Source organism: uncultured Friedmanniella sp. (assembly GCF_964244285.1).
In the GTDB taxonomy this organism is placed as follows: Bacteria; Actinomycetota; Actinomycetes; order Propionibacteriales; family Propionibacteriaceae; genus Microlunatus.
Window position 1 is genome coordinate 448,903 of sequence record NZ_CAXTHT010000003.1, and the last position, 54,584, is coordinate 503,486.

A 54,584-nucleotide genomic window follows, 5' to 3' on the forward strand; every position below is an offset into this window, starting at 1 on the left:
ATCAGCAGCACCAGCAGCGCGTCGGGGTTGTTGAAGCGGAACATCAGCGCGGCCACCGGCGTCATAGCCAGCAGCGCGCCGGCGACGAGGCCGGCGGCGGGGCCGGACCAACGCTTGACCGCTGCGTACAGGGTGCCGACCGCGCCCACGCCCATCAGCGCCTGCGGGAGCAGCATCGAGAAGGAGGAGAAGCCGAGGATGCGGGCCGAGAGCACCATGAGCCAGAGCGAGGCCGGCGGCTTGTCCACCGTGATGGCGTTCCCGGAGTCGAGGGAGCCGAAGAGCCACGCCTTCAGCGACTCGGTGCCGGACTTGACCGCCGCGGCGTAGAAGTCGTTGGCCGTCCCCGAGGCGGAGAGGTTGAGGAGGTAGAGCACGGCGGTGCCGAGCAGCAGCAGCCAGAGCAGGGGCCGAGCCCAACGCGGGTCGTCGGCCCCCCCGAGGAAGATCGAGCGAGCCCCCCCGCGTACCCGGTTCCCGGTCGCGGTGGAGGGGCTGGGCACGGGGGACGACTGGCGCCGGAGGCGATGACCGGCCAGGGGCGCGGCGTCGGAGGAGAGGGCGGTAGCAGGCATGCGTCCAGCCTCAGGGGTGGCCCTGTGCCGGCTCGGTCACACGTCTGTGGGCCTGCTGTGCGTGTGGGGCTGTTGCTCAGCACCCACATCTGACATGTTGTGACGGAGGTGAGCGGCGAGCCCGATGAGACCCCTGTGGCTCTCACGTGCCCGAATCCGTGGCGTTAGCCCCGCTTTCACGCCCGATCCTTGACATCTACCGCCTGATCCGGTGAAGTGCATCACAGAACCGGCACGCAAGGGAGCTGCTCGCGGTGAATTCTGATCACTCGGACGACACGTCCTCGCCCGCGCAGGGCGAGCTGGCCTTCCGCGCGGTGGGGGTGAAGAAGCACTACCCGGGCGTCAAGGCGCTGGACGGGGTGGACCTGGAGGGTTACGCCGGCAGCGTCCTCGGGGTCTGCGGTGCCAACGGCGCCGGCAAGTCGACCTTCGCCAAGTTGTTGGCGGGGGTGGACACCCTCACGGACGGCGAGATCACCATCACGGGCTACCCGCACGCGGTGCGCAACGCCGCCGAGGCCGAACAGGCCGGCGTGCTGATGATGCACCAGGAGCCGTTGATCATCGACGACTTCACCGTCGGGGAGAACGTCTGGCTCTACAAGCTGCGCGAAGGTCGCGACATCCGGCCCTGGGCGCAGAAGATCGACACCAACAGCGCGGAGACCAGGGAGGTGCTGCGGGGCGTCGGGCTCGGTCACCTGAAGACCCGGGAAGTGGCCCGCCACCTCGGTCCCGGCCAGCGCCAGATGCTCTCGCTCAGCCGGGCGGCCGTGACCCACCACAAGATCATGATCCTGGACGAGACCACGGCCTCCACCAGCGAGGAGCACTTCAACGACATCCTCGACCTGGTGGACCGCGAGAAGAAGGCCGGCACCTCGATCATCTTCGTGTCGCACCGGCTCAACGAGGTCTTCGCGATGTGTGACCGCATCGCGGTGCTGCGCAACGGCAAGCTGGTCAAGACCCTCAACGCCGCGGACAGCAACCCCGACGAGATCACCAACCTGATGATCGGCCAGGCCCTGAAGGCGCTCGACCGCCCGGCGCCGGTGACCTCGGACGCGGATGCGCCTGCCGTCATGTCCGTCCGGGACCTGCACGGGGGCACCGCTCGCGGCGTCTCCTTCGACGTCCGTCCGGGGGAGATCGTGGGCCTCTACGGACTGGTGGGGAGCGGGCGTTCGTCGGTGGCGCGCACCATCACCGGCCAGCGTCCCGCGGTCAGCGGCACGATCAAGCTGCGCGGCCAGGACATCAGCCTGCCCACGCCAGGCTCCGGGGTGTCGAAGGGCATCGCCTACCTGACCGAGGACCGCCGGCTCGAGGGCTTCGTGAAGGACTTCGACAACGGCCAGAACATGAGCCTGGTCGTGCTGCCCCGGATGGCCGCCGGTGGGGTGGTGAAGTCGGCGGTCGAGAAGAAGCGGGTCCGGGAGCTGATCGGGGAGTACCAGGTCAAGGGCGGGACGAAGACGTACACCCGCAGCCTGAGCGGCGGCAACCAGCAGAAGGTCGTCGTCGCGAAGTGGCTCGAGTCCGACCCCGACTTCGTCGTCCTGGACGAGCCCACCAAGGGCATCGACGTCGGTGCCCGCGCCAACATCTACGAGATCATCCACGCCGTGGCCGCCCGCGGCAAGGGTGTGCTGGTCGTCTCCAGCGAGGCCGAGGAGCTGTTGTCGCTCTGCCACCGCATCCTCGTGATGCGCAACGGCGAGATCGTGGGCGAGTTCGACCCCGAGCAGTCCGACACCGACGAGCTGATCCGCACCGCCCTCTCCCACACCGACTGACGTCCCAGACTCAACGAGGAGCTTCCTTCATGGCCACATCCGTCGCGCCACCCCCCGCCGTCCACGCCTACGAGGAGGACGACTCCCGAGGCAGTGCGATCACCGGCTGGCTGAAGAGCCAGTACGCCCTCTACATCCTGGTCGCCCTCCTGCTGGTGGCCACCATCACCAAGGGCGGGGTCTTCTGGGGCGGGACCAACCTGACCAACCTGCTGCTGCAGATGTCGATCATCGGCGTGGTCACCCTCGGTGAGCTGATCGTGGTGCTGACCGGCGGCATCGACATCAGCGTCGGGTCTGCGCTCGGCCTGGCCGCCGTCATCGCCGCCGGCCTCTTCGGTGGCCCGTCGGTCCTGCTGTCCCTCGTCGTCGCCGTGATCATTGGCGGCGTCATCGGAGCGGTCAACGGTTGGCTCGTGGCCTTCCGCGGTCTGGAGCCGTTCATCGTGACCCTGGGCATGCTGGCCCTGGCCCGCGGTCTGGTGTACGCCTACGGCAACGGCATCCCGATCAACCCGAAGGCGGCGGCGTCCTTCGCCAAGTTCGGCCAGACGACGGTCATCGGGATCCCGGTGCTGGCCATCATCTGGCTGTTGATGGTGGCGCTGGTCGCCTTCTTGCTCTACCGCACCGTCTGGGGACGCCGGGTCTACGCGATCGGGTCCAACATCGAGGCCGCCCGCAGCTCGGGCATCCCGGTCAAGACCACCCTCTGGTCGGTCTACATCCTGGCCGGCCTGCTCGTCGGACTGGGTGGCTGGATGTTCCTGAGCCGTTTCGCCAGCGGCACCTCGACCGCCGGCAACCTGCTCGAGCTGGAAGCCATCGCCGCCGTGGTCATCGGCGGGGCGCGGTTGTCGGGTGGCTTCGGCAAGGTCTTCGGTGCCGTCGTCGGCACGATCATCTTCGCGGTGATCGCCAACCTCCTGTCGCTGCTCAACGTCTCCACCTTCCTGCAGGACGCCTTCCGCGGCGCCCTCATCCTGGTGGCCGTCACGCTCGCCACGGTCCAGTTCACGCGCCGGCGGAAGACGGACTCGACCTCTTCGGCCGCCAAGTGATCGGGGCGCGGCGCCGGACGGCGCTCGCGGCGATGGGGGCGGCGGGGGTGCTGATGGTCAGCGCCTGCGGCCAGATCTACCCCTCGTCCGCCCCGGCACAGGGCCCGGCCAACGGGGTGAAGTCCGACGTCCACCAGGTTGTCGTCGGCTTTGCGCAGCAGCAGCTGCAGGCGCCCTACTTCGCGGCCATGCAGGTCGAGGCGCAGCAGATCGCGGACCAGCAGGGTTTCAAGATCCTCATCCAGGCGGCCAACAAGGATCCCGTCATCCAGATGAACCAGATGCAGGCGATGATGGCCCAGGGCGCGGACGTCCTGATCGTCAACGCGACCAGCGTCAAGGGTCAGAAGGAGATGATGACCCAGGTCGCCTCCAAGATTCCGGTCGTCTACATCGACACCTCCGTGCCGGGCACCGGCACCACCAGCGTCCAGTCCGACAACCTCACGATCGGCCGCGAGTCGGGCAAGATCACCGCTCAGCGATTCAAGGACATGGGCAAGACCAGCATCAAGATGGTCATCCTCACCGGCCCGGCCACCGACGAGTTCGTCGGCCCGGCCCGTCGCCAGGGCTTTCTGGACGGGCTGAAGGAGGGCGGCATGCCGTTCGAGATCCAGAGCGAGCAGGCCGGCGACTACGCGCAGGACATCGGCCAGGTCGCGGCGGAGAACATGCTGGCCGCCCATCCCGACACCGACCTGGTGATGGGTCTCAACGACTCGATGACCCTGGGCGCCTACAACGTCATCAACGGCAAGGACAAGTACAAGAACGTCTACGTCGCCGCGGCCGCGGACGGTCAGAAGGAGGGGGAGGCGCTGATCAAGTCGGGAGGCTGCACCGGCAAGTACATCTCGACCGGGCTCAACTCCCCGTCTCTGGCCGCCCAGGAGGCCCTGCAGATCGCGGTCGACATCGCGACGGGCAAGAAGAAGCCGAGCGACTACCCGCCGCAGTCGTTCACCAAGGCGGTCGGGATCGGCTGCAAGAACATCGACGACTACTACGACCCCAACAGTGTCTTCTGACCCCCGTCACCGCCGCTGAGCTGGAGGGGCCGGCCGAATCGGTCGCGCCTCTCCTGCTCGGTGCGCTGTTGCGGCATGGCGAGGTGGCCGTCCGGCTGACCGAGGTCGAGGCGTACAGCGGGACCGGTGACCCCGCCTCGCACGCCGCCCGGGGTCGTACCGCCCGGACCGAGGTGATGTTCGGACCGCCGGGACGGCTCTACGTCTACTTCTCCTACGGCATGCACTGGGCCGCCAACGTGGTCTGCGGCCCGGACGGCACCGCGTCGGCCTGTCTGCTGCGGGCCGCTGAGGTGGTCGACGGCCTGGCCCTCGCCCGGTCCCGCCGCGGTCGTTCCTCCGATCGCGACCTGGCCCGCGGACCCGGCCGGCTCTGCCAGGCGCTCGGCCTCGGGGCCGAGCACAAGGGCACGTCGGTGCTCGGCGACGGGCCGGTCACCCTCGAACCGGACCCGCAGCCGGCCGCCGCGATCAGCCGTGGTCCCCGCGTCGGGGTCTCGCTCGAGGCCGAGCGGCCCTGGCGGTTCTGGCTGACCGGTGATCGGTTCGTCTCCGACTACAAGCGCAGCCCGCGCGCCCCGGCCGTCCCCTGAGGACGGTCTCAGGCGGCGAGGGTGGGCCTGCTCGGTGCCCGTTCGGGCTGGGGAGCGGGCTTCGGCAGCACCAGGTCCTCCAGGTACGACACCGTCTGGCCGTCCTCGGTGATGGAGATCTCGATGGTGGGCTCGTCCAGGTCGGTGCGGAGCACGGCGACCCGACGGGCGTGGCAGCGACGGCAGCGGCTGCGGGTGGTCCTGAACTGGCGGTCGGTCATCGCCTCGCGGACGGCGGGCCAGCCGTGGCCCTCCGCCCGGCACTGCGCCAGCGCCACCTCGGCCTTGGTCTGCTGCTCGCCCATCGTCGGTTCCCCTCGTCCTCGGCCGCGTCGAGCACTCCCCGAGCTCGTCGTGCGCGGCCGTTGCCGATCATGCTGCCCGCCCGGCGAGGCGTACGGGCGGCTCCGTGATCGGGCCGTGACGTCAGTCCAGCGGCTGCAGCGAGGTGAGGATCGAGGGCACGTACTCGGCCACGGTCGGGTGGATGGGCAGGGCGTCCCGCAGGGTCGGGTAGCGGACGCCCGCCTGGATGGCGGTGCCGACGACCTGGATCACGTCGTCGGCCTGCAGCCCCAGGATGCTGGCGCCGAGGATCTCCTCGCTGTCGGCGTCGACCAGGATGCGCATCACGCCGGTGGTCTCGCTCTCCAGGATCGCGCGGCTGACCCGGGCCATCCCGATCTCGGCCTTGAGCACCCGGCGTCCCGACGTGCGGGCGTCGGCGCTGCTCATGCCGACCCGGCCGAGCGGCGGGTCGGTGAACATCGCGTACGTGGTGATCCGGCCGTCGGCGGTCCGCGGCGGGGCGAGCAGGATCTGGGAGTCCTGGTAGGAGGTGTGCGTCCAGGCCCCGCGGCCGTTGACGTCGCCCAGGGCCCAGACCCCGGGCACCGAGGTCTGGTAGCGGCCGTCGGTGACGAAGAACCCGTGGTCGTCGGTCTCGACGCCGTGCTCGCCGAGCAGGTCGGAGTTCGAGCGCCGCCCGACCGCCATCAGCAGGTGGCTCCCGGTGACGGTGCTGCCGTCCTCGAGCGTCACCTCGACGCCGTCGGATGCCCCATCCCTCGCCAAGGACCGGGCCACCGAGGACGTGCGGCCGTCGACGACGCGGATGCCCTCCTCGGTGAACAGGTCGGTGAGGATCTGACGCACGTCCGGGTCCTCACGGGCGGCCAGCCCGCCACTGGCCACGATGGTGACCTGCGAGCCGAACCGGGCGAACATCTGGCCGAACTCGCAGCCCAGGTAGCCGCCCCCCACGATCACCAGGTGCTCCGGCAGCTCGGTCAGGGCCAGCAGCTCGACCTCGGTCATCACCTCTACGGTGTCCAGGCCGGGCAGTGGCGGTACGGAGGCGCGGCTCCCGACGTTGAGGTAGACGCGGCCGGTCGTCAACGTCCGGCCCGCGACCTCGACCCGGTGCGCCACACCGTCGGGGTCGGTGGTCAGGGTGGCGCGGCCGTGGATCTGCTCGAGGTGGTCGACGCCATCGAGGTACCCGGCCAGTCCCTGCACCTGGTCCTCGATCACCCGGTGCACCCGGGCCATCACGGCCGGGAAGTCGATGGTCACCTCACCGGTGTGCACGCCGTACACCTCGGCCCGCCGCGCCTGGTGGGCCACCACGGCGCTGGCCCGGAGCGCCTTGGTGGGCTTGCAGCCGTGGTTGAGGCAGGTGCCGCCGACGCGCTCCATCTCGATCAGGGCCACCCGGCCCCCGCGGCCGGCGGCGTCCGCCGCCACTCCGGGACCAGCCTGCCCGGCGCCGATCACGATGGCGTCGTAGTGCTCCGCCTCGCCGGCCCCGCCGGGCGGTTCGTGCTGCTGCATGGTGGTGGTGGTCATGGCGGCCCTCTCGTCGTCCTTCTCGACACCGTAGTGCCCCGGCCGCGCCGCAGGATTGGCCAACCCTGCTCCGGTCTGCCTAGACTCCCCAGCCAGAAGATAACGATTCGATCTCGACGCGTACGGCTCGGGGGAGCGGAGGGCTCGTGGTGCGAGCACGCCCACGACGGGCAGCGCGTCCGTCCACCGTCGTCCGGGTCGGCCGGATCGCTCTGCCCGGGCTCGCGCTGGCCCTGGCCACCACCGGCGTGGTCGCAACGGCCACCGGAGCCGCCGAGCCGCAGGCCGCGCCCGCGCCCGCGCCCGCGCCGGTCCAGTCCACCGCGTCGACGCTCACCCGTGAGCAGGCCGTCAGCCGCAGCGACTTCCGCCAGGCCCTGCCCGCCACCCCCGAGACCGAGCCGACGACGAAACCCGAGCCGGCGGCGAAGCCCGACCCGGAGGCCAAGCCGAAGGCGAAAGCCAAGCCGACGACGCCCTCGCTCACCGTGGTGGACCACCAGTACACCCGCGTCGACCTGAACGTGCGGGCGAAGAACGACACCGGCTCCAAGCTGTTGACGGTGCTCGACGCCGGTTCCCGGCTCTCGGTCACCGCGACCGTCCGCGGCGTCTGGCGCTACGTCTCCTACCGGGGCGGCGGAGCCTGGGTGAAGGACCAGTACCTGGTGGACAAGAAGCCGGCGGCCGTCGCGGCCGGCATCTCCTCGGCGGCGTGCGCCTCGGGCTCCAAGGTCGAGTCGGGCCTGACCCCCGACGCCATCCGCGTCCACCGTGCCATCTGCGCCCGGTACCCCTCGGTCAAGGCGTACGGCGGGGTCCGGGCCGACTCCCTGCCCGAGCACCCGTCGGGTCGCGCCCTGGACGCGATGATCTCCGACTCCGACACCGGCTGGGACATCGCGAAGTGGGTGCGGGCGAACGCCAGGCAGCTCGGCGTGAGCGAGGTCCTCTACGCGCAGCACATCTGGACGGTGCAGCGCTCCGGCGAGGGCTGGCGCACCTTCGCCGACCGCGGCTCGGCGACGGCCAACCACGACGACCACGTGCACGTCACGGTCTACGGCCACTCCGGCGGCTGAGGGGAAACGGTCCCGAGACTTGTGGTCCTGACTTGTGGCTCACCTGTGCGCGACCTAAAATCCGTTCATGATGGACAAGTACCAGGTGGTGCTGGGCGCGATAGCCGTGTCCATCATGGTGCTCGTCCCCGTGCTGTGCGTGTTGAGCTACGACCTCCTCGCCGGCCGCTGGGACCGCAGCATCGGTGCCTGGCGGGAACGTCGCCACGAGGCTCGTGACCACCGTCGTTCCGTCCGGGCGCTACGGCGTCAGGCCGGTCTGCCGCTGGAGGAGGTGGTGGCCAACCTCCGACGGCTCCGGCTCGCCGTCGGCGCGGACGCCCGGCGCAGCGCGGCCCAGCAGATGGGCAACCGGCTCGCCTACGACCGGCTGCTCGCCCAGGCCTGCGAGATGCTCGACATCGAGCACGAGCTGAGCGCCGAGACGGCCGGGATGGAGCGCGACATCGAACGCGTCCGGATCGAGGCCGAGCTCGAGGGTGCCGGGGTCTACGTCACCGACCGGCACTTCGGCCAGGCTGCCTGAGCGGGTAGGCCGCCGCCAGCTCGGCCGCCACCTCGCGCCGGTACGGGTTGAGCTCGGTCCGGGTCCGCGAGGGATGCACCCGGTTGGTCAGCAGGACGGCGACCAGGTCGCGGTCCTCGTCCAGCACCAGTGACGTCCCGGTGAACCCGGTGTGGCCGTACGCGCGGCCCCGCCCGGCCAGCCTGCCCATGAACGTGGCGTCGTCGGTCCGCCAGCCCAGCCCGTCAGTGATGAGGGCGCGGGCCGAGACCGGCGACAGGGCCAGGGCGGACGGCCGCCCCGCCAGCAGCTCCAGCATCGTCCGGCCGAAGCCCAGCACGTCGGCGGCGGTGCCGAAGAGCCCCGCGTTGCCGGCCACCCCACCCCAGGCCGCGGCGTTCTCGTCGTGCACCAGTCCTCGGGAGTCGGGCGTCCCCGGACGGACCTCGGTGGCGGCGATCCGGTCCCGGTCGACGCCACGGTCCAGCGGTCGGTAGCCGAGGTCGGCGAGCTCGAGCGGCTGGGCGACCTCCTGCCGGACGACCGCGTCCAGCGGCCCGGCGACCTGTTCGACGAGCCGGCCCAGCAGCAGGTAGCCGACGCAGGAGTAGCGAGGCGTCCCGATCCCCTCCAGCGACGGACGCCAGCTGAAGGTGTCCGCGGGCAGCCCCGCGGTGTGGGTGAGCAGCTGCCGCACGGTGATGGCGTCGCGCCTCTCACCGGCGAAAGTCGGGAGGTAGCGGACGACACGGTCCTCGAGGGCCAGCGCACCGCGGTCGGCCAGGACGGCCACCACGGTCGCCGTCACCAGCTTGGTCAGCGAGGCCAGGTCGTAGAGGGTGCCCGCGGTGACCGGCACCCCCGCGGCGTCGCAGCCGGTCGCTCCGGTCGCGACGATCTGCCGCCGGCCCGCGACGTCTAGACCCAGCACGGCGCCCGGGAAAAGAGGCCGAGGCTCGGCCGAGGTCCCGGCGCGGAGCAGCGTCTCCCAACGGTTCTCGCCCACCGGGCCAGCCTAGAGCGCCAGGTGACGGGGCCTCTCCCGGCGACCATCGATATGGTATAGTTCGATATCGAAAGCTTCGAGGTCAAAGAGGTCTCGGGCCGATAACGAAAGGTCGCACCATGTCTCGCCTTACGCAGGCCGTCCGCAGCCACCGGGAGACCACCCGGAACCGGCGCGAGCTGTCGCGCGCGATCAGCAACGCCGCCACCCCCGCCATGCGGGACGAGCTCATCATCGTCGCGCAGCGCCACGGCGGCTTCGGCCAGCGCTGAGACCGACCGCTCACCCGGCGAGGCTGGTCAGGGCCGGTACCAACAGGACCGCGCCCAGACCGAGCCCGCCGAGGTTGAGCAGGCCGAACAGCGCCAGCCAGAGAGCCACCGGTAGCCGCGTGAGCCGGGAGAGCTGACCGGCGTCGGAGTGCTTGGCCCGACCGGCCTGGTGCTGCCGGGTCAGCTCGAGGACGGGCTTGGGGGCGGCAAGGAGCAGCACCCAGGTCAGCAGGGTCGCCACCGCGGTCTGGGTGCCGGCCGCGCCGTACCAGCTCAGCAGGCCCAGTCCGGCGCCGAACCCCAGCACGACCACGAAACCGTAGAGGTTGCGGATCTGCAGCAGCATCAGCGCGAGCAGCAGCGCGAACGCCCACATCAGCCCGAGTGCGTGCCCGTCCAGCAGCAGCAACGCCGCACCCAGCCCGACCAGGGCCGGCCCCAGGTATCCCGCCAGCAGCATCGCCACCATGCCGGGCCCGGACGGGCGGCCGCTGGAGACCGTCAGCCCGGACGTGTCCGAGTGCAGCCGGATCCCCCGCAGCCGACGTCCCACCACCAGCGCCGCCACCGCGTGGCCGCCCTCGTGGGTGATGGTCACCACGAGCCGGGTCGCCCGCCAGAGCGCGGGGTGCAGCACCAGGGCCAGCGCCACCAGCGCCGAGCCCGTCACCAGCCCCGCCGACGGGGCCGGCTGCCTCGACAGCGCGCGGCGAGCAACCTCGGCGAGCAGTTCCGACGCGCTCAGCCGAACAACACCGTCCTCGGCTCACGGCTCGTCGAGGTCCGTCGCGCCAGCACGGCGAGGATGACGAGCAGCGCACCGACCGCCGCGATCCGGACGAGGAAGACGTCGGTGGCCGCAGCCACCGCGACCAGAGCCCAGCCGGCGGTGAACGCGTACCCGACCACGGCCACCAGCCGGCCCACGGCGACCACGGAGACGGCGGTGGCCATCAGGACCAGAACCAGCGAGACGCCCGTGACCCAGCCGGCCCGTTCCGGCATCCCGAGGGAACGGAACGTCGTGCCGAAGCCGGCCGCGGCGGCCAGGGTGGCCCAGCCGAGATAGAGGGTGACCGGCAGCCGCAGCGCCAGCCGTTCCGTCGTCGTGGCGGCCGGGCCGGTGGCCACGAACTGCCGCGCAGCCACCGCGAGGCAGGCGACCAGGCCCAGGATGATCACCTGCGAGAGCCAGATCGCGCCGCTGACGAAGACCGGCACCCAGACCGTGCTGGCGGTGAACGCCGCCACCAGCCACCACCCCGTACGCCGATGCACCTCCCGCTCGCGCTGGCCGGGCCGGGCCTGGTAGACCGCGAGCGCCAGCGCCGCGAGGTAGATCAGCCCCCAGATCGCGAACGCGTACCCGGCCGGCGTGACCGGGCTGCGGTTCTGGTCCGAGATCGCGCCGACGTCGCCGCCCACCGTGGAGCTGAGCGAGCCGACCACCACCTCCGCCACGGCGGTGACGACGACAGCGACGCTGCGGATGCGGTCGGACGGCATGGTCCCAGTGTGCCGCGCCCCGTGCCCTGAGCCTGTTGCAGGGCGTCTCCTCTCACAAACCTCCGTTGGTCCACAGGGAGCCGCTGGTGCCGGTGAGGGTGGCGGCGAAGGCGACGGCCTGGGCGTCGGTGAGGCCGCTGACGAAGTCGACGATGCCGCGGCCGCGGCCCATCCGGGCCAGCTCGGCGTCGGAGGTGCGGCCGTCCAGCCACTCGGGGTGGGTGGCGGCGATCCGTTCGTAGCCGTACGTGGCGGAGTTGACCAGGTCGAGCAGCCGGTGCGGGGCGCGGGCGGCGTCGCTGCGGTCCGACAGCCAGCGGTCGAAGCCGGTGACGAGGTGCCGGACGGTCTGCTCCTGGCCGCGCTGGAACATCGCGAGGTCGGGCCGGTCGAGGATGAAGTAGGTGTTCACGAACTTCAGCACCGACACCTCGTGCCAGGTCCGAGCGCTCATCCGCACGTAGCCTGAGCGCACGGGCGGGTCGGGATCGAGGGTGACCGAGCTGACCAGGTGGTCGATCCAGCGCGAGACGAAGCCTGAGATGGCCCGTTCGGCGATCATCGAGCCGTCGTACGGGGAGGCCAGGACGCCGTCGACGAACTCGTCCCCGACGGCGGCGACGGCCGCGGCGAAGGTGGCCTCGTCGAAGACCCAGTCGTCGCGGCTCTGCAGTCGACGGCGCAGGCGCTCCAGCCCGGCGCCGGGCTCGCGCCCCACCGCGGCGAGTCCGCGCTGTTCCAGGGCGGCCAGGGCCCGTCGCTCGCTGAGCCAGGTGCGGAACTCTCCCGAAACCGGGGAGAACTGCAGCACGCCCGAACGGTGGAAGTCCTCGACGTCGTGCAGGGAGTAGGCGATGTCGTCGGCCAGGTCCATCACCGAGCACTCCAGCGTCTGCCGGCCCGGAGGCAGGTCCGGGAAGGGCTCGAGCGAGGTGAGCATCTCGGGTAGGTCGATCAGGTAGCTGGAGAACTTGGCCGCTCCGGTGCCGCCGCTGCCGTGCCCGGCGCCGCGGGGCGGGTCGGCCCAGTCCGTGGGGTGCGGGTCGGGGTGGTGGAACCTCGCCCAGGGGTACTTCAGCACGGCGGCACGGACGGCGGCGGTGAGGTTGAGCCCGTTGTCGCCCGGGCCCAGGACCTCGAGCTCGGACAGGATCCGGAAGGTCTGCGCGTTGCCCTCGAAGCCGTCCGCCAGCCCGAACCGCTCCCGGGCCAGCCGGTCGAGGGCGCGCTCGCCGAGATGCCCGAACGGCGGGTGACCGAGGTCGTGCGCGCCGGCCGCCGCCTGGACGACGACGTGGTCCAGGCCGCCGAGCCGTCGGAGCACCCCGCGGTCCTCGGTGCGCAGCAGGCGGACGGCGATCGACCTGGCCACGGCGGTGACCTTGAGCGTGTGGGTCAGCCGGTTGTGCACCACGCCGTTGGTCGCGCCCGCCGTGACCACCTGGGTGACCTCGGCGAGGCGCGAGAACGACTGCGCGAAGCGGATCCGTTCGAGGTCGGTCCGGAACTCCGACTCTCCGGGCGTGTACGGATGCTCCGGCTCCGGCCACGCGCGCTCGAGTCGGGGGTCCATGGTCGCCAACGGTATTGCAGGACCGCCCGGCTCACGGGTCCTTGGTGCGGGCGATCACGTCGGTGAGCAACGCGTGCAGCCCCTGGAGCTCCTCGACGGTCAGCCCCAGCCGCGCCATCATCGCCGGCGGGATGGCCAGCGCGCGCTCGCGCAGGGCCCGGCCCTCCTCGGTCAGGGTCACGTCGAGCGTGCGCTCGTCGTCGGTCCGGCGCTGCCGGTGGAGGAAGCCCTGGACCTCGAGCCGCTTGAGCAGCGGCGAGAGGGTCGCGGGCTCCAGCGAGACCAGCTCGCCCAGGCGGCGGACCGACAGCGGCTCGGCCTGCCAGAGCGCCAGCATCACGAGGTACTGCGGGTGGGTCAGGCCCATCGGCTCCAGCAGCGGCCGGTACTCCGCGATCACCCGACGAGAAGCGACGGCGAGCGCGAAGCAGACCTGGCTCTCCAGGGCGAGGGGGTCGATGGCGGTCGCTGCGGTCATGCTGCCATCCTACTGTAGGCTAATCATTAGTGCGCGAACTAATGGTTCGGCCGAGGTGGAGGAGCAGAGATGGCGAAGGTCCCCCGGGACGAGCGGTTCGGATGGTTCTGGCGGCTGCGCTGGACCATCGAGTACGGCCTGATGCACGTCTACGGCCCGGCCGCCCTCGACGACGCCCGCGACCCCCGGGTGCAGATGAAACGCGACCATGACCGGCGCAAGGCCGCGCACCAGGCCCGTCAGGCCACCGCCGCCGCTCATCGCTAGGCTGCCGGAGGACATCCCGAGCGAGTGAGACGAGGGCACAGATGAGCGCACCGGTGGATCCGACCAGCACCTCGGCCTGGCAAGGGCTGACCGCCGTCCGGGAGGGTTTCGCCCCCGATCTGCGGGCCTGGTTCGCCGACGAGCCGGGACGAGCCGAGCGGCTCAGCTTCACCGCCGGCGAGCTGTTCGTCGACCTGTCCAAGAACCTGGTGGACGAGACGGTGCTGGGCCACCTGCTGGAGCTGGCCGAGCAGGTCGGGCTGCCCGAGCGGCGGGCCGCCATGTTCTCGGGCGAGCACATCAACGTCACCGAGGATCGGGCCGTGCTGCACACCGCGCTGCGGGCACCGGCCGGAGCCAGCCTGGAGGTGGACGGCGCCGACGTCGTGCCGCAGGTGCACGAGGTCCTCGAGAAGGTGTACGCGTTCGCCGACAAGGTGCGCAGCGGCGAGTGGGTGGGGGTGACGGGCAAGAGGATCCAGACGATCGTCAACATCGGGATCGGCGGCTCTGACCTGGGCCCGGTGATGGTCTACGAGGCGCTGCTGCCGTACGTGCAGGAGGGCCTGACCTGCCGCTTCGTCTCCAACATCGACCCGACCGACGTGGCCGAGAAGACCCGTGACCTCGACCCGGAGACGACGCTGTTCATCGTCGCGTCGAAGACCTTCACCACGCTGGAGACCCTGACCAACGCCCGGCTCGCTCGCGCCTGGCTGCTGGAGGGGCTCGGCGACGTCGCCTCCTCCGACCAGCAGGGCGCGGTCGCCAAGCACTTCGTCGCGGTGTCGACGGCGCTGGACAAGGTGGCCGCCTTCGGCATCGACCCCGACAACGCGTTCGGGTTCTGGGACTGGGTCGGCGGCCGCTACTCGGTCGACTCCGCCATCGGCACCTCGGTCGCGGTGGCGATCGGACCGGAGGCGTTCGGGCAGTTCCTGGCTGGCTTCCACGCTATCGACGAGCACTTCCTGCAGGCGCCGCCGGCGGAGAACGTCCCGTTGCTGATGGGGCTGCTGAACGTCTGGTACAACAACTTCTTCGACGCCCAGACCCACGCGGTGCTGCCGTACACGCAGTACCTGCACCGCTTCCCGGCGTACCTGCAGCAGCTGACGATGGAGTCCAACGGCAAGGGCGTCCGCTACGACGGCTCGCCCGTCACGACGCCGACGGGCGAGGTCTTCTGGGGTGAGCCCGGCACCAACGGCCAGCACGCGTTCTACCAGCTGATCCATCAGGGCACCCGGGTCATCCCGGCCGACTTCATCGCCGTGGCCAACCCGGCGCACCCGCTCACCGACGGCGACGCGGACGTGCACGAGCTCTTCCTCGCCAACTTCTTCGCCCAGACCAAGGCGCTGGCCTTCGGCAAGACCGCCGACGAGGTCCGCGCCGAGGGGACGGCGGAGTCGATCGTCCCCGCCCGCGTCTTCACCGGCAACCGGCCGACGACCTCGATCTTCGCGCCGGCGCTGACCCCCTCGGTCGTCGGCCAGCTGATCGCCCTGTACGAGCACATCACCTTTGTCCAGGGCGTCGTCTGGGGCATCGACAGCTTCGACCAGTGGGGTGTCGAGCTGGGCAAGCAGCTGGCCCAGCAGGTCACCCCCGCCGTGACCGGCGACGCCGACGCCCTGGCCGGCCAGGATCCCTCGACCCAGTCCCTCATCCGCTGGTACCGGGCTCACCGCAGCTAAGCGCCGTAAACCGCTGAGCGGCGACACCGCGAGCTGCCGTCGACCTGTCACCGCTCAGCGGTTCCCGAAAAGTTATCCACAGAGGTGCGGAGCGGCCGCGACGGGGGCCGGCCCGGAGCCCAGACTGCTGGACGTGAGCGAGGTTGCGCGGGGGCGCCGGCGAGGAGTGGGGTGGACGCCGGTCGGTTACGGACTGCACGTACTCAGTGCGGATCCCGAGGTCGCCCTGGTGGACCGGCTCAGCGCCTGGCAGCTGGCCTTGCCCGAGGGCGCGGTCTTCACCTCGCTCACGGCTGCGGCCTTGCGCGGGTGGTGGCTGCCAGCCACGCCCGCACCGCTCGTGCAGATCGCCGTTGGCGAACGCGACTCGCATCCGCAGCGCCGAGGTCTACGGGTGTTCCGGTTGCAGGACCGGCCCGACCGGGAGCTCGTATACGGACTCCCCGTCGCGGCCGCGGCCGAGACCCTCCTGGCGGCAGCGACAGAGCTCGCGGTGCTCGACCTCGTCCCGTTGGCCGACTCAGCGCTGCGGAGTGGTGCCTGCACCCTCGACGAGGTCCGGGCCATGGCCGCGACCCGCCGCCGAGGTGCGCCTGCCCTGCGGAGGGTGCTGCTGCAGCTCGACGCGCGCAGCGAGTCGCCCTGGGAGTCGATCATGCGGGTGCTCCACCGGGCAGCGGGAATCGAGGTCGAACCTCAATACGTCATCCGCGACGACGGCGGCCGGTTCGTCGCCCGAGCCGACCTCTGGCTGGTCGGCACTCGGCGAATCCATGAGTACGACGGTGAGGTCCACCGGGACGCCGCGACTCACCGTCGCGACCTCAGCCGCGACCGGCGGCTGACCGACACCGGCTGGCAGCGTCATGGTTACACCGCAACCGAGGTTCTGCACGGCGCGGGTCCGATCCTCGCGTCGGTCGACGCGCTGCTGGGCCGGACCTGGGACCCTGAGCGGCTCGCGCGTTGGCGGCTGCTGGTAGCCGAGTCCTCCTACGGGCGGCAGAACCGCTAGGCGGTGACAGATTTAGAGGCTCTGTTGCTGTCGCCGCCCAGCGGTTGTCCGAGACTCAGAGCTCGGGACCGGTGGACCGGAGCTTGTCGACCTCCTCCATGGCCGTCCGCAGGTCGGCCAGCCAGCTGTCGGCATGTTCGCCCACCAGCTTGACCGCCCAGGAGAGGGCCTCCGAGCGGGACCGGGCGACGCCCGCGTCCACGAGGGTGTCGAGGACCTGTCGCTCGGGCTGACGCAGGCGGGTCATCACCGGGACGGAGATGTGGGTGAACAGGGCGTCGACCTCACCCAGCCGCGCCCCCCAGGAGACCTTGCGGCCGTAGCGGGCCTCGGCCTCCTCCGCGATCTCGATCCGTGCCGCGCGGCTCTCGGCGCGGAAGCGGGAGACCTGTCCCTCAGCGGTCGCGCGGTCTGGGGCCGGGTCCTCGGCCAACCGCCCGACGACGATGATCTCCTCGCGGTCGACCGTCACCGTCAGGTCGCTGAACCACTCCTTCGGAAGCCGGCCCTCGAACCAGGCCGGCGCGTCGTCCGCCGGCGGTGAGTCGACGTTCTGCCAGCCGCCCGGGCGACCGAAGCCGCGTCCGCGGGGTCCTCGCCGGCCGCGTCCGGGTCCTGTTGCCTCGCCGCCCTCGTCCTGGGGACCGTGCGGTCCCGCCATACCGTGCCACATGTCGTTCTCCCTCATCGTCCTTGCAGTAATTACATGATTACACAACGGCGCAAGGGGTTCAGCGCTCGAGCACCGGCTGTCGCGACGTGATGAGGTCGATCACCGTCTTGACGCACGCCAGCTGGTCCCGCAGCAGCCCGTGCAGCCAGGCCGGGCTGGTGCGGCTCACGCCTGCGTCGCCCACCCCGGCGGCGTCCAGTCCCACCGCGCGGGCCGTGGCCACCGCCCGGGGCAGGTGGTAGGTCTGCGTCACCACCACGATGCGCTGCACCCCGAACACCCGTCGCGCGCGGACGCAGGAGTCATAGGTGTCGTAGCCGCACCGGTCGAGGACGAGCCGGTCGGCCGGCACCCCGGCGGCGACGAGGTAGGCGCACATCGCAGCCGGCTCGTCGTACTCGGGCGCACGGCCGTCGCCAGAGAGCAGCAGGGTCGAGACCGTGCCGGCGTCGAGCAGCCGTCGGCCCAGCTCGAGGCGGGCGGCCAGGAACGACGACGGCGTCCCGTCGGGATAGACCTGCGCTCCCAGCACCAGCCCGACCGGGGCGGGCGGCACGTCGGCCTCGGCGTAGCAGTGGCCGGCCGCGCGGATCCGGACGAAGGCCACCGAGCCCAGGACGGCGGCGGCCGCGCCGGCGCCGTTGGTGAGCAGGGCCGTCAGCAGCAGTCGCGCGGGCCGGTTCATCAGCCGAGCGTACGAGCCCTGTGGACAACCCGGGAACTGTCAGTAGGGGGCATCAGGATGGACCCATGAGCCTGTCCGCGGATCCCCAGACGACGTCGATCGACGTCACCGGCCCCTACGACCTCGCCGAGGTCGCGCTGATGGGGTTCGGCCATCGCGACGAGCGGTCGTTCGACGGCGTGATGCGGATGGCCTTCTGCCTGGACGGCGACCACGAGACCCAGGTCGGCGTCGAGGCCCGACAGGTCGAGGCGTCGGTCGAGCTCACCGTGTACGGGCCGCCGGGAGCGGCCGTCCTGTCCGGTGAGCGGCTGGCCGACGTGGCCCGCCAGGTGGCCCGGGTGATCTCGCTCGACCACGACGGGGCGGCCTTCGATGCGGTCTGCCTCGCCGACCCAGCGCTGGCCCGCCTGCACGCCGTCGCTCCGGGCTTCCGGCCGGCACTGTTCTACTCCCCGTACGAGGCAGCGGTCTGGTCGGTGCTGAGCGCGCGCCGTTCGCGGACCCAGGCCATCCCCCTGCGGACCCGGCTGTGCGAGCTCTACGGGACGCCGTTCGTGCTGGCCGGCCAGCCGCTCTCGGCTCTGCCCACCCCCTCGCAGCTGCTGGCCGTCGAGGCCCTGCCCGGCCTGCCGGCCGACCGGGTCCCGCGGTTGCACGCCATCGCGCGCGCGGCGACGGGGAGACAGCTCGGGGCGGAGCGGCTGCGAGCGCTCGACCCGGCGGAGGCGGAGCGCGAGCTGCAGCGGCTGCCCGGTATCGGGCCGTTCTACAGCTCGCTGATCGTCCTCCGCGCCGTCGGGCACGCCGACGTGCTGGCCTTCGAGGGCCACGCCCGATCCGCGGTCGAGGAGCTCTACGGGGTCGACCACGAGCTCACGCCGGACGAGCTGACGACGCTGGCCGAGGGCTGGCGGCCGTTCCGGACGTGGGTGATGGTCAGCGCCCGAGCCCTGGGCGGGCGGCTCGCCGGGTGACAATGGGCCGGTGCCCGAGGGAGATACGGTCTGGCGGTCCTGCCGTCGGCTCGACGAGGCGCTGCACGGTCAGCTGCTGACCCGCTGCGAGCTCCGAGTGCCCAGCCTGGCCACGACTGACCTGACCGGCGTGACCGTGCGCGAGGTCGCCTCCCGCGGCAAGCACCAGCTCTTCCGTTTCGACAACGGCTACACGCTGCACACGCACTTTCGGATGGAGGGCACCTGGCGCATCTTCGAGCGCGGCCGGCGCTGGAGCGGCGGGCAGGAATTCCAGATCCGCGCGGTGCTCGCCACCGCGCGGCACGACGCCGTCGGCTACCGGCTGCCGGTGGTCGAGCTGCTGCCGACCGCCGAGGAGGACAGTGTCGTCGGCCACCTCGGGCCGGACCTGCTCGGCCCGGACTGGGACCTGGCCGAGGCGGTCCGCCGCGTCAGCGCGCAGCCGGAGCGGAGCATCGGCGAGGCCCTGCTGGACCAGCGGAACCTGGCCGGGATCGGCACTCTCTACCGCGCGGAGCTGCTGTTCCTGCAGGGTCTGCACCCGCGGACGCCGGTGGGCTCGGTCGGCAACGTCCGCCGGGTGCTGCAGCGCGGCCAGCAGCTGCTCTACGCGAACCGCTGGCGTACCGAGCAGTCGACGACGGGCGACCTGCGGCCGGGCCGGAGCCGCTACGTCTTCGAACGACCCGGCCAGCCGTGCCGACGCTGCGGCACGCCGGTGCTCACCGAGGAGTTCGGGCCCCGGGGGCAGGAGCGCCGCAGCTACTGGTGCCCGCGCTGCCAGCCCACCGTCCCCTGAGCGGGCGTCAGTCCCGCTCGACGTAGTCGGGACGACCGGACGGGCGCTCGCTGGGTTCGGGCCAGAAGTCGACCATCCGGGTGATCCGCTGCTGGTCGTCGAAGGTGAGCAGCGACAGGTTGTCCATCGGCTCGCCCTCGTAGGTGACGGTCAGCCGGACGGCGGCCTCCCGGTCACCGTCGGCGATCACGCGGTCGACCGCCAGGTGCCACTCGCCGGGATAGTCCTGGTTGAACCGCAGGTAGTTCTCGCGCCCGTGAACACGTTCGTGGCTCTGCGGCAGCTCGTAGACGAAGTCAGGGGCCAGCAGGGCCTCGACCTCGTCCCAGTTCCGGGCTTCGAGCGCGGCGTAGTAACGGTGTACGGGATCGGCCATGCTGCAGCCTAGAGGGACGTCTCAGCCACGGCTCAGCAGGGGTTGCCCCTCGGCCAGCGCCCGGGCGACCACGACGGCCGCGGCAGCGGACCACGCCTGGGGACGGCAGCTGGCCGGGTAGGGGACGGGCTCGCCCTCACCGCTCCACAGCTCGGGCAGCCGAGCCTCGAACGCGACCGAGGCCCGCAGCAGTCCCTCGACCAACCCGTCCGCGTACCCGGCCAGCCCGGCCCGGACCAGGCCGGCGACCACGATGGCGGTGTCGTGCGGCCACACCGAGCCGCAGTGGTAGCTGAGGGGGGAGTATCCGCCGTCGGTCGCTGCCATGGTGCGCAGTCCGAGGCCCGAGTCCAGGGCCGCGCTGGCGACCCGCTCCGCGACCAGCCGCTCCTCCTCCGCGTCCAGCAGGCCGGTGCCGAGCAGGTGCCCGATGTTGCTGGTCAGGGAGTCGACGCGGCGCTTGTCACCGTCCAGGGCCAGGGCGGGGTAGCGGCCCTCCCCGGTGCCGCACCAGAACGACTCGCGAAACCTGCTCGCCAGCTGGCCCGCCCAGTCCCGGAGCCGTTCGGCGCCGGGCCGGCCGTACGCGTCCAGCAGGTCCGCTCCGGACGTCGCGGCCTCGTAGGCGTACCCCTGGACCTCGCACAGCGCGACCGGACCGACCGCAACCGTCCCGTCGGCGAACCGGACCGAGTCGGCGGAGTCCTTCCAGCCCTGGTTGGCGAGGCCGTGCCCGGTGACGTCGAGGTACTCACCGAAGCCGTCCCCGTCGGCGTCGAAGCTGGTCGTGAGCCAGCTCAGCGCCCGTTCCAGGTGCGGCAGCAGCTCGGCGACCTCGACCTCGGGCAGCCCGGCCCGCCAGGCGTCGTGCAGCAGGCAGACCCACAACGGGGTGGCGTCAATGGTGCCGTAGTAGAGCGGCGGCAGGCTCATCGTGCCCATCGCGAAGGCCGAGCGGCGCAGCTCGTGCATGATCTTGCCGGGCTGCTCGGCCAGCTCGTCGTCGGTCCGGGTGCCCTGCAGCGCGGCCAGCGCGCGCAGCGTTCCCCGCGCCGGCCCGAGGTCCAGCGGCAGCAGCATCCGTGCCGCCCAGATGCTGTCCCGGCCGAACAGGGTCAGGTACCAGGGCGCGCCGGCGGCGAAGAAGACGTCGTCCGTGGCGTCGGGGCGGGCCATCCGCAGGCTCTCCAGGTCCGCCAGCGACCGTTCCAGCCAGGGCCTCAGCCGCCGGTCGGCGTCGGGGGCGAGGGTCTCGTACGCGATGCTCGGCGCAGGCGGCGCGGCCACCACGGCGGCTCCGGCGTCCTGCAGCAGCAACGTCCAGCTCACGACAGCCCGGCCGCTGGCCGGAACGGTCACGCGCCAGCGGACGGTCGCGCCGGTCCGGCCGGGGGTGAGCGACAGCTCCGCGCCCGGCGCGCTCAGGGTGGCCGTCGAGGTGTCGTCGCCCCAGACCAGCCCCTCGCCCGTCGGATCGACAGGGAACGGCCGGGGCACGGAAGGCTCCCCGACCTTGATGCCCTCGACGCCGGCCAGGTCGGCGGCGAGGGTCACCTCGACCTCGACGGTGACCGGTACGTCCAAGACCGAGCTCAGCTCGTAGCGCTCCTCGATCGTCGCGGGCTGCACCCGCCGGACGCGGTCCAGCCGGACCTGCGGGTCGGGGGAGGCTCCGCGGCCGGCTCCGACGTGCCGGAGCAGCCAGGTGAAGGTGGCTTCGCGGCCGGAGACGCGGGTGGCGATGTGCTCGCCCGGCAGTCCGTCGACGGTCACCGTCGCCCGGCTCAGCACGCGGACGTCGGCGTGCAGGACGCCCTCGGCGCTGGGTCCGGTACCGCCTGTCGCGGCGGTGGCGTCGATGGCTCCGTCCCGCGCGGACAGCACCTGGGTGGGCGCAGCGAAGACGGTGACCAGGTCGTGCAGGAAAGGCTGCCGGGGCTGAGGCACCGGCTCATCCTGCCAGTCCGCGGCGAGGTGGGATACTTCCTTGTCGTGCCCTCCCTACCCTCTCTGCTGAGCTCCCGGATCGAAGCCGTCGCCGGGATCGACCCCGAGCTGCGGCCGGCCACCAAGCTGCAGTTCGGTCACTTCCAGTCCAACGTGGCGCTGCGCCTGGCTAAGAGTGAGGGTCGTCCGCCGCGCGAGGTGGCGGCGTCGATCGTGGAGCGGCTCGAGCTGGACGACCTGTGCGAGACCCCCGAGATCGCCGGCCCTGGCTTCCTCAACCTGCGGCTCAGGTCCTCAGTCCTGGCTGCTTCGGTGACCGGTCAGCTGGCCGACCCCGCCGCAGGCATCGTGGCCACCGCCCACGCTCAGGTGGTCGTGGTCGACTACTCCTCACCGAACGTGGCCAAGCAGATGCACGTCGGGCACCTGCGCGCAACGATCATCGGCGACTGCCTGAATCGAGTCCTGACCGCCGTCGGGCACCGGGTCATCGCCCAGAACCACATAGGGGACTGGGGCACCCAGTTCGGGCTGCTCGTCGAGCAGATCCTGGAGGACGAGATCGACGTCTCCAGCCTCGACCTGGTCGCGGCCGAGCAGCTCTACCAGCGGGCCAACGCACACTTCAAGGCGGACGAGGACTTTGCCGCGGCCGCCCGCCGCCGCGTGGTGGCCCTGCAGTCCGGCGACCCGGAGACCCGGGCCACCTGGCGGCAGCTGATCGAGATCTCCCTCGTCGGCTTCAACGCCGTGTATGCCCGGCTGAACGTGCTGCTCACCGACGACGACCTGGCGGGGGAGTCGATGTACAACGACGACCTGCCCGCCGTGGTCGCCGACCTGGAGTCCTCCGGCACCGCGGTCGTGGACGACGGAGCGCTCTGCGTCTTCGTCGAGGGCTTCAACTCACCGATGATCGTCCGCAAGCGGGACGGCGGGTACGGCTACTCCACGACCGACCTGGCGGCCATCCGGCACCGGGTTCGTGACCTGACCGCCGACCGGCTGATCTACGTGGTCGGGACGCCGCAGACGTTCCACTTCGAGCAGGTCTTCGCGGTGGCCCGCCTCGCCGGCTGGCTGCCCGAGGGGGTTGCCGCCGAGCACGTCGCGTTCGGCCAGGTGCTGGGCCCGGACGGCAGGAAGTTCTCCACCCGCGAGGGCACCGCGGTAACCCTGACCTCGCTGCTGGAGGCCGCAGAAGCCCAGGCCGCCCCGCCGGTCGCGCTGGCCGCGATCAAGTACGCGGACCTCTCGACCGGGCTGAACAAGGACTACGTGTTCGACGTCGACCGGATGGTGCAGACCACCGGCAACACCGGACCGTACCTGCAGTACGCCCACGCTCGGATGGCTCAGGTGCTGCGCAAGGCCGAGTCCGAGGGGCTCAGCGCCCAGACGCAGGTCAGCGTGCTCGGCGAGCCCGCCGAGCAGCAGCTGGCCCTGCTGTTGTCCCGGTTCGGCGAGGTCGTCGCCGAGGTGGCCGAGTCCCTGCAGCCGCACAAGCTCTGCACCTACCTGTACGACCTGGCCAGCGGGCTTTCGACCTTCTACGAGGAGTGCCCGGTGCTGAAGTCCGACGGCGAGGTCCGGGACTCCCGGCTCGCGCTCTGCGCCGCGACCAAGAAGGTGCTCGCCACCGGCCTCGGGCTGCTCGGCATCGAGGCCCTCGACCGGATGTGACCCGCCGCCGGGGCTACTTGAGCAGGTCCGGGTGCAGCCGGCGGTCGTTGGCCAGCCAGGCGGCGCCGACGATGCCGGCAGTGTTCAGCAGCTTGGCGGGGACCAGCTCGGCGTGCACGTCGATCTTGGACAGGAACTTGTCCGCGTCCTTGCTGACGCCGCCACCGACCACGATCAGGTCCGGCCAGAGCAGCGCCTCGACGCGCTCGTAGTAGCGCTGCAGCCGCTTGGCCCACTGGCTGTAGGACAGCCCCTCCTTGTCCTTGACGCTGGAGGCGGCGCGCGACTCGGCGTCGTGGCCGTCGATCTCCAGGTGCCCGAACTCGGTGTTGGGGATCAGGACGCCTCGGTAGACCAGGGCCGAGCCGATGCCGGTGCCGAGCGTCGTCAGGAGCACGAGTCCGGGGTGGTCCTTGGCCGCGCCGTACTTGACCTCGGCCACGCCGGCGGCGTCGGCGTCGTTGACCAGGTAGATGTCGCGGCCCAGGTGGTCCTCGAAGATCTTCTCCGCTTCGGCGTCGATCCAGGACTTGTCGATGTTCGCCGCCGACCGGGTCTGACCGTGGGTCACGACCGCGGGGATGGTGACCCCGATCGGACCGTTCGCGTCGATCGCGTCCTTGAAGTGGTCGACGATGTCGCCGACGACCTTGGCCACGTTCTCGGGCGTCGACTTCTCGGGGGTGGCGATCCGCAGCCGCTTGCCCACGAACTCACCGGTCATGAGGTCGACCGGCGCGCCCTTGATACCGCTGCCACCGATGTCGATGCCGAGGACGGGAGCACTGTGCACGGGTTGGTCAGTCATGGCTCGACCCTATCGACAACCGTCCCTCACCGGGAGGGCGGTGGCTGGCACACTGGCGAGCATGCTGACCGCGCCGAGCGCCGAGGCGAGCCGGCTCATCCCGGCGGCTGCCACCGACATCTTCGAGCTGCTCGCCTCCCCGCGGCAGCACGCGCTGATCGACGGCTCCGGCCAGGTCCGCGGGGTGCAGGAGCGCACGCCTGAGCGGCTGTCGGCCGGCTCGCGGTTCGGGATGGAGATGCGCTGGGGCGTGCCGTACAAGATCCTGAACGAGGTGGTCGAGTTCGAGGAGGGCCGGCGGATCGCGTGGCGGCACTTCGGCGGCCACGTCTGGCGCTACCTGCTCGTGCCCGTCGACCCGACCAGTACCGAGGTGACCGAGCAGTTCGACGCCGGACCCTCCCACGCCCCGGTCGTGCTCAGGCTGCTCCGGGCGTCGAGCCGCAACCAACGGGCGATCGAGCAGACCCTGATCCGACTGGAGGACTGGGCCCGGCGGCGCGACACGGACCGGCCCGCGGGCTGAGGGCTGAGGGCTCAGACCAGCTGGTCGTCGCTCAGCCGGGCGCTGCGGATCTCCAGCAGCTCGGCCACCAGGAGCAGGAGCTGGGTGTCACTCGCGCTGATGCGTTCCCCGTAGGGTCCACGCGAGCGGCCCAGGCTCGTGCCGATCCGCAGCAGGGCGATGCGGTAGTCCTCGGCCACGGCCGGTTCGAGCGACGCGAGGGCCCGGACGACGGCGGCGAAGCCCGAGACGAGCGGACGGTCGTCCAGCTCGAAGGCCAGCAGCAGACCCGTGCGGTCGTCGGTGAGCGACGTGAGCAGCCCACGCGCGGGCTCGGGGGTGCGCAGCGCCACCGCCACGAGCGCGTCCCAGAAGGCGCTCAGCTCGCGCGCGTCAAAGCGGTTGCCGGTGCCGGACAGGGCGCTCAGCACCCACAACGGCCCGAGTTCGAGCGCTCGCAGATCCATCTCGCCTCCTGGGAAACCACTATCGGTTCACCAGGCGGCCGACACAACTCCTGGAGCGGTCATCGGCGCAGCTGGCGCAGGCACCAGGCGTAGAGCAGCGGCTGGTCGAGGCAGGCGTCGGAGAAGTAGAAGCCGTAGAAGCGCCGGTAGACGTCCAGCCAGCGGGCCAGCTCACCGTCGGCGACCGGTGCGGAGCCGTGGCGCTGCAGGACGACCTGTTCCAGCCACGCCGCGTCGTCGGCCGCCCCCGGGTAGGCCTCGAGCTCGATGCAGGCGACGGCCAGGCTGAGGTCCATCAGCGGGTCGGCCTGCATGGTGTGCGGGCTGAAGTCTCCGAGGCCTGTCACCACCGGGCCGGCGGGACCGAGGCTGACGTAGGCGTTGGGCGGGCAGATGTCGCCGTGCACGACCACGGGTGCCACCTCGCGGTCCGCCAGGTCCGCCTGCAGCCGGTCCCAGATCTCGGCCACCTCGGGCAGGTCGCGCTCCAGGGCGTCCCGGCTGCGGGCGGTCGGGCCGGCGAGCATGGCGTTCGCCAGCTCGGGCAGGCTCCCGTACGCGCGCGGACCCTCCGCTCCGACCAGCCGGGCGAAGCCGGGCAGCCGCATCGGCAGCCGGGAGACCGCCGTGGTGGCGTCGAGGTAGGTCGCCAGGGCCGGGCGCCGCTGCTCCGGTGAGGCCGTCTCCAGCCAGCCGGAGAAGCTCCGGCCCGAGAATCGCCGGTCGACGGTGAAGGCGCGGCCGGACCGCTCACCGACCTCCAGCACCAGCGGCACCTCGATCCCGATGTCCACGCCGCGCCAGCCCTCGTACAGGTCGTGTAGCTGGCCGGCGACGGCCGCGGGTGCCTCGTGTCCCGCGCGGTAGAGCCGCAGCACGTGCCGGCCGTCCGGCAGCGCGAACACCTCGGTCTCCGACCCCGCGCCGAGCAGCTGGCCCCGGTCGGTCGCGAAGGAGCGCAGGAGCGCGTCTTCGGCAGCCCGCGGGTCGGGCGCCGACGCGACCGCCCGCCGCTCCCGGTCCGCCTGTCGAGCGGCCCGCGCCCGGTCGAGCTGGCTCAGCGCCAGCTCGCGGGCGGTGGCGGCGTCGAGGTGGTGGGCCACCACGACGACCGGGCCGCGGGGGGTGTCGACGTGCACGTCGGCGAGGCGCAGCCGGCGCTGCAGCGGCCCCTCCTCGATCCGCACCGACTGCGTCTTGGCGTGCGGCAGGACGTCGCGGACGTGGGTCATCCAACCGTGCTCGGTGACCAGCGCCTGCTCGTCCCAGCCGTAACGCAGCGTCCACCAGTCGAACCAGCGGATCCAGCGGGCCCGGCGCGGGACGGGGTGCAGTTCGATCGCGCTCAGGTCGATGCCGGGCAGCACCTGCTCGAGGGCCAGCGAGACGTCGCCGGCCGAGGCCACCGGCAGCAGCACGCTGGTGGCGCCGCGCTCGTTGTTCTCGCTGTCGCCTCCTGCGTAACCGACGATGTCGACGTCCACCCGGTGCCAGCCGAACGGCCGCCACAGCAACGGTTGGCTGATCTTGACGCCCTGGATCCGGTCCACCGGGACGGACTGGCTGGTCAGGTTGGTCAGGCCGCGGGTCACGCGGAGGCCGCGCGGAGACGTGGACAGAGTGAAGTTGTACATCTGGAGGACCCGCCGGCCCACCACCGTCACCGCGCTGATCAGCAGCGGGACCAGGCCCGGCAAGGCGTAGGTCACGACGTCGAAGATCGAGCTCACGACGAGCAGGACCACGGTCGTGCCCGCCGACATCAGCCACTCGGTGGAGACGAGGAAGCTGAGCACGAGGCGCCTCGGCGAGACGACGACGAGCGGCCGGTCGGCGGCGCCGCGGTCGGTGAACGCGCTGGTCGGCTGGTTGAGCTCGGGGTCGTCCAGCTCGTGCCGGCGACCGGAGGCGCGGGCCAGCAGGTACTCCCGGACGGCGGTGGCCCGGGCTCGGGTCAGGTAGCGCAGCCGCAGTGAGCTGTCCCCGGCTCCCACCTCGATCCGCAGCTCGGCCAGGCCCAGCAGTCGGGCGGCGAAGGGCTGGACGATGTCGACGGACTGGATCCGGTCGAAGCGCACCCGCTTGGAGCTCTTGAACACCGCCCCGGTCTCCAGCCGCAGCTCATCGGCGTCGATCACGAAGCGGGTGAAGTACCAGCTCACGAAGCCGACGGCGGCCGCCAGCAGCAGGAAGCCGCCGAGGAACGGGGCGAAGCCCACCAGGTCGCCGGCCGAGAAGCGGTCGTCGCCGCCGTCCGGGATGAGCTGGCGACCCCACGTCAGGACCAGGGCCACGAAGACGATCCAGCCGCGGACGAACGGGCTGAACGGGTGCGGGCGTTCGGTCTGCTTGACGAGGGGCGCCCCCGGAACGGGAGGTGCCAGCTCCGCTGAGGGCGGCGGCGTCGACGGTGGGGGTGGCAGGCTCATAGCCCGGAGGCCTGGGCCTCGCCTCGCTCGGTCAGGCGGTCGCGGAGCCGGGCGGCCTCCTCGGGCGGGAGGCCGGGGATCGTGGCGCCGGTGTCGGGGCTCGCGGTCTTCAGGGTGACGCTGGCCAGCCCGAAGGCCCGTTCCAGCGGCCCTGACTCGACCTCCACCAGCTGCATCCGCCCGTACGGGACGGCGACCAGGGTGCGGAAGAGCACACCGTGGGTGATGTAGAGGTCGTCGTCGCGCTCGACATAGCCCCAGCTGCGCCAGGTGCGTCCGACCAGCAGGTAACGGATCACGACGATGACCGCCGCGATCGCCCAGAGCAGCAGCGCCACCCACCAGAGGCCGAAGGCGAGGCCGAGGACCAGGGCCGGGACGGTGAAGAGAATCGGGGCGACGAGCACGGTGGTGAGCCGGCGGAGCGACCGGTACCGGGGGGAGAGGCGCTGCCAGTCGTAGCCGGGGGGCGCGAAGAGGTCGTCCATGACGCCCCCAGGCTACGGGTCTAGTGGTGGTGCCTGTGGTCGGCGCGACGTCCGAGCGCCGCGTTGGCGCCCCAACGGCGAGCCGGTCGGGGGCCTTTGACCGACACGCCGCCGAAGAGGGCCATGCCCTTGATCACCAGCACGGGCGCCCCGGGTTGGGGCTCCCCGACGTTCTTGACGTCACTGCCGCCGAAGATGCCCATCGTCTGGTCCCGGACCTCCACGCCGGCGGGCACCTTGATGTCGAGGCCGCCGAAGCACCAGAAGCCGCTGATCTCGGTGACCGGGCTCTCGAACGTCGCCTCCCGCATGTCGAGGTCGATGCCGCCGAAGAGCGCGTACGACTCGATCCGGCGGCGGACCCGCCAGGTGCCCTTGCGCTCGGTTCCGGAGAAGACCGCCACCATCCTGTCGGTCTCCTCGCTCGCCGCGACGGTGTCGAGCTTCGGACCGGCGACTGCGGGAGCCGCGGTCGGCAGGGGCGGTCCCACGAGGTCCCGGGTCAGCCCCACCAGGTCGTCGAACGTCTTGGCCGCGAGCAGCGCGTCCAGCCGCTCGTCGTGCTCCTCGCGCGTCAGCCGGCCCTCCGCGTACGCGGTGCTGAGGACCGTCGAGACCTGCTCGCGGTCGCTGTCGGAGGCTCGGAGATGACCCCCCGCCACGGGTCCGACGCCGGCAGGTTCGAGGATGCTCTCGGTCATGGCCTCACGCTAGGACCGTCGGCGCCCCCTGGCGAGGGGGAACGGTCACCTTCCGGGGGACGCGGGGTGTCCTCAGGGGTAACCCTGACGCTCTCGTCGGGACTCGGACGGGCGGGTCGAGGGCGCCGGTGGGCTACACTTTCGGACGCGGTTCGCCGCATGCGGATGTCGTACAATGGCAGTACATCAGCTTCCCAAGCTGAGAATGCGGGTTCGATTCCCGTCGTCCGCTCCATCCAGTTCATCACTCCTGGTCAGCACGATGGCCGGTGTTCGGTCGGTCCTGGGAGCGTCTGGACGAAACCTTTCCACAGGCCTCGGTTCACTCCTCGATCGATCGGGTCGTCGAGTCCCGTTTGAGGTAGTTCATCCCCGGAGTTTGACAGGTGTATCACCAGCCCTGGAGAGATATACTCGCCAGGTGCCCACGACTCGACAGCGCTACCTGATCACTGAGTCCGACCGCCTGAAGGCGGCCCTCGACGACGCGGCCCGACGCTGGCCAGAGGAGAAGAGCCGGGCCAAACTCCTGGTTCGTCTCGCGGAGGAGGGTCACGACGCGCTCGGACCAGCTTCGGAGAGCGCCGTCTCACGGCGGGCAGCGATCGAGCGAACGGGTGGTCTATTGACCGGTGCGTACGAGCCCGGCTACCTCGAGTCCCTGCGCCGTGAGTGGCCGGCGTGATCGTGCTCGACGCCAGCGTCCTCATCGCCCACCTCGATGCGCACGACGTGCACCACGCAAGAGCCACCGCGCTGATGCTCGACGCCGTCGACGACGTCCTCGCGACGAGCCCCCTGACTCTCGCGGAGGTGTTGGTCGGACCCGCCCGCACCGGACGCGCCGACCTGGCCGAGAGTGCGGTACGAGAGCTCGGCGTCAGGACAATCCCACTCGAGGCCGACGCGCCCCGGGAGCTCGCCGAGCTCAGGGTACGGACGCAGCTGCGGTTGCCCGACTGCTGCGTCATCCTCGCCGCGCGGACGGTCGGGGGGTATGTCGCGACCTTCGACGACCGGCTTCACCGCGCCGCCGTGGAGCTGGGGCTCGCGGCACCCGGCTGATCAGCCGGTGATCACGAGCTGCGCGGTCGGATCCGAAGGCTGCTGAGCGCCGCGAGGGTCAGCAAGGCGGCGGCGATGCCGAGGCTCAGCCTGACCCCCAAGACGACGTGGTCGGGGTCGGCGATGAGAGCGCCGAAGACGGCGATGGCCACAGCTCCGCCCACCTGGCGGAAGGTGTTGAACACCGCGCTCGCGGCGCCGGCTTGGTGGCCGGGCACACCTTCGAGGACGACGGAGGTGACCGACGGCATGGCCAGGGCGCCGCCGGCGCCGACCGGGATGACGCAGGCGGCCACCAGGACGGGGTGGCCCAGGGGCACGGTGATCAGGAGCGCGACGAGGCCGGCAGCCATCGTCGACAGGCCGACGAGGACGGGGAGACGGGCGCCGAAGCGGTTGGTGACCGGTCCGCTGGCCAGGTTGGCGGCGATGGCGAAGAACGCCGAGGGCAGGAACACCAGACCGGCGTGCAGGGGTGAGAGGCCCAACTGCTGCTGGAGGAAGAGGCTGACGACGAAGACGTTGCCGTAGTTGCCGACCATGAAGGCGAACCCGATCGGCAGCGCGATCCGGAACCCGTGGCCGCGGAACAGCTCCAAGGGCATCATCGGGTCGCGGACGCGGGCCTGCACCAGCACGAACCCGACCAGGGAGCAGGCCGCGATCGTGAGGGTGGAAACGACGACGGGGGAGCCGAACCCCACGTGGCCACCGTCGATGAGTCCGTAGACCAGGGTGGAGAGACCGGCGATGGCGAGGATCTGCCCGGGCCAGTCGAACGGCGCCGGCCGCGTCGGTGAGGTTGCGACCGCGATGAGCAAGCCGAGCATGCCGACGCAGACCGGGAGGTTGATCGTGAACACCCAGCGCCAGTCGTGGGTGGTCAGCAGCCCACCCAACGGCTGACCGACCAGGCCGGCCACGGCACCCCCGACGGCCCACACGCCGAGTGCCCGGGCGCGGCGCGCCGGGTCGGGGAAGGCTTCACGGACCAGAGCCATCGACGCCGGCAGCATGACGGCCGCGCCGGCCCCTTGGGCGCATCGAGCCACGATCAGCGACGTGGCGCTCGGCGCGAAGGCGCAGGCCGCCGACGTGACGGCGAAGGCCGCGATGCCGAGCGCCATCGCCTGCTTGGCGCCGATCCGGTCGGTCAGGTTGCCGGCGAACAGCAACAGTCCGGCGAACAGCAACGTGTAGCCGTCGATGATCCACTGCTGTCCCACCGTGCCGCCGCCCAGCTCGGCGCGGATCGCGGCCAGAGCGACGTTCACGATCGAGATGTCCAGCGTGATCAGGAAGAAGCCCATCGAGGCGACCGCGATCACGATCCCCGCGTGCGGGCCGTTGGGCAGACCGACGTGGGGAAGGGCCGGCCGGTCCTCGGTGTTGGCTGACATGGCGTCCTGTCACCTCGATGGCATCAATAAGCGGAGTTAGTCTCTCCGGATAAACTGTAGCACTAAAGTGGAGATCAGATCTCCGTATCGGCTAGGCTGAGGCGATGGCTGACGTCGCAGAAGCAACGAGCCCGCGAGCCCTGCGTCAAGACGCTGCGCAGAACCGGAAGCGGTTGCTGGCCGCGGCGCGCGAGCTGTTGGCCGAGCAAGGATTTGAGGTCACCCTCGACGACATCGCTCGACACGCCGGTCTCGGCGTCGGCACCGCCTACCGTCGGTTCGCGAACAAGGGTGAGCTGCTCAACGCCATCTTCGCCGAGCAGACGGCTGAGCTCGCCGCCCTCGCCGACGCCGCTCTCGAGGACCCCGACCCCTGGCGCGGGCTGGTGGACTATCTCGAGCAGTCGTTGGCCCTGCAGCTGCGCGACAGGTCTCTGGCGCAGATCGTCAGCGGCGATCGGGTGAGCGTGGGACAGCACGACTGGAACCGTGAGGTCATGGCTCCCAAGAACCGGGCCATCATCGCCCGTGCCCGAGAGGGCGGCGCGTTGCGGCCCGACGTCGAGGGCACCGACCTGACCTTCATCCAAGTCGGCCTGAACGCCATCATGGCCCGCTCGCGGAACGCGCAGCCCGACCTGTACCGGCGCTACCTCCACCTCCTGCTCGACGGGCTTCGCACCGGACCTCGCAGCGCGCTGCCCGTCGCCGCGTTGACCAGCGACCAGACCCACGTCGTGATGGGACCCGCCACCCCCACGGTGGCACGCGGCTGAGCCTCAGGTCACGGCCCCGCGGGGGCCGCCCGACGGACCTGGTCGCGCAGCCAGGTGTGGGCAGGGTCGTTCTCGTGGCGTTGGTGCCACGCGAGGATGACCGGGACCGGTTCCAGGTCGAGCGGCAGGGGCACGTAGCGGATGTCGGCCCGGGTCGTCAGGGTCCGGCAGATGAGCTCGGGAACAGCGACGACCGCATCCGAGCCACGGACGATGTCGATCGCGACCGCCGTGCTCGGCGCCGACGCGATGACCCGTCGTCGGAGACCGTGCTCGGCGAGAGCGGTGTCGATGGGGTCGGAGAGCCGGCCGCGCCGAGAGACCAGCACGTGGTCGGCGGCGGCGTACCGAGCCAGGTCCAGCTGGTCGGTCTGAAGGGGGTGACCGGCTCGGAGCGCGACGACGAGCCGGCCCTGTCCGAGGTTCTCGTGCCTGGTGTCGGGTTGGTCCGGTGTGGTCGAGCCGAGAGTGAGGTCGACCCGTCCTCGCCGCAGGTCGCCGTTGTCGGCGGCGGGTTCGGCGAGGAAGCGCAGCGTGACACCCGGGGCGGCGGCGCGCGTCATCGCGAGCAAGGTTGGTGCCAGCACGGAGGTGATGGCGTCGTGACACTGCAGGGAGAAGGTGCGCTCGAGGGTGAGGAGGTCCAGGTCGTGATGTGGCCTCAGCACGCTGCGCGCCTGCTGCACGAGCTGGTGCACCTGGTCGCGGACCGCCGAGGCGTAGGGCGTCGGGGTCATCGTCCGGCCGGTTCTCACCAGGATCTCGTCCCGGGTGAGGGCGCGGAGACGACCGAGGGTCCGGCTCATCGCGGGGCTGGAGAGGTGCAGCTGGTCGGCGGCTGCTTGGACGCTCTCCTCCTCGAGCAGGACGTCGAGCGCCACCAGCAGGTTCAAATCTGGATGCATACAGGTAAATCTACAAGTGTGAAGAATGCACTTGTTGGTAAGGCTCGTGCTCTCTAACGTCGGAGAGAAGGCACCCGGCCCGCCCGGGCGCGAGAGAGGACACACCATGGCTCAGGAACCGGCTGGTCCGTCATCACCCCGAGGGCAGACCGCCACGCTCGACGACCGGCAGATCCTGGACGCGAGCGTCGATGCCGTACGCGCCGCGGGACGAGTCATGCTCGACCGGTTCCCCCCCTCACCGCCGACGACTCCCGAGCAGGTGATCGCGGCGATCCGCGCCAACGACGCGGCCTCCCTGCACATCCTGCGTCCCCTGCTGGAGGCGGCCTGTCCGACAGCGCGCTGGGTCGAGGACGAGCTGGCCGACGGTGTCCTGCCTGATGGCGACTGGTGGGTGGTGGACCCGGTCGAGGGCAACATCAACCACACGCACGGGTTGCGGGACTGGGGGGTCACGGCAACCCTCGTCCGGGACAACGCCGCCGTCCTCACCGCTGTCCACCTGCCGCTGACGGAGACCACCTACACGGCACTGCGTGGTGGAGGAGCCTTCGAGGACGGGCGACGCCTGAAGGCGTCCTCCAAGGCCGACCTGCGGGCCGCCCTGGTGGGAACGGGGCAGGCCAGTCCACGCGAGACCGCGACCACGTTCACCTCGATCGGCCGATCGGTGGCCGCGATGCTGGAGGCGGCACTGGTCGTCCGGGTCTCCGTCCCGGCCACCCTCCAGCTCGTGGAGCTCGCCGCCGGCCGGACAGACGTCTTCTGGCAGCACAGTGCCGTCCGGTCCGGGCTCCTTGCGGGAGCCCTGCTCGTGGCCGAGGCGGGGGGCACCGTGAGCGCACTCGACGGCCGGCGCTGGACGCTGGCCAGCAATGACTTCCTCGCCACCGGCTCCGCCCTGCATGCCTCGGCGCTCGCGGTTCTCGCCCCTTTCACCGCGAAGCCTCATGCCCCTCGACCCGCGACCGCCTCCAGCGACGTCTCGAGGAGCGACTCGTGAACGTCGTGATCCTGGGCGCTACGGGCGGCACTGGTCGGCTGCTCACCCGGGGGGCCCTCGAGCGGGGACACACCGTGACCGCCATCGCCCGTCGTCCGGACCGCCTGGAGCTACCGTCCTCCCATCGGCTCGAGATCGTGGCGGGAGACGTGACCGAGCCCGCATCGATCGCGCCGGCACTCCGACGTGCCGACGTGCTCCTCTCTGCTCTGGGGGTCAGCAAGGGCGGTCCGCCCGACCTCTTGGCCCGGGGAGCGCGACTGGTGACGTCGGACTCGTCGTGGCGCATCGTCTGGCTCGGGGCCTTCGGTACCGGAGGGTCGGCTGCCGTCGCGGGCCGTCTCACGCGGTCGGTCCTGCGACTCGTGCTCGCCCCGGAGCTCCAGGACAAGGCCGACGCCGACACCATCGTCGCCGCTGCCGGCGGCGTCCTCGTGCACGCCGGCCCGCTCACCAACGGTCCTGCCGCCGCGCACTGGAGCGCGGTCCCGCTGGCCGAGGCGCCGGGGCGGCGGGTGCCCCGCCCCGTCAGTCGAGCAACCGTCGCCGCCGTCATGCTCGGCGAAGCCGAGCACGGGGGCCACGGCGGTCAGATCGTCCTTCCGCTAGCCAGTCTTCCCGGTCCTTGACTGACTGATCAGTCATTTATACAGTGGGCGGGTGTCCCGGCGTCGCAACCCCGCTCACCGCGAGGCGCTCCTCTCGGCGGCGGTGGAGATGATCGCCGTCCAGGGGCTCACGGTGTCGACGGCCACCATCGCGAAGCAGGCCGGCGTATCGGCGGGAACGCTCTTCAACACCTTCGAGTCCAAGTCCCTACTCGTGAACCAGCTGTACGTGTCGCTGAAGGCAGAGATGGGCAGGGCCACCTCCGGAGGCCTCCCGGCCGAGGCGGGGCCGCGCGACCAGCTCCGTCACGTGTGGGACCGCTGGGTCGGCTGGGCGACGGGTACCCCGGAGAAGCGGCGGGTGCTGGCGCAGCTCGACGTCGCCGAGGACATCACCGCCGAGAGCCGCGACGCTGCCCACCAGGCGCTCAGCGGCATGGGAGAGCTCCTCGAACGGTGTCGAGCCGGCGGACCCATGCAGAATGTGCCCCTCCGCTTCGTCCTGCGGATCCTCAGCTCCATCGCGGACGCGACCATCGACGACCTCATCGACCGGCCGGGCCCTGGCTCGGCCACCGACGACCCCCGCAGCAGCGCCGCCTTCGACGCGATCTGGCGTGCCCTTGCCCGTTGACCGAACTGACTCCCCAGGAGCGACCATGAACCAGCAGCGACCCGTGTGGGTCATCACCGGCCCCACGTCCGGCATCGGCTACCGCACCGCCCTCGAGCTCGCCGCTCACGGGACCGTGGTGCTCGTCGGCAGGAACGCCGACAAGCTGGCCGGCGTCCAGCGGCAGATCGAGGCGAGCGGAGGAGGCGCCGTACCGGTGGTCGCTGACTTCGCCGACGTCCGCAGCGCGCGTCGCGCAGCCTCCGAGATCACCGCACTCGACCTTCCGATCCGAGGCGTCCTCAACAACGCCGGGATCATGTTGTCCAAAGCTGCGGTGAGCGAGCAGGGATGGGAGCTCGCGTTCGCGACGAACCATCTCGGGCCACTCGCCTTCACCGACGCACTCCTCCCGGCTCTCGCCGACGGGACCAATGTCGTGTTCATCGCCTCCGCCGTCGAGGACCCGGGTCGGGTTCTGGCGGTGCGAGCCGGGTTCCGCGGCAGCCGCTACGTCTCAGCAGAGGCGTCAGCTCGCGGTGAGTACCAGCCGGGAGGCTCCTCCCGCCCGGGGATGGACGCCTACGCCACGTCAAAACAGGGCAACCTCGCCACCGTCTTCAGCCTGGCCAGGGAACACCCTCGGCTGCGCTTCCGCGCGATCGAGCCCGGCGTGAACCCGGCCTCCAACCTCGGCAGCGACGTCCCCGCTGCGCTGCACGTCCTCGCACGGGCACTGTCCCCGGCGTTGTCGCTCCTGCCGCACTTCACCACGCCGGAGCGCGCGGCGCGGGTCATCGTCCGGATCCTGACCGACGCGTCGGACGCGAGCGGCGTCTACTACGACGAGAACGGACGTCCCATGTCCGGCTCGAGGCAGATCAGCGATCCCCTGTACGCCGACCGGTACGTCGCGGAGAGCCGGGAGCTCCTCGCCTCGGTGCCCTCCTGACCAGCGGTCGTCTCCAGAGAGCGGCACGCCCCGGTGCTGCGCCAGATCCGTCCGGTGGAGAATGTCCGTGACGCCCAGCACATCGTGCTGGGGCGCGATTCGCTCCGAAAGCTCCACGCCACCCAGGACGCCCTCGCGGCTCAGGTCCGGCCGATCCTCGGGGGCAGGAGTCGCCTCGCGAACGTCCAGATCCCGATCTGAGGAGCACGAAAAAGCATGCAGTACACCTACCTGGGCCGGACCGGCCTGTCGGTTTCGCGCCTGTGTCTCGGCACCATGAACTTCGGTCCACTGACCGACGAACCCACCAGCCACGCCATCATGGACTCCGCCCACGACAGCGGCATCAACTTCTTCGACACCGCCAACGTCTACGGCCGGGCCGTCTCGACCGGCCTGACCGAGGAGATCGTCGGGAACTGGTTCGCCACCGGGGGCGGCCGGCGGGAGAAGACCGTGCTCGCCACCAAGCTCTACGGCGATCTGCCGGGGGAGGGGTACGAGGCGACCTGGCCCAACAGCGGCAAGCTGTCGGCCCTCAACATCCGCCGGGCGCTCGACAAGAGCCTCCAGCGGCTGCAGACCGACTACATCGACCTCTACCAGTTCCACCACATCGACCGGAACACGCCCTGGGAGGAGATCTGGCAGGCGCTCGAGGTCGCCGTCCAGCAGGGCAAGGTCCTCTACGTCGGATCGAGCAACTTCGCCGGCTGGCACATCGCGCAGGCGCAGGAGGCGGCGGCCCGCCGCAACGTGGTCGGTCTGGTCAGCGAGCAGTCCATCTACAACCTGCTCAAGCGGGAGGTCGAGCTGGAGGTCATCCCCGCGGCCGAGCAGTACGGCCTCGGCCTCATCCCGTGGTCCCCGCTCCAGGGAGGACTGCTGGGCGGGGTGATCAAGAAGATCGAGGAAGGAAACCGCCGCAACGACCGCTCCGAAGAGCTGGAGCGCAATCGGGATGCGATCCAGGGCTTCGAGGACCTGGCCGTTGAGCTCGGCCACTCCGCCGCCGAGCTCGCGCTGGCGTGGCTCCTGCACCAGCCCGTGGTGACGGCTCCGATCATCGGCCCGCGTACCCCCGACCAGCTCGACAGCGCCCTCGGCACCGTCGAGATCCAGCTGGACGCCTCGACCCTGGCCCGGCTCGACGAGCTCTTCCCCGGCCACAAGCCCGCCCCGGAGGACTACGCGTGGTGAGCCGGTAGCTCGACCTCCATGATGGTGCCGTGGCAGCAGGCGGTGGACGCGGGGTCGACGAGGCGTTGCTGGATCGGCTGGCCGCGGAGGGACGTCGGCTGGTCGAGGCCTATCGTCTCGGCTCCCCCGAGGCGAGGGTGCCGGGGTTGGTGTGGTCGGCGCGTGAGGTCGTCGCCCATACCGGCGCCGTTCATCGCTGGGCCGCCGACATCGTGGCGCGGGCCCTTCCCACGAACGAGACCGGGGGCAGCCAAGCGTTCGCCCGGACCGGGCCTGACGAGACGCTGACCGAATGGTTCCTCGAGGGTCTCGACCGCCTGGTCGAGACATTGGACGCGGCTGCCACCGATCTGCGCTGCTTCACCTTCGTCCCCGGCGTGGCGCCCCGGTGAGTTCTGGATCCGGCGTCAGGCGCACGAGACAGCCATCCACCGTCTCGACGTCGAAGCGGCCGCGGAGGTGGCCATCAGCGGAGTCGAACCATGGTTCGCTCAAGACGGTCTCGGCGAGATCGTCGGCGCGTTCGCCCGGGAACCGCAGTTCGCCATCCGACGCCCCGGTCGACTCCTTCTGGTGGCCTCCGACGGCCCCAGCTGGAAGATCGACTTCGACCCCGACGGCAGCGGCGGCGGGAACCGGGTCAGTACCGGTGAGCTCGCCGTCGAGGATGCGAGTGCGGCGGTGTACGGCACCAGCGACCGCCTCTACCGGTGGTCGTGGAACCGTCCCGTCGACGGTCTTGACGTGGTGGGTGACCTCGCCGTTCTCCAGGCATGGCGGGAGACGGTCCGCATCCTGTGACCCGCCGGAGTCCTAGTGATCGGGCAAGGATGGCCACCGAGCGCACGCCCACTGCAGCCACGTCGCGTGCCCCGGCGGGACTGCCGGGATCGAGCCGCCGCCCAGCTCCTCCAGGTCCGGCGCTTCGAACTGGGCCTGCCACTGCTCCAGGTCAGCGTCGCTCATCTCGAAGTGACCCGGCCCGCTCTCGTACCGGCCGACGATGCGGACGCGCTGATCCTCAAGGCCGACCGGCAGGTAGACCACCTGAGTCTGGACGTCCGCGGACGCTGCGATCCAACGCAGCGCTGAACGTTCGTCCCGGCCCCAGAGGCCGAAGTCGAGGACGACGTTGATGCCCGGCGGGCAGCTCGCATCCCGATCTCCACCAGCTTGCCCTCGATGCGGTCCCGATGACCAACCCGTTCCGTCGACCGCCACCGGCTCGGGCTGTCAGCATCGAACACCGCCATCTGCCAGTCGTCCGGCGTGAGACGAAGGGCTGACTCGCTGACCTCCAGCTCCTTGGCTCTGGTGGTCTTCCCGGCGCCGGGCAGTCCCACGATGAGGTAGATGGTCATCCCGAGACGCTCACCCCTTGAGGGCGCCCGCGGCGATGTTGGAGATGAAGTGCCGCGAACCGATGAGGAAGACGCCGATCAGCGGCACGACACTGACCGCCGCGCCGGCCATGATCATCCCGAAGTCGGTCTGGTAGACGCTGTTGAGTGAGGCCAGCGCCGTCTGCAGGGTCTGGTGCTGGGGGTCGACGAGCACGATCAGAGGCCACACGTAGTCGTTCCAGGTTCCGATGAACGTGAAGATGCCGAGGAACGCCAGGCCCCCGCGGAGCATCGGAACGCCGACGCTCCACCACGTCCTGAAGAAACCGGCTCCGTCCACACGAGCCGACTCCACGAGCTCGTTGGGAATGGAGGAGGTGGCGAACTGCCGAAGCAGGAAAATGCCGAACGCGTTCGCGGCTCCGGGGACGATGAGCGCCTGGAACTGTCCGATCCAGCCGAGAAAGCTCATCAGCACGAAGCTCGGCACCAGCGAAAGGCTGCCCGGGACCAGGAACGTGGCGAGCATGAGCACGAAGAGCACGTTCTTGCCGGGAAACTCGTACTTCGCGAAGGCGAAGGCGGCGAGGGAGTCGAAGAACATCACCAACAGCGCGCAGGCCAGGGAGATCAGAAAGGTGTTGAGCATCGCCTGGAACAGGTCGACGTTCGCGATCACGTTCCGGATGTTCTCTCCGAAATGCGTGCCGGGGACCAGCTTCGGCGGGTAGCCGAAGATCTCCGCGGTGGTGTGGGTGGACATCACCAGCAGCCAGTAGAAGGGGAAGATCGACAACAGCACGCCGACCACCAGGCAGAGGTGGGTGATCAGCTTGGCGGCGACTCCGCGCCGCTTGATTCCGGCGTCGAAGCCGGCGTGGCTGGTCTCATCCGGCCGAGCCGTACCGGTCTGCAGGTCTCGGGATGCGGTGGGCGCGCTCACGATCCGACCTCCTTGGTCTGGCGCGACGGCGTCTTGATGCCGTCGCGCTCCCGCACGAGCCGCCAGTTGATGATGGCGAAGACCACCGCGAAAACGAACAGAGCCCAGGCGATCGCCGAGCCGTAGCCGAAGTCGAACTGGTTGAAGGCCTGGTTGTACTGGTAGAGAACGATCGTCATGCCGGCCTCGTCGGGGCCGCCGGTGTTGGCGGGACCGCTCGCACCGGCGAACAGGATCTGGGGTTCGGTGAAGAGGCTGAGGCCGCCGATGGTCGAGGTGATCAGCGTGAACAGGATCACCGGACGGAGCAGCGGCACGGTGATCTGGGAGAACACCCGCCAGCTGTTGGCGCCGTCGACCCTGGCCGCCTCGTAGAGCTCGGTGGGAATCGCCTGCAGCCCGGCGAGGTAGATGATCGCGTTGTACCCCGTCCACCGCCAGATGACCATCGCCGCCAGGGTCACCTTGATCCCCCAGTAGGTCGACACCCAACCGACGGGGTCGGCGCCCAGTTGTTTCAACGCGGCGTTGATCAGACCGAAGCTGTCGGAGAACACCGACCCGAAGACGATGGCCATCGCGACCATGCTGGTGATGTTGGGGACGAAGAACGCCACGCGGTAGACGCCTTTGGCCCCGATGTTGCTGTGCAGCAGGAAAGCCAGGACCAGCGCCAGGAAGAGCATCGGGATCGTGGAGAGCAGCCAGATGATCAGGGTGTTCAGGGCGGCGTTCCAGAACCTCGGGTCCGACACCAGGTAGCGGTACTGCGCCAGCCCGACGAACTTGATCGTGCCGACCCCGTCCCAGTCGGTGAAGGAGAGGACGATCGAGTAGCCGATCGGGAACAGCCCGAAGATCAGGAAGAGTACGTAGAACGGGGCGACCGCGACGTACTGCGGCCAGAACCGGCGCAGCCCGCGGCGCCGCGGTGGCTGGTCGGTTGCGCCGCGAGCCGGCGCCGGAATCGCGGTCTGCGGACGGTCGACGACTGCCATCAGATGACCCCCCTCTTCTTGAGGATGCGGTTGGTCTGGTCGACGGCGTCCTGCCACGCCTGGTCGGGGTTTTTGCCGGCGGACTCGACGTTGGCGATCTCGGTCGAGAAGGCACCCACCTGGGACTCGTAGGTGCTGATGAACGTGGTCGGGACTTCCTTGGCTGCCTCGCTGAAGAAGGTCAGGGGGTCCTGGTCACCGAAGAAGCCCGTGGCGCTCTTCATGGTCTGGGCGGTGAAGCTCGCGGGGCAGGAGGGGAACAGCTGGATCTGGTTGAACGTGTCCGCCTGGTTCTGCGGGTTCATGGCCCACCTGATGAAGTCGACCGCCGCGGCCGGGTCCTTGGCCGTGCTCGGGACGCAGAGGAACGAGCCACCGCTGTTGCCCGGTTTGACGGGCTGGCTGGCCAGTCTCCACTTGCCCTTGGTGTCGGGGGCGGTGTCCTTGAGGATCTCGGCCCACCAGACCGCTTCGACGTGTCCAGCGATCTGGCCGCTGCTCCAGCCTGCGTTCTGGTCGGTTGCCGTCTGGGCGTTCGCGGTGACCTTGGCCTGCGCCGCCGTGACTGCGGTGTCCCAGGCCTGTTTGACCGCGCTGCCCTCGTTCTCGAACAGCGGGCGGTTGCTGGTGTCGAAGTAGCGCTCGGTACTCGCGTTGAGGTACTGCGTGAAGATGGTGTTCGCGGTGATGTCCAGTGCGGCGTTTCCGTCGGTCCGCAGCTTCCGGCCCAGCTCGATGAAGTTGTCCCAGGTTCTCATCGCGGCACCGACCTCGTCGGGGGAGGAAGGCAGACCGGCCTTCTGGAAGACGTCGGCACGGTAGTAGAGCCCCGTCGGCCCCGTGTCCATCGGCCAGAACATCTGCCTGCCGCTCGGGGCCGTGCCGAGCGCCCACTTCCAGTCGAAGTAGTCCGGCTTCGCCTCGGCGGCCCCGTACTGGTTGAGGTCGACGAAAAGGTCCTCGTTCGGGAAGTACAGCGAGCAGTTGGAGTTGATCGCCGTGATGTCGGGGATGTAGGCGTCGCCCGCCAGGCTGGTGCGCAACCGGGTGTCGAAGGTGCCGCCGATCACGTCGGAGCGCAGCCTCCTGGTCGTTCCCGGGATCTGCTCCGCGGCCGCGGCGAGCAGCTTGGGGTTCATCGACCGGGCCCAGTACCAGAGCACGAGCTCGTTGGGGTCGGACGAGATCGACACACTCGACCCACAGCCGGTGAGGCCTCCGGTCGCTGCGGCCACCCCGAGGGCCGCAGCACCTCCGAGCAACCGGCGTCGCGTCAGCACAGCCATGATCCGTACCCACTCTCATCATCGAGGCGAAGGCGTCCGCGTGATGACGGCGCCCCTCGCTGGGGGTCCGTGAACGCTCACGCAGTAGATCGAGACTTGCACCCGGCGGCGGGGCTGTCAACCATTCCCAACGGGCATTCCCAACGGGTCGACCTCGGCGTGCGGCCAGGCCCGGACGGCTGGTTGACCCGGTGGGACCGAGGCGTCTAGCGTTACTCCGTGAACGTTCACAGTGCCTCGTCGGAGGCCAGTCCTGCCCGGTTCGGCTGGGCCGTCCTCGGTCCCGGCAACATCGCCCGCCGCTTCGTCTCCCAGCTCCCGGGCAGCGCCCGCGGAGTGCTGGTGGCGGTGGGGAGCTCCGACCCGGACCGGGCGGCGGCTTTTGCCCGGCAGTTCGACGCCGCGTCCGCCCACACCGGGACCTACGCCGAGGTGCTGGCCGACCCGTCCGTCGACGCCGTCTACATCTCCACCGTGCACACCGGCCACGCTCACCTCACCCTGCAGGCGCTGGCCGCGGGCAAGCACGTCCTCTGCGAGAAGCCGCTGGCGCCCAACCGGGGCACGGTGATGGCGCTGGTGGATGCGGCCCGGACGAGCGGTCGGAGCCTGGTCGAGGCGTACATGTACCGCTTCCACCCGCAGACGGCGAAGGTGCTCGACCTGGTCGCGGCCGGCGCGATCGGCGATCTCGTCCACATCGACGCCTCCTTCGCGTTCCGCACCGGCGGCACCACCGGCCGGCTCTTCGACGTCGATCTCGCGGGCGGCGGCATCCTCGACGTGGGCGGCTACCCGGTGTCGATGACCCGGGCGGTGGTCGGGGCCGCCGTGGGGCGGCCGTTCGCCGAGCCGTCCGAGGTGACCGCGACGGGGACGATCGGGGCCACCGGGGTCGATGAGTGGAGCGTCGCCCGGCTCACCTTCGCCGGCGGGGTCACGGCGTCGGTGCGGACCGGGGTCCGGCTCCAGGACCTCAACACGGTGACGATCTACGGCTCGCGCGGGACCATCCACCTGGACGACCCGTGGACCCTGACCGACGACCCGGTGCTCACCCTCACCGTCGTGGGCGAGGAGCCGCAGGAGCGCCGCTTCGGAGGCGCGCTGCCGTACGCGCTCGAAGCCGACGCCCTCGCCGACAGCGTCGGTCTGGGCGAGGCTGCGCAGCTGAGCCTGGACGACTCGCTGGGCAACGCCCTCGTGCTCGACCAGTGGCGCGCGGCGATCGGCCTCCGCTACCCGTTCGAGTCCGAGGACGCCGCCATCCCCACCGTCTCGGGCTCCCCGCTGACCGTCGACCCGCAGCACCCCATGACCTACGGCGAGATCGCGGGCGTCGCCAAGCCGGTCTCCCGGCTGGTCATGGGCGTGGACAACCAGCCCGACCTGGCCCACGCGTCGGCGATCTTCGACTATTTCGTGACCCAGGGCGGCAACACGTTCGACACCGGGTACATCTACGGCGGCGGCCTGCTCGAGGGACGGCTCGGGAGGTGGATCGCCAACCGGGGCATCCGCGAGGACGTCGTGGTGATCACCAAGGGCGCCCACACCCCGCACTGCGACCCGGATTCGATCACCCGCCAGCTTCTCGAGAGCCTGGAGCGCCAGGGCACCGACTACGCCGACATCTACATGATGCACCGCGACAACCCGGAGGTGCCGGTCGGTGAGTTCGTCGACGTGCTCGACGAGCACTTCCACGCCGGCCGGATCCACGTCTACGGCGGATCGAACTGGACGCCGGCGCGGGTGGACGAGGCCAACGCGTACGCCGCCGCCAACGGCCGGGAGCCCTTCCGGGTGCTGAGCAACCACTTCGGCCTGGCCGAGGCCTACGACGTCCCCTGGGCCGGCTGCGTGCACGCCACCGACCCGGCATCCAAGCGCTGGCTGGCGGAGCGGCAGATTCCGCTGCTGCCCTGGTCGTCCCAGGCGCGCGGCTTCTTCGCGGGGCGTGCCCGTCCCGAGGACCACTCCGACGCCGAGCTGGTGCGCTGCTACTACAGCGACGCCAACTTCGAGCGGCTGCGGCGTGCGACGGAGCTCGGCGCCGAGCACGGGGTGGCCGCTACGGCGATCGCGCTCGCCTTCGTGCTCTGCCAGCCCTTCCCGACCTTCCCGCTCTTCGGTCCGCGTACGATCAGCGAGTGCCGCTCGTCGATGGCCGGTCTCGGCATCGAGCTCAGCTCCGCGCAGCTGGCGTGGCTGGACCTCATCGGGGAGTAGATGTGCCCGTCGGCGGGACCGCCCGGTCGGCGACGATCAACGACGTCGCCGCCGCTGCCGGGGTGTCTCGCCAGACGGTGACCCGCGCGATGAACGACATGCGCGGGATCAGCGCCGACACCAAGCAGCGGGTCCTGTCCGCAGCCCGGAGCCTCGGCTACCGTCCGTCCCGCTTCGGCCGCGGGCTGGTCAAGGCCCCGCTGAACACGCTCGGGTTGGTGATCGACGACCTGGCCAACCCCTACTACCCCGAGCTCGCTGCGGCGGTGATCGGGTTCGCGGCCGAGCGTGGCTGGAACGTGATGCTGGCGGACGCCGTCCACGTCCGTGACCGGCACCGGTTGATGACCGACCTGGCTCAGCAGGTGGACGCGATCGTCGGCTACCTCAGTCTCGACCCGGTCGACGGGAGCGGGGCGGCTGGGGGGGACGTGGTGGAGCTGGCCGGGCTGCCGGTGGTCCGGATCGACCACGACGACGCCGCCGGTCCGCCGCGGTTCGGGGCGATCTCCCTCGACCCGGACGCGGCGATGGTCGCGGTGGCGGCCCACCTGGCCGCGGTGGGCGTCCGTCGACCGGTCATGCTCGACGCCTCCCCTCCGGGGCGGGCCAGCGGCCGGGCCCGACACGTTGCCGTGTCCCTGGCCGCGCACGGACTGGCGTGTGCGGTCTGGCCGGCCGGCGACGCCACGGTGGCGGCCGGGGCGGAGGGCGCCGAGGACCTGATCGCCCACGGCCCGCCCTTCGACGCCGTCGTCGCCTTCAACGACGCCGTCGCCCTCGGCGTGCTGCAGACCTGCCGTCGGCACGGGGTGGACGTCCCCCACGACGTGCGCGTGGTGGGGATGGACGGCTTGAGCATCGGCACCTACGTCACCCCCCAGCTGACCACCCTGGCCATCGACATGAGTGAGGTCGCCCGTCACGCCGTCGAGCTCGCCGTGGGGATGCGGCTCGGCGAGCTGCCCTGGAGCGGCCCCACCGTGCACCGCCGGGTCGCTCACCGGCTGGTGGTCCGCGAGTCGGCCTGACCAGTCACTCCGTCGAGCGGCGACGCCGAGCCTCGCCCCGGATCCTCGAGCAGCTTCACACGCGCGGCGCGCATCCCGCAGACCGGCTCTGATGCGCCGCACGCGGCCTGGGCGACGGGCCCCGCCTTACCATCCAAGGGTGCGAGAACCCGACGCCACCTTCGCCGACCCGCGACTAGCCGTCCTGTACGACGCCCTGAACGGTGACCGGAGGGACCTCGACGCCTACGTGGCCATCGCGCACGAGGTCGAGGCGCGGCGCGTCATCGACGTCGGTTGCGGGACGGGTGCTCTTGCCGTCCGACTCGCCGGACGGGGCGTGACCGTCATCGGCGTCGACCCTGCGGGAGCCTCCCTGGATGTGGCCCGGACCAAGCCGGACGCCGAGCTCGTGACCTGGGTGCACGGGGACGTGACCTCCCTGGTCGCCCTCGAGCCCGCGGCCGACCTCGCCGTGATGACGGGCAACGTGGCGCAGGTCTTCGTCTCCGACGAGGACTGGTACGCCACGCTGCGCGCCGTCCGGAGCTGCCTGCGCCCCGGCGGGTGGTTCGTCTTCGAGACCCGGCGACCCGAGGTCCGGGACTGGGAGACCTGGACCTCCGCGCCCGGCTCGGTCGCTCTGCCTGACGGCCGGGCGGCGACCGTCTCCTGCACCGTGACCGAGGTCGCGCTCCCGCTCGTGACCTTCGAGGGATCGACCGCCGTCGGCGAGGAGGTCCTGAGGTCCACCTCGACCCTGCGTTTCCGCGACCGTGGAGAGCTCGAGCGCGACCTCGGCCGCCACGGCTTCGACGCTGTCGAGGTACGCGACGCCCCCGACCGCCTGGGCAAGGAGATGGTCTTCCTCGCCCGGCGCGCCTAAGGGTCGGGCGGCGTCTGGGTCAGGCGACGGCGTCAGCCGTGACGGCGACCGGGACGGGTGCCTGCGCTGCCGCAGGACGTGGGTGAGCGAGCGAGAGACCCTGTCCGCGTCGGCGGAAGACGACGGCCGAAAGGACGGCCCCGAAGGCGAAGAAGCCGGCGCACCACCAGTAGGCCGTGTCGTAGCTGTGCACCGCGGCGGCCGCGGCAACCGCCGCGGTGGTCGGCGCGTGCGAGGCCAGGTAGCCGGTTGCCGCGGTCGCGGCGAGCGTGTTCAGCAGCGCGGTTCCGATCGAACCGCCGACCTGCTGGCTCGTGTTCACCAGCGCGGACGCAACGCCGGCGTACTGCCGGTCGACGCCGAGGGTGGCGGTCTGCATCGACGCGGGCATGATCGTGCCCATCCCGGCGCCCATGAACATCAGGGGTAGCAGCAGCGTGGGCGCGTAGGAGCTGTCGACGCCGAGCCGGGTGAACAGGACCATCGCGGTCACGGCCAGCGACATGCCGATCGGCACCATGACCTTCGGTCCGAAGCGCGGCACGAAGAGGTTGGTCGAGAGCTGCGCGGCCAACACGAGCATCACGATCATCGGCAGGAACGAGACGCCGGTGCGGATGGGTGAGTAGTGCAGGGTCTCCTGCACGTAGTAGGTGACGAACAGGAACACCCCGAACATGCCGACCGCCGCGATCAACACGGACGCGTAAGCGGCGGTGCGGTTGCGGTCCCGCAGGATCACCAGCGGCAGCAGCGGGTGCGCCGAGCGGCGTTGCCAGAGCACGAAGGCGACCAGCAGCACGCCGGCGGCGACGAGGAAGCCCCAGGTGTCGGCGGAGCCCCAGCCGTCGGACGCGGCGTTCGAGAAGCCGTAGACGAGGCCGAACAGCGCGCCGGAGACGAGGACCGTGCCGGGGATGTCCAGCTTGGGCCGCGGCCCCGTGCGCTGCAGGTTCGGCACCAGGAACGCCGCGCCGATCACCGCGACGACCGCGATCACGTCGTTGATGTAGAGGTTCCAGCGCCAGTCGAGCTTCTCGGTCAGCAGCCCGCCGAGCAGCAGGCCGATCGCACCCCCGGCACCGGCGAGGGCGCCGAAGATGCCGAACGCGCGGGCGCGCTCCCTCGGCACGGTGAAGGTCGTGGTGAGGACGGCCAGCGCGGTGGGCGCCAGCAGCGCGGCGAACAAACCCTGCAGGGCACGCGCCGCGACGAGCAGGTCGAACGATTGCGCCGCGCCGCCCAGCGCGGAGGCGGCCGCGAAGCCGACCAGTCCGATGAGGAACATCCGCTTGCGGCCGACGAGGTCGGAGAGGCGGCCACCGAGCAGCAGCAGGCTGCCGAAGGCGAGGGAGTAGGCGGTGACGACCCACTGGCGGTCGCCGTCGGAGAAGCCGAGGTCGGCCTGGGCGGACGGCAGCGCGATGTTCACGACGGTGGCATCGAGCACGACCATCAGCTGGGCGAGCGCGACGACGGCGAGGGTCCACCAGCGGCGGGACGAGGCGGCTGGCTCCACCCCGGGGGAGGGCGAGCCCTCCGACGCGGCGGCGGGAGAGGTCGATGAAGGCATGGCGCGAGCCTATACGAAACTCACTCGTTCCGGAACTGTTTGGTTCCAGAACCTGTCGGTATCGTATGCTGGACGCCAGAAGCAGTAAGGAGAGCGCCGCGATGACGCAGCAGGATCTGGTCCCGGACGTCACGGACGGGGCCGAGCAGCCCCCCAAGCTCGGGCGCAAGCGCGACCACACCCGCGACCCGGAGATCCTGCAGGCGGCGGTCGAGGTGTTGGCGGAGTGTGGCTACGAGCGGATGACCATCGACATGGTGGCCGCCCGCGCCAAGGCCGGCAAGGCGACGCTGTACCGCCGCTGGGCGTCCAAGGGCGAGCTGGTGGTCGACGCGATCGCCTGTATGAAGCAGGGCGAGTACTCCCCGGACAACCTGCCCGACACCGGCACCCTCCGGGGCGACCTGCTGGCGATGATCCGCCCGCACTCGCTCGAGGAGAGCGAACGCAAGCTGCAGGTCATGGGCGCCGTCGCCTCGATGATGACCCGGGACCCGCAGCTGGCCGAAGCGGTCGGCGCGGCGATCACGGAACCGCGGTCGGCGCTCAACCGGGCGCTGATGCAGCGCGCCGTCGATCGGGGTGAGGTCCGAGCGGACGCCGACATCGAGACGATCGCCCAGATCGGACCCTCGATGGCCGCCTACCGGACACTGACCCAGGGCAAGCCGGTCGACCGGACGTTCCTGGTGTCGATCATCGACAGCGTGGTCCTGCCGGCGCTCGGCCTGCCGCCCGGCGGCTGAGTCGCCCGCGGCTGTCATCCTGACGCGGTGAGTCCTGAAGCCCTGAGCCCCGAGACCGCGCACCACCGCTGGCTCGAGTACTGCCTGGCCCGACCGGGCGCCTGGCGGGACGAACCGTGGGCGGGCGACGTCGTGGCCAAGGTCGGGCCGCCCGACAAGGGCAAGGTCTTCGCGTTCCTGGGGAGCCCCGAGGGGCGCCTGGTCATCGGGGTCACGTGCGGCGACCGCGAGCAGGCCGACCTCTGGCTGGAGCGCTACCCCGGAGCCGCGTCGAAGATGCGCTACTGGGGCCAGCACGGCTGGAACACCCTCGCCCTCGACGGCACCGTTCCCGACGACGAGCTGAGCGAGCTCATCGACGGTTCCTACGCCCTCGTCGTGGCCAAGCTGCCCCGGGCCCAGCGGCCAGGCAGTTCCGGCTGAGGCTGGGGACCGCCACCGCCCGTCAGACAATTCGATACCTGCGGTATGGAAACCCGCTCTCGTGCGATACCCTGGGTATCGAAGGGACGGACCCATGTCAGATCAGATGCTCAACCGGCTTCGGCCACGTCGCGCCGACGTGCGCGAGCAGGTGCTCCACGCCGCAGCGGCGGCCTTCGCCACGCACGCCTACGCCGACGTCTCGGTGGCCGACATCGCCGCGGCGGCAGGCTTCACCAAGGGTGCGGTGTACTCCAACTTCGGCGGTAAGCCCGAGCTCTTCGCGGCGGTGTTCGCTGGAGAGTTCACCGGACTGCTCGGTGGGGTGCTGACCAAGGCGGTCGCCGCCATCGAGGCCGACGCGAGCGAGCCGGCCCGCGCCGTCGGCAGCTCGCTGGCCCGCGGCGTGACGCAGGACCAGCGGCTGCCCGCCTTGCTCGCGGAGTTCCGGGCGCTCGCCACCCGTGACCCCGAGCTCGGCCGCGTCTACGCCGAGCTGCGCCTCCGCCAGCGGCAGGAGCTCGAGCAGCTGCTGCTCGGCGTGGCCGACCGGGTCCCGCTGGTCGCCGGCGTCGACGTGGCGGTTGCCGCCACCTTGTTGCTGACCTGCGTGAACGGGGTCTCACTGGAGTACGCCGCCGCCCCCGAGAGCCTGCCCGAGCCGTTGATCGAAGCCATGCTCACGCACGTGCTGACCGGGATCCTGGCGTGACCGGGGCGCTGGTCGTGGCCGAGGGCCTGAGCCTGGCCACCCAGGCCGGACCGGTCTTCGCCGACCTGACCTTCACGGTCCCGCGCAGCCGGCTCTCCGTCGTGGTCGGCCCGTCGGGCAGTGGCCGTTCCGCCCTGCTGCTGGCCCTCAGCGGCCGGATGCGCGGCCTCTCCGGCAGCCTCCGGCTCGGGCAGCACGCTGCGACGACCCGGCCGCGCGATCTGCGTCGGCGCACCGCGATCGCGCGTGTGGCCACCCTGGTCGGGCCGGAAGGTCAGCTGACGGTCGGTGAGTCGATGGTCGAGCGGGCGCTGATCGACGGCGTCCAGGCCTCGCACGCGGACGCGGCGGTGGCCGAGGCGGAGCAGGTCCTCGAGGTGACCTTCGACCGCGACGTCCTCGTCGACCAGCTGCCTGCCTACGAGCGCTCGCTGCTCTGCGTCGCCCTGTCCATGGTGCGACCGGCGGACCTGATCGTCCTCGACGACGCCGACCACTCCCTCGACCTCGCCGAGCAGCGCCGACTGCTCGCCGCCCTGTCCCGGCTGAGCGTGACCGGCCGGACCGTCCTCACCAGCACCACCGAGGCGGCGGCGGTCCCGGCGGACGCCAACGTCATCGCGCTGTCCCGGCTGAGGACCGCCCAACCTGCCACCCCGAACGAAGAGTCCTGATCATGCGCGTCCCTGCTGCCCGCCTCGCTCGCTTCGAGCTGCGGCGCTTCCGCGAACGACCGGCCAAGATCGCGCTGGTGTTCGTGCTGATCATCCCGCTGCTCTACGCGGCGGTGTACCTGACGGCGAACTGGGACCCCTACGGCCACCTCAACCGGCTGCCCGTCGCCGTGGTGAACGACGACCAGCCGGCCGCGGTCAACGGGAAGACGATCACCGCGGGCGACGACTTCGTGGCGAGCCTGCACGAGAAGAACAGCTTCGGCTGGACCGACACCACCGGCGCCGAAGCCACCCGCGGGCTCCGCGAGGGCGACTACTACCTCGCCGTCTACGTGCCGGCCGACTTCTCCGCCAACCTCGTCAGCGGGCAGGGCGACGACCCGCAGCGGGCCAAGATCACCCTGCGGCGCAACGACGCGAACGGTTTCGTCGTCGGCAGCCTGACCAACAGCGCCCAGAACACCATCGCCCGCGCGGTCGACGAGTCCGCCGAGGCCAGCTACTTCGACGCCGTCTTCGCCAACCTGGCCAAGATCCGGTCCGGTCTCGTCGATGCCGAGCAGGGTGCCGACAAGCTGCACGACGGCCTGGTCACCGCGAAGGACGGCAGCCAGAAGCTGGCTGACGGTGCCGGCACCGCAGCCCAGGGCGCCACCACCCTCAGCGACGGCGCCTCGACGCTGGCCAACGGACTCGACTCGGCCCGGACGGGGTCGGCCGACCTCGCCTCGGGTCTGACGAAGCTCGACACCAGCTCAGCCCAGCTCAGAAGCGGTGCCGCCGAGGTCGCCTCGGGCAACCGCCGGCTGAACGACCAGGTCCAGCCCGCGCTGAAGGCGGCCCAGGATGCGTTGCCGGGTCTGCAGTCCGACGCCCAGGCCGTCACCACCCGGCTGGACACCATCGCGTCCCAGGCGGCCGGCAGCTCCGGCTCGATCTCCGATGACCTCGACACCGCGGGCGACCAGCTGGCGGCGTTGAAGGAGCAGTACCCCGAGATCGCGGACAGCCAGGCCTACCGGACCGCCGTCTCCCGCCTGGACACCGCCTCCGGGCGCGCCGACGACATCGCCGCCGACGTCCGCACCGGGACCGCCCGGGTCGACAAGATCAACGCCCAGGTGCAGTCGGGTGGCGGGCTGGACAAGCGGATCGGGAAGGCGCGCGACGACCTCGACGGCCTGGCGAGCGGCTCCTCGGCCGTCGCCTCCGGAGCCAAGAAGCTGCACGCCGGCATCCACAGCGCCGCCACCGGCGCCGGCTCGCTGAGCACCGGCGTCAGCCAGGCCGCCGACGGAGCGTCGAGCCTGTCCACCGGCGCGAGCACGCTGAGCACCGGCGTCGCCTCGCTGCACGACGGCGCCGACGACCTGACCGACGGCCTCACCACGCTGCAGAAAGGCGCCGGCACGCTCTCGTCCCAGCTGGGCCGTGGAGCCACGCGGATCCCGACCCTCAGCGCGGACGAGCAGGCCCAGGCCGTCCAGGTGCTCTCCTCGCCGGCCGACGTCACCACGCAGGTGGACAACCCGGCCACCTACTACGGCCGCGGGCTGGCGCCGCTGTTCTTCTCGATCGCCATGTGGGTCTTCGGGATCTCGGTGTTCCTGGTGGTCCGCCCCATCTCCGGCCGGGCGCTGGCCGGCCGGGCGACCTCGCTACGGCTGGCCATGACCGCGTGGCTCCCCATCGGCGCGATCGCCGTCGCCGCCGGCTGGTTGATGGTGGGCGTCGTCTGGGCCGCCCTCGGTCTCGACCCGGTGCACCCCGTGCTGGTCATGACCCTGGCCGCTCTGGCCGCGGTCTGCTTCTCGGCCATCGCCCACCTGCTGCGGACGGCGCTGGGCACCCCGGGCTCGAGCCTGTTGCTGGTGCTGCTGATCCTGCAGCTGACCGCCGGCGGGGGTACCTATCCGGCCCCGCTGCTGCCCGGCTTCTTCGCCGCGCTCCACCCCTTCCTGCCGATGAGCTACCAGATCGACGCCTACCGGGTGGCCATCTCCGGCGGCGAGCTGAGCCATCTCGTCCGCGACGTCGGGGTCCTCGCGGGCGTGGCGGCGGTGGCGCTCAGCCTGACCGTCGTCACCGTGCACCGGCGCAAGCAGCTGAGCATGCGCGACCTGCACCCGCCGCTCGTCGCCCCCTGAGCTGAGGCCGGGTTTCTGTCAGTGCCTCCTGGCATCGTGAGGCACCTGATCACAGACCGAGGAGAGAACCGATGCCTGGAACCGCCCCACCCGCCGCCACCGAGGCCGAGACGCTCCTCGGCTTCCTGCGCCAGCAACGCGACGGTCTGCTCTACGCCGGGTACGGGCTCACCCCCGACCAGCTGAGGGCGACGCCGACCGCGAGCACGCTGAGCGTCGGGGGCCTCGTCCAGCACGGCATCCTGACCGAGGCCCAGTGGGTCGACGTCATCGCCGGCCGGTCCACCGAGGGCAGCCAGGACGACTACGCCGCCGGGTTCCGGCTCGGCGCGACAGGGTCCTACGAGACGCTGCGCGCGCGGCAGGCCGAGCAGGCGGCGGCTACCGACGAGCTGGTGAGGTCCTTGCCCGACCTCGGCGCCGCCGTCACGCTGCCGGAGGCGCCGTGGATGCCGAAGGGACCGGGCTACACGGTCCGCTGGGTGCTGGTGCACATCATCGAGGAGCTCAGCCGCCACGCAGGCCACGCCGACATCATCCGCGAGCACATCGACGGCGCCACCATGTACGCGCTGATGGCCGCGGCCGAGGGCTGGCCGGAGACGCCGTGGATGAAGCCGTGGCGGCCGGCCGCGACGTGAGGGCAGTCAGACGGTACGGATCGAGCGAGTGACCGTGAAGGCCGTGTTCTGGCCCATCACGTCGGTCGTCCCCACCAGCCGCCGCAGCGCGCGCAGGTACGGCAGGTGGGAGTTGTAGACCGCCCAGAGCTCCCCGCCCGGGGCGAGGGCGCGGGCCGCGTCGGCGAACATCTCGAAGGCGACCGCGCTGTCGCGGGCGTTGCCGCGGTGGAAGGGCGGGTTGCAGAGCACCAGGTCCACCGACCGGTCGGGCACGCCCTCCATCAGGTTCGTGCGCCGCACCTCGACCCGGTCTGCCACCCCGTTCGCCTCGGCGGTGGCCGCGGCGGAGAGCGCGGCCGCCCGGGACTCGTCCACGGCCAGCACGCGGGCCTCAGGCAGGGTGCGGGCCGCGGCCACGGCGAGCAGCCCGGTGCCGCAGCCGAGGTCGACGACCTGCCGGGCCGTGCGGGCGAACGTGTCACCGAAGCTCAGCAGGTAGCGGGTGCCGAGGTCCACCGCCGGTCCCGCGAAGGCGGCGCCGTGCGCGCACACGGTCAGCCCGAGGTCGGCGTCCGCGGCGCAGACCGGGTAAGGCGAGGTGGCCGCCGGCGCCGTTCCGGTGGCGATGAGCACCCGGGACTTCTGCGCGCCCAGGCTGGCGCGTACGGACCCAAAGTGGCGGCCGAGGACGTCGTTCATGCTCCGGCTCATGTGCTTGACCCGGCCGCCGGCGAGCAGCTCGACCGTGGGGTCGGCCCAGCGGGCGACCCCCTCGGCGGTCTCGTCCAGCGCGGCGAGCCCCTTGGGCAGCCGGAGCAGCACCCGACGAACGTCCTGCCAGAGCTCGGGGCCCGGCGGCAGGACGCGAACCTGCGCCATGTCGGCCGTGCTCTGCCGGACAGCCCGTTCCTCGCTCAGGGCGTCGCAGCTCACGCGGACCTCGGCGACTCCCAGCTCGGAGACCAGACCGCGGGCCAGGGCGCCGTCCTGGTCGTCGACCACCACCACCGGTCCGTCGGACCGCAACAGGGCGGCCTCGCGCAGCAGGATCAGGTCGACGGGGTCGGCGAGCGGCTGCACGGGGCAATCCTCTCGTGGTTCCTATCCGAATAAAGCAAGGCTACCCTTACTGGTAGGTGGAGGTGTGGCGCTGAGCCGCAGTCTCCGACGCAGACGATGGCGTGAGGACGACGGATGTCACAACGAGGGACAGCACAACCAGGTAGGCCGAAGCGGGTGGCGCGGAGCGCGGAGGTGGTGCGCGCGGAGTGGCTCAGCCCGTCGATGCGGCGAGTGTTCTTCACCGGACCGGACCTGGTCTGCATGGCCGAGCTGCCGTTCACCGACCACTACGTGAAGATCCTCTTCCCGCCGGCCGGCGCGGACTATGCCTGGCCCTTCGACCCCGACGACGTCAAGGCGACGCAGCCGGCCGAGCGCTGGCCGGTGACGCGGACCTACACCGTCCGCTCCTACGACGCCGAGAGCAACGAGATGGCGATCGACTTCGTCGTGCACGGGGACGAGGGACTCGCCGGCCCCTGGGCCGCGGCTGCGGAGCCGGGTCACACACTCGGCTTCTTCGGTCCCGGCGGCGGCTACGCC

Annotated in this window: 59 protein-coding genes, 1 tRNA gene and 1 pseudogene (2 of these 61 only partly in view); 35 read left to right on the forward strand and 26 right to left on the reverse strand. The window is 71.0% G+C overall.

Annotated elements, in window-relative coordinates; genetic code table 11:
- Positions 1-575, reverse strand: partial view of an ArnT family glycosyltransferase gene (locus ACFE7W_RS10155; protein ID WP_375424646.1) — the beginning only. 1,507 nt of this gene lie to the left of the window's left edge; 575 of the gene's 2,082 nt are visible here — the first part of the coding sequence; it begins with the start codon at positions 573-575; its stop codon lies beyond the left edge, outside the window.
- Between the two features lie 254 nt (positions 576-829).
- On the opposite strand from ACFE7W_RS10155, the gene ACFE7W_RS10160 reads away from it, so the two are divergent.
- The 4 genes from ACFE7W_RS10160 to ACFE7W_RS10175 are packed head-to-tail and all read left to right on the forward strand — an operon-like array spanning position 830 to position 5,062.
- Entirely contained in the window at positions 830-2,377 is a 1,548-nt protein-coding gene (locus ACFE7W_RS10160; RefSeq protein WP_375424647.1) for a sugar ABC transporter ATP-binding protein, read from the forward strand.
- Positions 2,378-2,406: 29 nt separating this feature from the next.
- Complete coding sequence (locus tag ACFE7W_RS10165; RefSeq protein ID WP_375424648.1) at positions 2,407-3,438, forward strand: ABC transporter permease; 1,032 nt, start codon at positions 2,407-2,409, stop codon at positions 3,436-3,438.
- Positions 3,435-4,469 carry a sugar ABC transporter substrate-binding protein gene (locus ACFE7W_RS10170; RefSeq protein ID WP_375424649.1) on the forward strand — a complete coding sequence of 345 codons (1,035 nt, stop codon included), beginning with the start codon at positions 3,435-3,437 and terminating at the stop codon, positions 4,467-4,469. The genes ACFE7W_RS10165 and ACFE7W_RS10170 overlap by 4 nt, the downstream gene beginning before the upstream one ends.
- Before the next feature lie 53 nt (positions 4,470-4,522).
- Positions 4,523-5,062 (forward strand): DNA-3-methyladenine glycosylase, encoded by a 540-nt coding sequence (locus ACFE7W_RS10175; RefSeq protein WP_375424867.1) that lies wholly within the window; start codon positions 4,523-4,525, stop codon positions 5,060-5,062.
- An 8-nt stretch (positions 5,063-5,070) separates the two neighbouring features.
- Here the strand turns inward: ACFE7W_RS10175 and ACFE7W_RS10180 are convergent, their stop codons facing one another.
- Both ACFE7W_RS10180 and ACFE7W_RS10185 read right to left on the reverse strand, forming a co-directional pair.
- The gene (locus tag ACFE7W_RS10180) at positions 5,071-5,367 is read right to left on the reverse strand and encodes a hypothetical protein (RefSeq protein ID WP_375424650.1); all 297 of its coding nucleotides are present in this window, start codon (positions 5,365-5,367) and stop codon (positions 5,071-5,073) included.
- A gap of 121 nt (positions 5,368-5,488) precedes the next feature.
- Positions 5,489-6,910: a mercuric reductase gene (locus tag ACFE7W_RS10185; protein ID WP_375424651.1), complete on the reverse strand. Its 1,422-nt coding sequence runs from the start codon at positions 6,908-6,910 to the stop codon at positions 5,489-5,491.
- A 149-nt stretch (positions 6,911-7,059) separates the two neighbouring features.
- Between ACFE7W_RS10185 and ACFE7W_RS10190 the strand changes: the two genes are divergently transcribed.
- On the forward strand, positions 7,060-7,992 hold the full coding sequence (locus ACFE7W_RS10190; RefSeq protein ID WP_375424652.1) for an SH3 domain-containing protein: 933 nt from the start codon (positions 7,060-7,062) through the stop codon (positions 7,990-7,992).
- Between the two features lie 67 nt (positions 7,993-8,059).
- A complete protein-coding gene (locus ACFE7W_RS10195; protein WP_375424653.1) occupies positions 8,060-8,518 on the forward strand; it encodes a hypothetical protein in 459 nt (152 codons plus the stop codon).
- On the opposite strand, the gene ACFE7W_RS10200 is transcribed toward ACFE7W_RS10195, so the two are convergent.
- Positions 8,487-9,503 (reverse strand): serine hydrolase domain-containing protein, encoded by a 1,017-nt coding sequence (locus ACFE7W_RS10200; RefSeq protein WP_375424654.1) that lies wholly within the window; start codon positions 9,501-9,503, stop codon positions 8,487-8,489. The two genes, ACFE7W_RS10195 and ACFE7W_RS10200, sit on opposite strands and share 32 nt — an antisense overlap.
- 119 nt (positions 9,504-9,622) lie before the next feature.
- Between ACFE7W_RS10200 and ACFE7W_RS10205 the strand changes: the two genes are divergently transcribed.
- The gene (locus ACFE7W_RS10205; RefSeq protein ID WP_375424655.1) at positions 9,623-9,775 is read left to right on the forward strand and encodes a hypothetical protein; all 153 of its coding nucleotides are present in this window, start codon (positions 9,623-9,625) and stop codon (positions 9,773-9,775) included.
- Between the two features lie 10 nt (positions 9,776-9,785).
- Here ACFE7W_RS10205 and ACFE7W_RS10210 read toward each other — a convergent pair whose 3' ends face one another.
- From ACFE7W_RS10210 to ACFE7W_RS10225, 4 genes are all read right to left on the reverse strand, one after another.
- Positions 9,786-10,445: a M50 family metallopeptidase gene (locus tag ACFE7W_RS10210; protein WP_375424656.1), complete on the reverse strand. Its 660-nt coding sequence runs from the start codon at positions 10,443-10,445 to the stop codon at positions 9,786-9,788.
- 71 nt (positions 10,446-10,516) lie between these two features.
- On the reverse strand, positions 10,517-11,281 hold the full coding sequence (locus ACFE7W_RS10215; protein ID WP_375424657.1) for a hypothetical protein: 765 nt from the start codon (positions 11,279-11,281) through the stop codon (positions 10,517-10,519).
- Between the two features lie 52 nt (positions 11,282-11,333).
- Complete coding sequence (locus tag ACFE7W_RS10220) at positions 11,334-12,854, reverse strand: deoxyguanosinetriphosphate triphosphohydrolase family protein (RefSeq protein WP_375424658.1); 1,521 nt, start codon at positions 12,852-12,854, stop codon at positions 11,334-11,336.
- A 31-nt stretch (positions 12,855-12,885) separates the two neighbouring features.
- The gene (locus tag ACFE7W_RS10225) at positions 12,886-13,332 is read right to left on the reverse strand and encodes a MarR family winged helix-turn-helix transcriptional regulator (RefSeq protein ID WP_375424659.1); all 447 of its coding nucleotides are present in this window, start codon (positions 13,330-13,332) and stop codon (positions 12,886-12,888) included.
- Positions 13,333-13,401: 69 nt separating this feature from the next.
- Between ACFE7W_RS10225 and ACFE7W_RS10230 the strand changes: the two genes are divergently transcribed.
- From ACFE7W_RS10230 to ACFE7W_RS10240, 3 genes are all read left to right on the forward strand, one after another.
- Positions 13,402-13,599 (forward strand): hypothetical protein, encoded by a 198-nt coding sequence (locus tag ACFE7W_RS10230; protein WP_375424660.1) that lies wholly within the window; start codon positions 13,402-13,404, stop codon positions 13,597-13,599.
- A gap of 41 nt (positions 13,600-13,640) precedes the next feature.
- The gene (gene pgi / locus ACFE7W_RS10235) at positions 13,641-15,299 is read left to right on the forward strand and encodes a glucose-6-phosphate isomerase (protein ID WP_375424661.1); all 1,659 of its coding nucleotides are present in this window, start codon (positions 13,641-13,643) and stop codon (positions 15,297-15,299) included.
- 133 nt (positions 15,300-15,432) lie between these two features.
- Positions 15,433-16,314, forward strand: coding sequence for a hypothetical protein (locus ACFE7W_RS10240; protein ID WP_375424662.1), 882 nt, complete (start codon positions 15,433-15,435; stop codon positions 16,312-16,314).
- A gap of 55 nt (positions 16,315-16,369) precedes the next feature.
- Here the strand turns inward: ACFE7W_RS10240 and ACFE7W_RS10245 are convergent, their stop codons facing one another.
- The gene (locus ACFE7W_RS10245) at positions 16,370-17,002 is read right to left on the reverse strand and encodes a hypothetical protein (protein WP_375424663.1); all 633 of its coding nucleotides are present in this window, start codon (positions 17,000-17,002) and stop codon (positions 16,370-16,372) included.
- A 43-nt stretch (positions 17,003-17,045) separates the two neighbouring features.
- A complete protein-coding gene (locus ACFE7W_RS10250) occupies positions 17,046-17,672 on the reverse strand; it encodes a vancomycin high temperature exclusion protein (RefSeq protein WP_375424664.1) in 627 nt (208 codons plus the stop codon).
- Positions 17,673-17,737: 65 nt separating this feature from the next.
- Between ACFE7W_RS10250 and ACFE7W_RS10255 the strand changes: the two genes are divergently transcribed.
- The gene (locus ACFE7W_RS10255) at positions 17,738-18,649 is read left to right on the forward strand and encodes a DNA-3-methyladenine glycosylase family protein (RefSeq protein WP_375424665.1); all 912 of its coding nucleotides are present in this window, start codon (positions 17,738-17,740) and stop codon (positions 18,647-18,649) included.
- Between the two features lie 10 nt (positions 18,650-18,659).
- On the forward strand, positions 18,660-19,451 hold the full coding sequence (locus ACFE7W_RS10260; RefSeq protein ID WP_375424666.1) for an Fpg/Nei family DNA glycosylase: 792 nt from the start codon (positions 18,660-18,662) through the stop codon (positions 19,449-19,451).
- A 7-nt stretch (positions 19,452-19,458) separates the two neighbouring features.
- Here the strand turns inward: ACFE7W_RS10260 and ACFE7W_RS10265 are convergent, their stop codons facing one another.
- On the reverse strand, positions 19,459-19,827 hold the full coding sequence (locus tag ACFE7W_RS10265; RefSeq protein WP_375424667.1) for a nuclear transport factor 2 family protein: 369 nt from the start codon (positions 19,825-19,827) through the stop codon (positions 19,459-19,461).
- A 21-nt stretch (positions 19,828-19,848) separates the two neighbouring features.
- A complete protein-coding gene (locus ACFE7W_RS10270; RefSeq protein WP_375424668.1) occupies positions 19,849-21,774 on the reverse strand; it encodes a glycogen debranching N-terminal domain-containing protein in 1,926 nt (641 codons plus the stop codon).
- A 45-nt stretch (positions 21,775-21,819) separates the two neighbouring features.
- On the opposite strand from ACFE7W_RS10270, the gene argS reads away from it, so the two are divergent.
- Positions 21,820-23,457, forward strand: a complete 1,638-nt coding sequence (gene argS / locus ACFE7W_RS10275; protein WP_375424669.1) for an arginine--tRNA ligase — start codon at positions 21,820-21,822, stop codon at positions 23,455-23,457.
- A gap of 13 nt (positions 23,458-23,470) precedes the next feature.
- Here argS and ppgK read toward each other — a convergent pair whose 3' ends face one another.
- Positions 23,471-24,265: a polyphosphate--glucose phosphotransferase gene (gene ppgK / locus ACFE7W_RS10280; RefSeq protein WP_375424670.1), complete on the reverse strand. Its 795-nt coding sequence runs from the start codon at positions 24,263-24,265 to the stop codon at positions 23,471-23,473.
- Positions 24,266-24,326: 61 nt separating this feature from the next.
- Between ppgK and ACFE7W_RS10285 the strand changes: the two genes are divergently transcribed.
- Positions 24,327-24,791, forward strand: coding sequence for an SRPBCC family protein (locus ACFE7W_RS10285; protein ID WP_375424671.1), 465 nt, complete (start codon positions 24,327-24,329; stop codon positions 24,789-24,791).
- A gap of 11 nt (positions 24,792-24,802) precedes the next feature.
- Here the strand turns inward: ACFE7W_RS10285 and ACFE7W_RS10290 are convergent, their stop codons facing one another.
- From ACFE7W_RS10290 to ACFE7W_RS10305, 4 genes are read right to left on the reverse strand one after another with little or no spacing between them, the layout of a single operon-like run.
- Positions 24,803-25,237 (reverse strand): hypothetical protein, encoded by a 435-nt coding sequence (locus tag ACFE7W_RS10290; protein ID WP_375424672.1) that lies wholly within the window; start codon positions 25,235-25,237, stop codon positions 24,803-24,805.
- 59 nt (positions 25,238-25,296) lie between these two features.
- Entirely contained in the window at positions 25,297-27,666 is a 2,370-nt protein-coding gene (locus tag ACFE7W_RS10295; protein ID WP_375424673.1) for a PH domain-containing protein, read from the reverse strand.
- Positions 27,663-28,154 (reverse strand): PH domain-containing protein, encoded by a 492-nt coding sequence (locus tag ACFE7W_RS10300; RefSeq protein WP_375424674.1) that lies wholly within the window; start codon positions 28,152-28,154, stop codon positions 27,663-27,665. The genes ACFE7W_RS10295 and ACFE7W_RS10300 overlap by 4 nt, the downstream gene beginning before the upstream one ends.
- Before the next feature lie 20 nt (positions 28,155-28,174).
- On the reverse strand, positions 28,175-28,855 hold the full coding sequence (locus ACFE7W_RS10305; protein ID WP_375424675.1) for a DUF1707 domain-containing protein: 681 nt from the start codon (positions 28,853-28,855) through the stop codon (positions 28,175-28,177).
- Positions 28,856-29,016: 161 nt separating this feature from the next.
- Here ACFE7W_RS10305 and ACFE7W_RS10310 point away from each other — a divergent pair.
- The 3 genes from ACFE7W_RS10310 (at position 29,017) to ACFE7W_RS10320 (ending at position 29,920) form a co-directional block, all read left to right on the forward strand.
- A tRNA-Gly gene (locus ACFE7W_RS10310) sits at positions 29,017-29,090 on the forward strand.
- A gap of 186 nt (positions 29,091-29,276) precedes the next feature.
- Positions 29,277-29,540, forward strand: coding sequence for a hypothetical protein (locus tag ACFE7W_RS10315; RefSeq protein ID WP_375424676.1), 264 nt, complete (start codon positions 29,277-29,279; stop codon positions 29,538-29,540).
- Positions 29,528-29,920 carry a type II toxin-antitoxin system VapC family toxin gene (locus tag ACFE7W_RS10320; RefSeq protein WP_375424677.1) on the forward strand — a complete coding sequence of 131 codons (393 nt, stop codon included), beginning with the start codon at positions 29,528-29,530 and terminating at the stop codon, positions 29,918-29,920. Before ACFE7W_RS10315 ends, ACFE7W_RS10320 begins: the two co-directional genes overlap by 13 nt.
- An 11-nt stretch (positions 29,921-29,931) precedes the next feature.
- On the opposite strand, the gene ACFE7W_RS10325 is transcribed toward ACFE7W_RS10320, so the two are convergent.
- On the reverse strand, positions 29,932-31,320 hold the full coding sequence (locus ACFE7W_RS10325) for an MFS transporter (RefSeq protein WP_375424678.1): 1,389 nt from the start codon (positions 31,318-31,320) through the stop codon (positions 29,932-29,934).
- 104 nt (positions 31,321-31,424) lie between these two features.
- Between ACFE7W_RS10325 and ACFE7W_RS10330 the strand changes: the two genes are divergently transcribed.
- A complete protein-coding gene (locus ACFE7W_RS10330) occupies positions 31,425-32,096 on the forward strand; it encodes a TetR/AcrR family transcriptional regulator (RefSeq protein WP_375424679.1) in 672 nt (223 codons plus the stop codon).
- Between the two features lie 8 nt (positions 32,097-32,104).
- Here the strand turns inward: ACFE7W_RS10330 and ACFE7W_RS10335 are convergent, their stop codons facing one another.
- Positions 32,105-33,001, reverse strand: a complete 897-nt coding sequence (locus tag ACFE7W_RS10335; RefSeq protein ID WP_375424680.1) for a LysR family transcriptional regulator — start codon at positions 32,999-33,001, stop codon at positions 32,105-32,107.
- Between the two features lie 106 nt (positions 33,002-33,107).
- On the opposite strand from ACFE7W_RS10335, the gene ACFE7W_RS10340 reads away from it, so the two are divergent.
- From ACFE7W_RS10340 to ACFE7W_RS10370, 7 genes are all read left to right on the forward strand, one after another.
- Positions 33,108-34,007 carry an inositol monophosphatase family protein gene (locus tag ACFE7W_RS10340; protein ID WP_375424681.1) on the forward strand — a complete coding sequence of 300 codons (900 nt, stop codon included), beginning with the start codon at positions 33,108-33,110 and terminating at the stop codon, positions 34,005-34,007.
- The gene (locus ACFE7W_RS10345; protein ID WP_375424682.1) at positions 34,004-34,636 is read left to right on the forward strand and encodes an NAD(P)-dependent oxidoreductase; all 633 of its coding nucleotides are present in this window, start codon (positions 34,004-34,006) and stop codon (positions 34,634-34,636) included. Before ACFE7W_RS10340 ends, ACFE7W_RS10345 begins: the two co-directional genes overlap by 4 nt.
- 31 nt (positions 34,637-34,667) lie before the next feature.
- On the forward strand, positions 34,668-35,249 hold the full coding sequence (locus ACFE7W_RS10350) for a TetR/AcrR family transcriptional regulator (protein ID WP_375424683.1): 582 nt from the start codon (positions 34,668-34,670) through the stop codon (positions 35,247-35,249).
- A 25-nt stretch (positions 35,250-35,274) separates the two neighbouring features.
- Positions 35,275-36,180 carry an SDR family NAD(P)-dependent oxidoreductase gene (locus ACFE7W_RS10355; protein WP_375424684.1) on the forward strand — a complete coding sequence of 302 codons (906 nt, stop codon included), beginning with the start codon at positions 35,275-35,277 and terminating at the stop codon, positions 36,178-36,180.
- A 216-nt stretch (positions 36,181-36,396) separates the two neighbouring features.
- Positions 36,397-37,380, forward strand: coding sequence for an aldo/keto reductase (locus tag ACFE7W_RS10360; protein ID WP_375424685.1), 984 nt, complete (start codon positions 36,397-36,399; stop codon positions 37,378-37,380).
- A 29-nt stretch (positions 37,381-37,409) separates the two neighbouring features.
- The gene (locus tag ACFE7W_RS10365; protein WP_375424686.1) at positions 37,410-37,772 is read left to right on the forward strand and encodes a maleylpyruvate isomerase N-terminal domain-containing protein; all 363 of its coding nucleotides are present in this window, start codon (positions 37,410-37,412) and stop codon (positions 37,770-37,772) included.
- 181 nt (positions 37,773-37,953) lie between these two features.
- Positions 37,954-38,181: a hypothetical protein gene (locus tag ACFE7W_RS10370; protein ID WP_375424687.1), complete on the forward strand. Its 228-nt coding sequence runs from the start codon at positions 37,954-37,956 to the stop codon at positions 38,179-38,181.
- A 12-nt stretch (positions 38,182-38,193) separates the two neighbouring features.
- On the opposite strand, the gene ACFE7W_RS10375 is transcribed toward ACFE7W_RS10370, so the two are convergent.
- The 5 genes and pseudogenes from ACFE7W_RS10375 to ACFE7W_RS10395 form a co-directional block, all read right to left on the reverse strand.
- Positions 38,194-38,601, reverse strand: a complete 408-nt coding sequence (locus ACFE7W_RS10375; protein WP_375424688.1) for an AAA family ATPase — start codon at positions 38,599-38,601, stop codon at positions 38,194-38,196.
- Positions 38,583-38,741 (reverse strand): annotated as a pseudogene (locus ACFE7W_RS10380) (AAA family ATPase); the annotation flags it as partial. The pseudogene ACFE7W_RS10380 and the gene ACFE7W_RS10375, both read right to left, overlap by 19 nt.
- 10 nt (positions 38,742-38,751) lie before the next feature.
- Positions 38,752-39,582, reverse strand: coding sequence for a carbohydrate ABC transporter permease (locus ACFE7W_RS10385; RefSeq protein ID WP_375424868.1), 831 nt, complete (start codon positions 39,580-39,582; stop codon positions 38,752-38,754).
- 80 nt (positions 39,583-39,662) lie between these two features.
- The gene (locus tag ACFE7W_RS10390; protein WP_375424689.1) at positions 39,663-40,664 is read right to left on the reverse strand and encodes a carbohydrate ABC transporter permease; all 1,002 of its coding nucleotides are present in this window, start codon (positions 40,662-40,664) and stop codon (positions 39,663-39,665) included.
- The gene (locus ACFE7W_RS10395) at positions 40,664-41,950 is read right to left on the reverse strand and encodes an ABC transporter substrate-binding protein (RefSeq protein ID WP_375424690.1); all 1,287 of its coding nucleotides are present in this window, start codon (positions 41,948-41,950) and stop codon (positions 40,664-40,666) included. The genes ACFE7W_RS10390 and ACFE7W_RS10395 overlap by 1 nt, the downstream gene beginning before the upstream one ends.
- A 219-nt stretch (positions 41,951-42,169) precedes the next feature.
- Here ACFE7W_RS10395 and ACFE7W_RS10400 point away from each other — a divergent pair, with 219 nt between their 5' ends.
- The 3 genes from ACFE7W_RS10400 to ACFE7W_RS10410 all read left to right on the forward strand — a co-directional run bounded on the left by ACFE7W_RS10400 (position 42,170) and on the right by ACFE7W_RS10410 (position 46,078).
- Positions 42,170-44,182, forward strand: coding sequence for an aldo/keto reductase (locus ACFE7W_RS10400; RefSeq protein ID WP_375424691.1), 2,013 nt, complete (start codon positions 42,170-42,172; stop codon positions 44,180-44,182).
- A 2-nt stretch (positions 44,183-44,184) separates the two neighbouring features.
- Complete coding sequence (locus ACFE7W_RS10405; RefSeq protein ID WP_375424692.1) at positions 44,185-45,213, forward strand: LacI family DNA-binding transcriptional regulator; 1,029 nt, start codon at positions 44,185-44,187, stop codon at positions 45,211-45,213.
- Positions 45,214-45,352: 139 nt separating this feature from the next.
- Complete coding sequence (locus tag ACFE7W_RS10410) at positions 45,353-46,078, forward strand: class I SAM-dependent methyltransferase (protein WP_375424693.1); 726 nt, start codon at positions 45,353-45,355, stop codon at positions 46,076-46,078.
- 19 nt (positions 46,079-46,097) lie between these two features.
- On the opposite strand, the gene ACFE7W_RS10415 is transcribed toward ACFE7W_RS10410, so the two are convergent.
- A complete protein-coding gene (locus tag ACFE7W_RS10415; protein WP_375424694.1) occupies positions 46,098-47,651 on the reverse strand; it encodes an MFS transporter in 1,554 nt (517 codons plus the stop codon).
- 101 nt (positions 47,652-47,752) lie between these two features.
- Between ACFE7W_RS10415 and ACFE7W_RS10420 the strand changes: the two genes are divergently transcribed.
- The 6 genes from ACFE7W_RS10420 (at position 47,753) to ACFE7W_RS10445 (ending at position 52,997) form a co-directional block, all read left to right on the forward strand.
- Positions 47,753-48,397, forward strand: a complete 645-nt coding sequence (locus ACFE7W_RS10420) for a TetR/AcrR family transcriptional regulator (RefSeq protein WP_375424695.1) — start codon at positions 47,753-47,755, stop codon at positions 48,395-48,397.
- Between the two features lie 27 nt (positions 48,398-48,424).
- Positions 48,425-48,820 carry an MmcQ/YjbR family DNA-binding protein gene (locus ACFE7W_RS10425; protein WP_375424696.1) on the forward strand — a complete coding sequence of 132 codons (396 nt, stop codon included), beginning with the start codon at positions 48,425-48,427 and terminating at the stop codon, positions 48,818-48,820.
- Between the two features lie 94 nt (positions 48,821-48,914).
- Positions 48,915-49,532 carry a TetR/AcrR family transcriptional regulator gene (locus tag ACFE7W_RS10430; RefSeq protein ID WP_375424697.1) on the forward strand — a complete coding sequence of 206 codons (618 nt, stop codon included), beginning with the start codon at positions 48,915-48,917 and terminating at the stop codon, positions 49,530-49,532.
- Entirely contained in the window at positions 49,529-50,206 is a 678-nt protein-coding gene (locus tag ACFE7W_RS10435) for an ATP-binding cassette domain-containing protein (protein WP_375424698.1), read from the forward strand. Before ACFE7W_RS10430 ends, ACFE7W_RS10435 begins: the two co-directional genes overlap by 4 nt.
- Positions 50,207-50,208: 2 nt before the next feature.
- Positions 50,209-52,356, forward strand: coding sequence for a YhgE/Pip family protein (locus ACFE7W_RS10440; protein ID WP_375424699.1), 2,148 nt, complete (start codon positions 50,209-50,211; stop codon positions 52,354-52,356).
- A 71-nt stretch (positions 52,357-52,427) separates the two neighbouring features.
- Positions 52,428-52,997: a DinB family protein gene (locus tag ACFE7W_RS10445; protein ID WP_375424700.1), complete on the forward strand. Its 570-nt coding sequence runs from the start codon at positions 52,428-52,430 to the stop codon at positions 52,995-52,997.
- A 6-nt stretch (positions 52,998-53,003) separates the two neighbouring features.
- Here ACFE7W_RS10445 and ACFE7W_RS10450 read toward each other — a convergent pair whose 3' ends face one another.
- The gene (locus ACFE7W_RS10450) at positions 53,004-54,059 is read right to left on the reverse strand and encodes a class I SAM-dependent methyltransferase (RefSeq protein ID WP_375424701.1); all 1,056 of its coding nucleotides are present in this window, start codon (positions 54,057-54,059) and stop codon (positions 53,004-53,006) included.
- A 156-nt stretch (positions 54,060-54,215) separates the two neighbouring features.
- Here ACFE7W_RS10450 and ACFE7W_RS10455 point away from each other — a divergent pair, with 156 nt between their 5' ends.
- Positions 54,216-54,584, forward strand: the start of a protein-coding gene (locus tag ACFE7W_RS10455; RefSeq protein ID WP_375424702.1) for a siderophore-interacting protein. It continues 444 nt past the right edge of the window; only the first 369 of its 813 coding nucleotides appear in the window; it begins with the start codon at positions 54,216-54,218; the stop codon falls past the right edge of the window.

What these genes read in the sequence shown, in the direction of transcription:
- ACFE7W_RS10300 (WP_375424674.1), bottom strand. Translation starts at nt 28,154, where the DNA reads ATGGACGACCTCTTCGCGCCCCCCGGCTACGACTGGCAGCGCCTCTCC.
- ACFE7W_RS10355 (WP_375424684.1), top strand. Translation starts at nt 35,275, where the DNA reads ATGAACCAGCAGCGACCCGTGTGGGTCATCACCGGCCCCACGTCCGGC.
- pgi (WP_375424661.1), top strand. Translation starts at nt 13,641, where the DNA reads ATGAGCGCACCGGTGGATCCGACCAGCACCTCGGCCTGGCAAGGGCTG.
- ppgK (WP_375424670.1), bottom strand. Translation starts at nt 24,265, where the DNA reads ATGACTGACCAACCCGTGCACAGTGCTCCCGTCCTCGGCATCGACATC.
- ACFE7W_RS10295 (WP_375424673.1), bottom strand. Translation starts at nt 27,666, where the DNA reads ATGAGCCTGCCACCCCCACCGTCGACGCCGCCGCCCTCAGCGGAGCTG.
- ACFE7W_RS10220 (WP_375424658.1), bottom strand. Translation starts at nt 12,854, where the DNA reads ATGGACCCCCGACTCGAGCGCGCGTGGCCGGAGCCGGAGCATCCGTAC.
- ACFE7W_RS10330 (WP_375424679.1), top strand. Translation starts at nt 31,425, where the DNA reads ATGGCTGACGTCGCAGAAGCAACGAGCCCGCGAGCCCTGCGTCAAGAC.
- ACFE7W_RS10430 (WP_375424697.1), top strand. Translation starts at nt 48,915, where the DNA reads ATGTCAGATCAGATGCTCAACCGGCTTCGGCCACGTCGCGCCGACGTG.
- ACFE7W_RS10415 (WP_375424694.1), bottom strand. Translation starts at nt 47,651, where the DNA reads ATGCCTTCATCGACCTCTCCCGCCGCCGCGTCGGAGGGCTCGCCCTCC.
- ACFE7W_RS10335 (WP_375424680.1), bottom strand. Translation starts at nt 33,001, where the DNA reads ATGCATCCAGATTTGAACCTGCTGGTGGCGCTCGACGTCCTGCTCGAG.
- ACFE7W_RS10180 (WP_375424650.1), bottom strand. Translation starts at nt 5,367, where the DNA reads ATGGGCGAGCAGCAGACCAAGGCCGAGGTGGCGCTGGCGCAGTGCCGG.
- ACFE7W_RS10420 (WP_375424695.1), top strand. Translation starts at nt 47,753, where the DNA reads ATGACGCAGCAGGATCTGGTCCCGGACGTCACGGACGGGGCCGAGCAG.
- ACFE7W_RS10230 (WP_375424660.1), top strand. Translation starts at nt 13,402, where the DNA reads ATGGCGAAGGTCCCCCGGGACGAGCGGTTCGGATGGTTCTGGCGGCTG.
- ACFE7W_RS10185 (WP_375424651.1), bottom strand. Translation starts at nt 6,910, where the DNA reads ATGACCACCACCACCATGCAGCAGCACGAACCGCCCGGCGGGGCCGGC.
- ACFE7W_RS10290 (WP_375424672.1), bottom strand. Translation starts at nt 25,237, where the DNA reads ATGGATCTGCGAGCGCTCGAACTCGGGCCGTTGTGGGTGCTGAGCGCC.
- ACFE7W_RS10165 (WP_375424648.1), top strand. Translation starts at nt 2,407, where the DNA reads ATGGCCACATCCGTCGCGCCACCCCCCGCCGTCCACGCCTACGAGGAG.
- ACFE7W_RS10445 (WP_375424700.1), top strand. Translation starts at nt 52,428, where the DNA reads ATGCCTGGAACCGCCCCACCCGCCGCCACCGAGGCCGAGACGCTCCTC.
- ACFE7W_RS10225 (WP_375424659.1), bottom strand. Translation starts at nt 13,332, where the DNA reads ATGACCGCAGCGACCGCCATCGACCCCCTCGCCCTGGAGAGCCAGGTC.
- ACFE7W_RS10390 (WP_375424689.1), bottom strand. Translation starts at nt 40,664, where the DNA reads ATGGCAGTCGTCGACCGTCCGCAGACCGCGATTCCGGCGCCGGCTCGC.
- ACFE7W_RS10255 (WP_375424665.1), top strand. Translation starts at nt 17,738, where the DNA reads ATGAGCCTGTCCGCGGATCCCCAGACGACGTCGATCGACGTCACCGGC.
- ACFE7W_RS10305 (WP_375424675.1), bottom strand. Translation starts at nt 28,855, where the DNA reads ATGACCGAGAGCATCCTCGAACCTGCCGGCGTCGGACCCGTGGCGGGG.
- ACFE7W_RS10250 (WP_375424664.1), bottom strand. Translation starts at nt 17,672, where the DNA reads ATGAACCGGCCCGCGCGACTGCTGCTGACGGCCCTGCTCACCAACGGC.
- ACFE7W_RS10265 (WP_375424667.1), bottom strand. Translation starts at nt 19,827, where the DNA reads ATGGCCGATCCCGTACACCGTTACTACGCCGCGCTCGAAGCCCGGAAC.
- ACFE7W_RS10245 (WP_375424663.1), bottom strand. Translation starts at nt 17,002, where the DNA reads ATGAGGGAGAACGACATGTGGCACGGTATGGCGGGACCGCACGGTCCC.
- ACFE7W_RS10195 (WP_375424653.1), top strand. Translation starts at nt 8,060, where the DNA reads ATGATGGACAAGTACCAGGTGGTGCTGGGCGCGATAGCCGTGTCCATC.
- ACFE7W_RS10285 (WP_375424671.1), top strand. Translation starts at nt 24,327, where the DNA reads ATGCTGACCGCGCCGAGCGCCGAGGCGAGCCGGCTCATCCCGGCGGCT.
- ACFE7W_RS10215 (WP_375424657.1), bottom strand. Translation starts at nt 11,281, where the DNA reads ATGCCGTCCGACCGCATCCGCAGCGTCGCTGTCGTCGTCACCGCCGTG.
- ACFE7W_RS10340 (WP_375424681.1), top strand. Translation starts at nt 33,108, where the DNA reads ATGGCTCAGGAACCGGCTGGTCCGTCATCACCCCGAGGGCAGACCGCC.
- ACFE7W_RS10205 (WP_375424655.1), top strand. Translation starts at nt 9,623, where the DNA reads ATGTCTCGCCTTACGCAGGCCGTCCGCAGCCACCGGGAGACCACCCGG.
- ACFE7W_RS10360 (WP_375424685.1), top strand. Translation starts at nt 36,397, where the DNA reads ATGCAGTACACCTACCTGGGCCGGACCGGCCTGTCGGTTTCGCGCCTG.
- ACFE7W_RS10395 (WP_375424690.1), bottom strand. Translation starts at nt 41,950, where the DNA reads ATGGCTGTGCTGACGCGACGCCGGTTGCTCGGAGGTGCTGCGGCCCTC.
- ACFE7W_RS10440 (WP_375424699.1), top strand. Translation starts at nt 50,209, where the DNA reads ATGCGCGTCCCTGCTGCCCGCCTCGCTCGCTTCGAGCTGCGGCGCTTC.
- ACFE7W_RS10325 (WP_375424678.1), bottom strand. Translation starts at nt 31,320, where the DNA reads ATGTCAGCCAACACCGAGGACCGGCCGGCCCTTCCCCACGTCGGTCTG.